This window comes from Rhizobium oryziradicis (genome assembly GCF_001939045.1).
Classification (GTDB): Bacteria; Pseudomonadota; Alphaproteobacteria; order Rhizobiales; family Rhizobiaceae; genus Allorhizobium; species Allorhizobium oryziradicis.
On the sequence record NZ_MKIM01000027.1, the window covers coordinates 855,148 to 903,303 of the forward strand.

General features: G+C 54.8%; 53 protein-coding genes and 1 tRNA gene (1 of these 54 only partly in view). 40 read left to right on the plus strand and 14 right to left on the minus strand.

The features are described from left to right. Together BJF95_RS15145 and BJF95_RS15150 are read left to right on the plus strand one after the other, a co-directional pair. On the plus strand, nucleotides 1-297 hold the 3' portion of the coding sequence (locus BJF95_RS15145) for an ETC complex I subunit (RefSeq protein ID WP_075640229.1). The gene continues 9 nt to the left of window position 1, outside the view; 297 of the gene's 306 nt are visible here — the last part of the coding sequence; its start codon lies off the left edge, out of view; it ends in the stop codon at nucleotides 295-297. Between the two features lie 36 nt (nucleotides 298-333). Next, nucleotides 334-410 (plus strand) — tRNA-Arg (locus BJF95_RS15150). Nucleotides 411-443: 33 nt separating this feature from the next. On the opposite strand, the gene BJF95_RS15155 is transcribed toward BJF95_RS15150, so the two are convergent. The 4 genes from BJF95_RS15155 to BJF95_RS15170 all read right to left on the minus strand — a co-directional run bounded on the left by BJF95_RS15155 (nucleotide 444) and on the right by BJF95_RS15170 (nucleotide 2,930). Then, nucleotides 444-1,520, minus strand: a complete 1,077-nt coding sequence (locus BJF95_RS15155) for a tyrosine-type recombinase/integrase (RefSeq protein ID WP_083638826.1) — start codon at nucleotides 1,518-1,520, stop codon at nucleotides 444-446. After that, on the minus strand, nucleotides 1,520-1,702 hold the full coding sequence (locus BJF95_RS15160) for a hypothetical protein (RefSeq protein ID WP_075640230.1): 183 nt from the start codon (nucleotides 1,700-1,702) through the stop codon (nucleotides 1,520-1,522). The genes BJF95_RS15155 and BJF95_RS15160 overlap by 1 nt, the downstream gene beginning before the upstream one ends. A gap of 92 nt (nucleotides 1,703-1,794) precedes the next feature. Then, the gene (locus BJF95_RS15165; protein ID WP_139317516.1) at nucleotides 1,795-2,397 is read right to left on the minus strand and encodes a hypothetical protein; all 603 of its coding nucleotides are present in this window, start codon (nucleotides 2,395-2,397) and stop codon (nucleotides 1,795-1,797) included. Beyond that, a complete protein-coding gene (locus BJF95_RS15170; RefSeq protein ID WP_245297330.1) occupies nucleotides 2,361-2,930 on the minus strand; it encodes a S24 family peptidase in 570 nt (189 codons plus the stop codon). The genes BJF95_RS15165 and BJF95_RS15170 overlap by 37 nt, the downstream gene beginning before the upstream one ends. A 103-nt stretch (nucleotides 2,931-3,033) precedes the next feature. Between BJF95_RS15170 and BJF95_RS24675 the strand changes: the two genes are divergently transcribed. The 8 genes from BJF95_RS24675 to BJF95_RS15210 all read left to right on the plus strand — a co-directional run bounded on the left by BJF95_RS24675 (nucleotide 3,034) and on the right by BJF95_RS15210 (nucleotide 9,043). Beyond that, nucleotides 3,034-3,243 (plus strand): helix-turn-helix domain-containing protein, encoded by a 210-nt coding sequence (locus BJF95_RS24675; protein ID WP_425348700.1) that lies wholly within the window; start codon nucleotides 3,034-3,036, stop codon nucleotides 3,241-3,243. Nucleotides 3,244-3,471: 228 nt separating this feature from the next. Next, a complete protein-coding gene (locus BJF95_RS15180; protein ID WP_075640233.1) occupies nucleotides 3,472-3,954 on the plus strand; it encodes a hypothetical protein in 483 nt (160 codons plus the stop codon). A gap of 4 nt (nucleotides 3,955-3,958) precedes the next feature. Further along, on the plus strand, nucleotides 3,959-5,578 hold the full coding sequence (locus tag BJF95_RS15185; protein ID WP_075640234.1) for a hypothetical protein: 1,620 nt from the start codon (nucleotides 3,959-3,961) through the stop codon (nucleotides 5,576-5,578). Continuing rightward, entirely contained in the window at nucleotides 5,575-6,327 is a 753-nt protein-coding gene (locus BJF95_RS15190; RefSeq protein WP_075640235.1) for a hypothetical protein, read from the plus strand. Before BJF95_RS15185 ends, BJF95_RS15190 begins: the two co-directional genes overlap by 4 nt. Continuing rightward, the gene (locus BJF95_RS15195) at nucleotides 6,318-6,866 is read left to right on the plus strand and encodes a hypothetical protein (RefSeq protein WP_139317517.1); all 549 of its coding nucleotides are present in this window, start codon (nucleotides 6,318-6,320) and stop codon (nucleotides 6,864-6,866) included. The genes BJF95_RS15190 and BJF95_RS15195 overlap by 10 nt, the downstream gene beginning before the upstream one ends. After that, nucleotides 6,863-7,156 (plus strand): hypothetical protein, encoded by a 294-nt coding sequence (locus BJF95_RS15200; RefSeq protein ID WP_075640237.1) that lies wholly within the window; start codon nucleotides 6,863-6,865, stop codon nucleotides 7,154-7,156. Before BJF95_RS15195 ends, BJF95_RS15200 begins: the two co-directional genes overlap by 4 nt. Continuing rightward, complete coding sequence (locus BJF95_RS15205) at nucleotides 7,153-8,400, plus strand: helix-turn-helix domain-containing protein (RefSeq protein ID WP_075640238.1); 1,248 nt, start codon at nucleotides 7,153-7,155, stop codon at nucleotides 8,398-8,400. The genes BJF95_RS15200 and BJF95_RS15205 overlap by 4 nt, the downstream gene beginning before the upstream one ends. Next, nucleotides 8,387-9,043, plus strand: coding sequence for a transcription termination/antitermination NusG family protein (locus tag BJF95_RS15210; RefSeq protein ID WP_075640239.1), 657 nt, complete (start codon nucleotides 8,387-8,389; stop codon nucleotides 9,041-9,043). The genes BJF95_RS15205 and BJF95_RS15210 overlap by 14 nt, the downstream gene beginning before the upstream one ends. Before the next feature lie 148 nt (nucleotides 9,044-9,191). Here BJF95_RS15210 and BJF95_RS15215 read toward each other — a convergent pair whose 3' ends face one another. From BJF95_RS15215 to BJF95_RS24470, 3 genes are all read right to left on the minus strand, one after another. Next, nucleotides 9,192-9,446 (minus strand): hypothetical protein, encoded by a 255-nt coding sequence (locus BJF95_RS15215; protein ID WP_075640240.1) that lies wholly within the window; start codon nucleotides 9,444-9,446, stop codon nucleotides 9,192-9,194. Nucleotides 9,447-9,537: 91 nt separating this feature from the next. Then, a complete protein-coding gene (locus BJF95_RS24110) occupies nucleotides 9,538-9,882 on the minus strand; it encodes a hypothetical protein (protein ID WP_175577264.1) in 345 nt (114 codons plus the stop codon). A gap of 552 nt (nucleotides 9,883-10,434) precedes the next feature. Next, nucleotides 10,435-10,752 carry a hypothetical protein gene (locus BJF95_RS24470; protein ID WP_245297331.1) on the minus strand — a complete coding sequence of 106 codons (318 nt, stop codon included), beginning with the start codon at nucleotides 10,750-10,752 and terminating at the stop codon, nucleotides 10,435-10,437. Nucleotides 10,753-11,017: 265 nt separating this feature from the next. On the opposite strand from BJF95_RS24470, the gene BJF95_RS15235 reads away from it, so the two are divergent. From BJF95_RS15235 to BJF95_RS24680, 14 genes are all read left to right on the plus strand, one after another. Next, the gene (locus BJF95_RS15235) at nucleotides 11,018-11,485 is read left to right on the plus strand and encodes a P27 family phage terminase small subunit (protein WP_075640244.1); all 468 of its coding nucleotides are present in this window, start codon (nucleotides 11,018-11,020) and stop codon (nucleotides 11,483-11,485) included. Continuing rightward, complete coding sequence (locus BJF95_RS15240; protein ID WP_075640245.1) at nucleotides 11,469-13,286, plus strand: terminase large subunit; 1,818 nt, start codon at nucleotides 11,469-11,471, stop codon at nucleotides 13,284-13,286. The genes BJF95_RS15235 and BJF95_RS15240 overlap by 17 nt, the downstream gene beginning before the upstream one ends. Then, the gene (locus BJF95_RS15245) at nucleotides 13,283-14,566 is read left to right on the plus strand and encodes a phage portal protein (protein WP_083638827.1); all 1,284 of its coding nucleotides are present in this window, start codon (nucleotides 13,283-13,285) and stop codon (nucleotides 14,564-14,566) included. The genes BJF95_RS15240 and BJF95_RS15245 overlap by 4 nt, the downstream gene beginning before the upstream one ends. 6 nt (nucleotides 14,567-14,572) lie before the next feature. After that, entirely contained in the window at nucleotides 14,573-15,253 is a 681-nt protein-coding gene (locus BJF95_RS15250) for an HK97 family phage prohead protease (protein ID WP_075640246.1), read from the plus strand. A gap of 32 nt (nucleotides 15,254-15,285) precedes the next feature. Then, the gene (locus BJF95_RS15255; RefSeq protein ID WP_075640384.1) at nucleotides 15,286-16,500 is read left to right on the plus strand and encodes a phage major capsid protein; all 1,215 of its coding nucleotides are present in this window, start codon (nucleotides 15,286-15,288) and stop codon (nucleotides 16,498-16,500) included. A 140-nt stretch (nucleotides 16,501-16,640) separates the two neighbouring features. Next, nucleotides 16,641-16,871 (plus strand): hypothetical protein, encoded by a 231-nt coding sequence (locus BJF95_RS15260; protein WP_075640247.1) that lies wholly within the window; start codon nucleotides 16,641-16,643, stop codon nucleotides 16,869-16,871. 8 nt (nucleotides 16,872-16,879) lie between these two features. After that, nucleotides 16,880-17,470 carry a head-tail connector protein gene (locus BJF95_RS15265; protein WP_139317518.1) on the plus strand — a complete coding sequence of 197 codons (591 nt, stop codon included), beginning with the start codon at nucleotides 16,880-16,882 and terminating at the stop codon, nucleotides 17,468-17,470. Next, on the plus strand, nucleotides 17,467-17,667 hold the full coding sequence (locus BJF95_RS15270) for a hypothetical protein (protein WP_075640249.1): 201 nt from the start codon (nucleotides 17,467-17,469) through the stop codon (nucleotides 17,665-17,667). The genes BJF95_RS15265 and BJF95_RS15270 overlap by 4 nt, the downstream gene beginning before the upstream one ends. Further along, entirely contained in the window at nucleotides 17,651-17,998 is a 348-nt protein-coding gene (locus BJF95_RS15275; protein WP_075640250.1) for a phage head closure protein, read from the plus strand. Before BJF95_RS15270 ends, BJF95_RS15275 begins: the two co-directional genes overlap by 17 nt. A gap of 9 nt (nucleotides 17,999-18,007) precedes the next feature. Beyond that, nucleotides 18,008-18,508: an HK97 gp10 family phage protein gene (locus BJF95_RS15280; RefSeq protein WP_075640251.1), complete on the plus strand. Its 501-nt coding sequence runs from the start codon at nucleotides 18,008-18,010 to the stop codon at nucleotides 18,506-18,508. Beyond that, nucleotides 18,508-18,918, plus strand: coding sequence for a DUF3168 domain-containing protein (locus BJF95_RS15285; RefSeq protein ID WP_075640252.1), 411 nt, complete (start codon nucleotides 18,508-18,510; stop codon nucleotides 18,916-18,918). The genes BJF95_RS15280 and BJF95_RS15285 overlap by 1 nt, the downstream gene beginning before the upstream one ends. Before the next feature lie 25 nt (nucleotides 18,919-18,943). Next, nucleotides 18,944-19,375, plus strand: a complete 432-nt coding sequence (locus BJF95_RS15290; protein ID WP_075640253.1) for a phage tail tube protein — start codon at nucleotides 18,944-18,946, stop codon at nucleotides 19,373-19,375. Nucleotides 19,376-19,377: 2 nt separating this feature from the next. Next, the gene (locus BJF95_RS15295) at nucleotides 19,378-19,734 is read left to right on the plus strand and encodes a hypothetical protein (RefSeq protein WP_075640385.1); all 357 of its coding nucleotides are present in this window, start codon (nucleotides 19,378-19,380) and stop codon (nucleotides 19,732-19,734) included. Between the two features lie 17 nt (nucleotides 19,735-19,751). Continuing rightward, complete coding sequence (locus BJF95_RS24680) at nucleotides 19,752-19,931, plus strand: phage tail assembly chaperone (RefSeq protein ID WP_075640254.1); 180 nt, start codon at nucleotides 19,752-19,754, stop codon at nucleotides 19,929-19,931. A gap of 5 nt (nucleotides 19,932-19,936) precedes the next feature. Here BJF95_RS24680 and BJF95_RS15305 read toward each other — a convergent pair whose 3' ends face one another. Then, entirely contained in the window at nucleotides 19,937-20,383 is a 447-nt protein-coding gene (locus tag BJF95_RS15305; protein ID WP_083638828.1) for a YbjQ family protein, read from the minus strand. Nucleotides 20,384-20,445: 62 nt separating this feature from the next. Between BJF95_RS15305 and BJF95_RS15310 the strand changes: the two genes are divergently transcribed. From BJF95_RS15310 to BJF95_RS15350, 9 genes are all read left to right on the plus strand, one after another. Then, nucleotides 20,446-22,815, plus strand: coding sequence for a phage tail length tape measure family protein (locus BJF95_RS15310; protein WP_075640255.1), 2,370 nt, complete (start codon nucleotides 20,446-20,448; stop codon nucleotides 22,813-22,815). Next, nucleotides 22,812-23,435, plus strand: coding sequence for a hypothetical protein (locus tag BJF95_RS15315; RefSeq protein WP_075640256.1), 624 nt, complete (start codon nucleotides 22,812-22,814; stop codon nucleotides 23,433-23,435). Before BJF95_RS15310 ends, BJF95_RS15315 begins: the two co-directional genes overlap by 4 nt. Next, nucleotides 23,435-24,106, plus strand: a complete 672-nt coding sequence (locus tag BJF95_RS15320; RefSeq protein WP_075640257.1) for a hypothetical protein — start codon at nucleotides 23,435-23,437, stop codon at nucleotides 24,104-24,106. The genes BJF95_RS15315 and BJF95_RS15320 overlap by 1 nt, the downstream gene beginning before the upstream one ends. 3 nt (nucleotides 24,107-24,109) lie before the next feature. Continuing rightward, nucleotides 24,110-24,541 carry a GNAT family N-acetyltransferase gene (locus BJF95_RS15325; protein WP_075640258.1) on the plus strand — a complete coding sequence of 144 codons (432 nt, stop codon included), beginning with the start codon at nucleotides 24,110-24,112 and terminating at the stop codon, nucleotides 24,539-24,541. Nucleotides 24,542-24,553: 12 nt separating this feature from the next. Further along, nucleotides 24,554-27,322, plus strand: coding sequence for a phage tail protein (locus BJF95_RS15330; RefSeq protein WP_075640259.1), 2,769 nt, complete (start codon nucleotides 24,554-24,556; stop codon nucleotides 27,320-27,322). Nucleotides 27,323-27,402: 80 nt separating this feature from the next. Beyond that, nucleotides 27,403-28,914: a hypothetical protein gene (locus BJF95_RS15335; RefSeq protein ID WP_075640260.1), complete on the plus strand. Its 1,512-nt coding sequence runs from the start codon at nucleotides 27,403-27,405 to the stop codon at nucleotides 28,912-28,914. A gap of 32 nt (nucleotides 28,915-28,946) precedes the next feature. Continuing rightward, the gene (locus tag BJF95_RS15340; protein ID WP_075640261.1) at nucleotides 28,947-29,126 is read left to right on the plus strand and encodes a hypothetical protein; all 180 of its coding nucleotides are present in this window, start codon (nucleotides 28,947-28,949) and stop codon (nucleotides 29,124-29,126) included. After that, nucleotides 29,110-30,375, plus strand: a complete 1,266-nt coding sequence (locus BJF95_RS15345; RefSeq protein ID WP_075640262.1) for a gp53-like domain-containing protein — start codon at nucleotides 29,110-29,112, stop codon at nucleotides 30,373-30,375. The genes BJF95_RS15340 and BJF95_RS15345 overlap by 17 nt, the downstream gene beginning before the upstream one ends. 2 nt (nucleotides 30,376-30,377) lie before the next feature. Further along, the gene (locus BJF95_RS15350; RefSeq protein WP_075640263.1) at nucleotides 30,378-30,944 is read left to right on the plus strand and encodes a DUF4376 domain-containing protein; all 567 of its coding nucleotides are present in this window, start codon (nucleotides 30,378-30,380) and stop codon (nucleotides 30,942-30,944) included. Here BJF95_RS15350 and BJF95_RS15355 read toward each other — a convergent pair. Then, on the minus strand, nucleotides 30,941-31,423 hold the full coding sequence (locus BJF95_RS15355) for a helix-turn-helix domain-containing protein (protein WP_075640264.1): 483 nt from the start codon (nucleotides 31,421-31,423) through the stop codon (nucleotides 30,941-30,943). The genes BJF95_RS15350 and BJF95_RS15355 overlap by 4 nt on opposite strands. Before the next feature lie 11 nt (nucleotides 31,424-31,434). Next, the gene (locus BJF95_RS15360; RefSeq protein WP_075640168.1) at nucleotides 31,435-31,677 is read right to left on the minus strand and encodes a DUF4160 domain-containing protein; all 243 of its coding nucleotides are present in this window, start codon (nucleotides 31,675-31,677) and stop codon (nucleotides 31,435-31,437) included. Between the two features lie 91 nt (nucleotides 31,678-31,768). Here BJF95_RS15360 and BJF95_RS15365 point away from each other — a divergent pair, with 91 nt between their 5' ends. The 4 genes from BJF95_RS15365 (at nucleotide 31,769) to BJF95_RS15380 (ending at nucleotide 33,974) form a co-directional block, all read left to right on the plus strand. After that, nucleotides 31,769-32,326 (plus strand): lysozyme family protein, encoded by a 558-nt coding sequence (locus BJF95_RS15365; RefSeq protein ID WP_075640265.1) that lies wholly within the window; start codon nucleotides 31,769-31,771, stop codon nucleotides 32,324-32,326. Then, nucleotides 32,323-32,580 (plus strand): hypothetical protein, encoded by a 258-nt coding sequence (locus BJF95_RS15370; RefSeq protein ID WP_075640266.1) that lies wholly within the window; start codon nucleotides 32,323-32,325, stop codon nucleotides 32,578-32,580. Before BJF95_RS15365 ends, BJF95_RS15370 begins: the two co-directional genes overlap by 4 nt. Then, nucleotides 32,564-32,935, plus strand: a complete 372-nt coding sequence (locus tag BJF95_RS15375) for a DUF1515 family protein (RefSeq protein WP_075640267.1) — start codon at nucleotides 32,564-32,566, stop codon at nucleotides 32,933-32,935. Before BJF95_RS15370 ends, BJF95_RS15375 begins: the two co-directional genes overlap by 17 nt. A 202-nt stretch (nucleotides 32,936-33,137) precedes the next feature. Beyond that, nucleotides 33,138-33,974: a DNA adenine methylase gene (locus tag BJF95_RS15380; RefSeq protein WP_075640268.1), complete on the plus strand. Its 837-nt coding sequence runs from the start codon at nucleotides 33,138-33,140 to the stop codon at nucleotides 33,972-33,974. A 382-nt stretch (nucleotides 33,975-34,356) separates the two neighbouring features. Here the strand turns inward: BJF95_RS15380 and BJF95_RS15390 are convergent, their stop codons facing one another. Further along, a complete protein-coding gene (locus BJF95_RS15390) occupies nucleotides 34,357-34,572 on the minus strand; it encodes a hypothetical protein (RefSeq protein WP_075640270.1) in 216 nt (71 codons plus the stop codon). 335 nt (nucleotides 34,573-34,907) lie between these two features. Between BJF95_RS15390 and BJF95_RS15395 the strand changes: the two genes are divergently transcribed. Then, complete coding sequence (locus tag BJF95_RS15395; RefSeq protein WP_083638849.1) at nucleotides 34,908-38,300, plus strand: class I SAM-dependent DNA methyltransferase; 3,393 nt, start codon at nucleotides 34,908-34,910, stop codon at nucleotides 38,298-38,300. 206 nt (nucleotides 38,301-38,506) lie between these two features. Here the strand turns inward: BJF95_RS15395 and BJF95_RS15400 are convergent, their stop codons facing one another. From BJF95_RS15400 to BJF95_RS23675, 3 genes are all read right to left on the minus strand, one after another. Next, on the minus strand, nucleotides 38,507-40,345 hold the full coding sequence (locus tag BJF95_RS15400; protein ID WP_075640272.1) for an ATP-binding protein: 1,839 nt from the start codon (nucleotides 40,343-40,345) through the stop codon (nucleotides 38,507-38,509). Then, nucleotides 40,342-41,514, minus strand: coding sequence for an SIR2 family protein (locus tag BJF95_RS15405; RefSeq protein WP_139317519.1), 1,173 nt, complete (start codon nucleotides 41,512-41,514; stop codon nucleotides 40,342-40,344). Before BJF95_RS15405 ends, BJF95_RS15400 begins: the two co-directional genes overlap by 4 nt. Nucleotides 41,515-42,263: 749 nt before the next feature. Beyond that, nucleotides 42,264-43,212 (minus strand): IS630 family transposase gene (locus BJF95_RS23675; protein WP_175577265.1). Its coding sequence is split into 2 segments (ribosomal slippage): nucleotides 42,264-42,869 and nucleotides 42,871-43,212, totalling 948 coding nucleotides; the frame shifts between segments, so codons are not numbered across the junction. Nucleotides 43,213-44,246: 1,034 nt separating this feature from the next. Here BJF95_RS23675 and BJF95_RS15430 point away from each other — a divergent pair. Both BJF95_RS15430 and BJF95_RS15435 read left to right on the plus strand, forming a co-directional pair. Further along, on the plus strand, nucleotides 44,247-47,192 hold the full coding sequence (locus tag BJF95_RS15430) for an N-6 DNA methylase (RefSeq protein WP_175577266.1): 2,946 nt from the start codon (nucleotides 44,247-44,249) through the stop codon (nucleotides 47,190-47,192). A gap of 2 nt (nucleotides 47,193-47,194) precedes the next feature. Then, complete coding sequence (locus tag BJF95_RS15435) at nucleotides 47,195-47,917, plus strand: hypothetical protein (protein ID WP_075640279.1); 723 nt, start codon at nucleotides 47,195-47,197, stop codon at nucleotides 47,915-47,917. Nucleotides 47,918-48,156 lie beyond the last annotated feature (239 nt).

Here is a 48,156-nt window from a genome sequence, read left to right on the forward strand (position 1 = left end):
AAGATCTATCGGCCAGCCAAAACCGCAATGCAATCTGGAAAAGCCAAGACGCATTTGTGGGTTCTTGAGTTTGATGCGACCGAGCCGCGTTCCATTGATCCGATGATGGGCTACACCAGCTCCGGTGATATGCTGCAACAGGTCAAGCTGACATTTGAAACACTTGAACTTGCTGAAGCTTATGCAAAGCGCAACGGAATTGAATATCGCATTATTCATCCCAAAGAAGCGCACCGCCAGGCTGTTTCTTACTCCGACAATTTCCGTTTCAGCCGCACCCAGCCTTGGACGCATTGATCGTTACGCTGAACGGCCTGATTTGCAGACTTATCCGGCCCCTTAGCTCAGCTGGATAGAGCACCTGCCTTCTAAGCAGGTTGTCGCAGGTTCGAATCCTGCAGGGGTCGCCATTACTCTGATTTATCCTTGTAAGCCCTTGAAAATTAAAAGCTATTTTTGAGGTGAGGGGTTTTTGATTCAGGGTGAGGGGATAGATTGTTCCCGTTTAGTTTCTGAGCAGCCGCCTGAGCCAATTTTTTCTGGTCCGCATTCTTGGTATAAAGAGCGGCCATGGCATCGGAACTCCAGCCAAACAGCGCTTTAAGTTCGGCATTGCTGCCACCAGATTCCGCCAGCTTTTGCGCCATTGATTTCCTCAGGCCGTGTGCCCGAACGTCCAGTCCAGCTTCCTTGCAAACGTCGCCAAACCAGTTGCCAAACGCTGCCGCCGATTTGAACGGTCTGCCGTGGATGGGCGTGACGACGAAGGCGAGGTGGCCTGTCTTGGTATTGCTAAGAGTTTCCGCTAAAATCGGGTGCAGGGGGATGAATAGTTCCGCCCCGTTCTTCTCGGCCCGAAACTCTATGATTCCATTTTTGATGTGCTGCGGGCCAAGTCGATAAACGTCGGATCGGCGCAAGCCGGTAAACAGCATCATTTCCATGGCAAGACGTGCCGGGGTGCCGGGGCCGTGGTGGCGATAGAAGTTGATCACATCCTGCTCGGTCCAAGGAACAAAGCCGGTTGATTTCACCTTGGGCCGCTTAACGCCGCGCACCGGGTTTTCGCGCGCATATCCCGCATCAACTGCCCATTCAAACAAGTAGCCCAAAATTTTCATATAGGTCACGGCGGCGTGTGGTGTCTCTGCACGGCGGTCGCGGCCTTTGGCAATTGCCGCGCGGTCGATCTGCGAAATGAGCATCTTGCCGCCTGTCTTGCAAACAGCTTTCAAGACATTGCGGCGCACGGCTTGGGTTGATTCTTTCAAGCCCTTGAATGCGGCGCTCTGCTGGTATTTCTCCACCAGCCATTCCAATGTGAATTTCGAGGGGGATGTTTGATCGACGGGCGTGCCCGCAATCAACCGTTTCCATGCTGCGATAAATTCAGGCGAACCATATTCATCAGGCAACCGCGTGCGCTTTCCGTCACCTATACGGAAATACCAGGCGGTTTTGCCGTGTCTGGTCGTTTGCTTTTGCACATATTGGTATCTGGGGCGCGGCATGTCTTCCATCAGAGATAACCTCCTGCACTTTCCGCAAGCTGTTTTTCGCTGATCTGGCCGTTATCCCCGTTAAACACAACCGCACCATCCGCCTCAACGCGGATGGTTTTTATTTCCACACCTGCTTTTCGTACCGCTTTGATGGCGCGGGCAACAGAGTCCTCGGTGAAGGGAATGGTTCGTCTTCCCATGATGTTTCCTTTGCCTTATTTTTGTGTTTGTGAGGTGCGTGCAGGATATTTCCAGCCGATACCCGCTGAGAAGCGCCAGCCGAAACGCGCGCTCATAGGTGCTTCGTGCGCCTGCTTTTCTCGTCACGGGCGGCGGCAAGCGTTGAGAGGTCAGGCAAGGTCACACGTGAGCCGTCTGCTAAAGTGGTTGTGTGAGTCCGAATAAAGGGGAACTGCTCTTTCAACACGCCTTTGCGGGGCGTTGTGGGCTGGTTTTCAGTGGCGGGCTTGGCTTGTGGCTTTTCAGGTGCGGCACCCGGCAGAAACCATTTTCCCTTGCCGTTGTGGGTACAGCCAAGATCACGCAACCATTCTCGCGCCGTGTTGGCCGCGCACGCCAACGTTTTTGCCATTTCGGTTGGTGTAATCCCTTCCTGTACCAATGCCAAAAGCTCTTCGTCGTCTGGGCGCTTTATGGGGCTCGTAAATGCCATTTTTGCTTTGTCCTTTGCGTCTTGGCTCTTAGCTATACCGATGGGAACCATTCCAGATCGGCTGTGGCTTGGAGATTTCATCGTCAAATGATGAATGACGCATAATATGCGCAAACGGATATTTACTGTAAATAGAAAAATGCGCAAACGAATATTTATTTTCCGTTCGCGGATAAAATGAATAACTAGCGCGGCTTTATCCAGTCGATGGGAGCTGCCCACTCGACCACTTCATCCACCATGTCGGGGAATAGGGCGTTTATGCTTGAGAGCGTCCATGTGTTTGGAGTTGTGCCTGGGCGGATCGTTTTAACGAATATCCGTCCGTCACCGAGTTGAACAACTGCACGCCGATTTACCATATCGCCGGGAGGAAGTGTTCTGGAATAATAGAGAAGCGTGCCTTCCTCATATGCTGGAAACATAGATTGGCCTGAGACTTCGACAGCTACTGTGTCCGGGTGTGCTTCCGATGGAGCGTCAACGTAGTTCTGCCCGCCGTCGTCTATCGCGTAAATCTCTTGTCCAGCACCTACTTTGCCCATCAATTTGACTTGGGTGCAGGGCTTGTCGCTCGATCTGCCGAACTCCTTTTCATAAAGTTCGCGAATTGCATCCCTGTGGTGGCCTTCTGGTTCTGAGCCGGATTTCCATCTGAATACGGTGGATTGAGAAACAGAAAAGTGAGCGGCCAGTTTCATCTGGTTCCACTTTTTTAGCGCCAATAATTCTGCAACTTGCTTCGCTACATCCATGTTCATATGCATATTATGAAACCTTCAATTCAAAAAATCCGTTTGCGGATAAAATTTGTATTGATAAATATCTGTTTGCGCATATTATGCGCCTATGAACACGATGCATTTCATCCGTAAGACGTTGCTTAACCTCAGCCAGTCTGAGTTTGCCTCCATTTTGGAGGTTTCGCAGTCGACTGTGTCCCGTTGGGAGCGTGGCGTCGCCCCCTCGCTTGATGAGATGACTAAGATTCGTGCCGTCGCAATTCTGCGAGGTGTCGAGTGGCAAGATCGTTTCTTTTTTGAAGTTCCAAACGAGTCCTCCAAATGAGCGTCTCGTTTTATCAATTTTGTGTTCCAGCCAGCAAATCGCGCACGCCTGCCTGCGAAGCTTGCGCGATCCGCACCGGGTTATATGGCGTCTGGCCCGGTGCGGACATTTATCATTTCCCATGCGGGCCTCCCTAGCGGTGTAGCTGGTCCTTCCTACGCGCCTGAGACGTGGGGATCATAGAATCATTTTCGCTTTTTGTTTCCTTGACTTGATCGGGGTGTTTTCGTGCGCCGTTTTTCTGAGAATGAATATCTGTCGCTGAAGCGTGTGCTGGATGTGGCCTATGAGCTGGCCGGTGGCGTTTCGGTGCTTCGGCATGTGACCCGCGTTAGCATTTCGCAGCTGTCCAAATATGCATCGGCGTTTAAATCTGCGCTGGATGATCCGCGCTCCGATGAAAAGACCTTCATTCCGGTGGACGTTGCCATTGATGTGGATAGGGCGGCGAAAGAGCCTTTGATCACGGCCAAGATGGCGGAATTGCTGGGCTACCGCTTGGTGGCCGCAGAAGAGCGCCTTGCGCGTGCCGGGGTTCTTTCGGTGGAAGACGCTTTTCGCATTATCGATGAAGCCACCGATTTTTGGCGGCTCACCCGCGAAGCCTTTGCCGATGGCCGAATCGATGCGCTGGAGCGCCAGCAGCTACGCTACAAAATCGGCCAGTTGATCCGGGCCGCCCACATCATTTCCGATAAGTTGGAGGATTGAGGCGATGGCCGGTTATGTGCCCGTTAAATTCCCCAAGCCCGGTTCTGCCGGGCTTCCGCTTATTGAGGCTGCCTTGCGCGATGGTGAGGTGTTTACCACCGATTCGCAGCAGGCGATTGCTGCGGCCAAGTGCCTGAGCAACGGTTATCTGACCCGTGATCAGCAGAATGGGAATCGCTGGTTTCCAACGGATAAGGGCCGGGCGATGCTGGCGGCGCGCAACGCGCTTGCGCCTGTCTCGCCGGATGCTGTGCGGCTGGTTGATAGCGTGGGGCAGGCGCGCGAATTGTTCGCAGCGGGCGATCTGGTGGCGGCGCGCGATCTTGCGCAGTTTGCCTATTCCAGCGCGCCCGCCTTTGCTAAAATGGCCGCGAAACTGCGGTTGAAGGATGCCCTTGAGGCTTGCCAGCGTATTCAAGCCGATGCGCTGGAAGTTGTCAGCTATTCCGAGATCCACATTGCCACAGATTGGGAACGGCTTTCCGCAGAAGGCAAGACCCATCGCGGGCGGCCAAAAAGCGTCGTCGTTGAAGACGCTTTTACCGCGCTGGAAGTTGGCCTAACGCGGGATCAAATCCACAAGGCCAAAAAGCTGCGCGATGCTGAACATGCGCAACCGGGCTTTATTCGCCGCACGATTGAAGTGTTGGTGCGCAGCGGCGTTGCGCCCACCAAAGCCGGTTTGCGCGCGGCCATTGGCACCAAATCGGCCAGCAAAGCCGAAAAAGGCGTCCAGCTTTACGAGACACCTATTGAAGCCATGCGCACCCTGCTGGCGCTGGAAAGCTTTTCCGCGACGGTGAAAGAGCCGTTTGTGGGCAAAGGCGCGATTTTAAAGCCGCTGGAAGAGGCGGGCTATGATGTGCTGATTGCCGATCTGGAAGATCGGGGCATCACCACGCAATACGGCGAAAAACAGCAGGTTGGCGATTTTCTGTTGTCGGACCCGCAAGATACCGTTGGCATGGATATTGTCAGCAATCCTCCTTACGATGACTTGGCCAATGCCTGCATTGCCCATGCGCTCAAGGCTCACAAGCCGCGCAAGATGGCGATGTTGCTCAACTGGAATTTTGCAGCAGGCTTTGACGATCCAAACCGCCGTTTTGTGATGGAAGAGTGCCCGCCAAGCCGGGTCTATCTCTTCACCAAGCGGTTGCCGATGATGCACCGCGACGGCTGGGACGGGCCAAAGGCCACAAGCCAGATGAATACGGCGTGGTTCGTCTGGGAGCAAAACGAAGACGGCTCTTATGGTGCGCCGGGGCAAGGCTTCACCACGTTTCGGGTGTTCTGGCCCGATTTTGAATATGCCGAACCGGCGCGCCCAGGTGATGGCGGTCATTGGACCGGGCCTATGGTCTTTCGTGAGCGCGAAGAGGATTTCACCCGCCAAACGCCAAAGCTGACCGATGCGGAAAAGCTGGATGCCGTGCGCGGGCGGGCGCTGGCATGGATGGAAAATTGCGGCTGGTTCAACATGGATATGTTGCGCAGGGGCGTCAGCATCCGCCCGACCACAGCCTCGGCCTTGGTGGCCGAGCTGGTGGAACATGGCGCTATTGTTGAGAGCGGCGGCGGTTGGCGTTGGGCCGGTGTTGCTGGTCAAGGCGGTGCGGCATGACCATCGCTTTGAAACACTTCCATGGCAAATCCGTGCAGCCACTGCGCATCCTGATTGGGTGCGAAACATCGGGTGTTGTCCGTCGCGCCTTTGCGGCTCTGGGCCATGATGTTTGGTCTTGCGATCTGCTGCCCGCCGATGACCGCAGCAATCGTCACATCATGTGCGATGTACGCGATTTGCTTGGCGATGGTTGGGATTTGCTGGTCGTACTTCATCCGCCATGCACCCGGCTGTGTAACTCCGGTGTTCGGTGGTTGAGAGAGCCACCGAGGAATGCGCCCCGCGATGCAACCCCTGAAGAAAGAGCCGCCTGGGCGGCGATGTCGCGTGAAGACAGGCTGCGCATCATGTGGCGGCTGCTGGATGAGGGGGCGGCGCTGTTTTCCGATTGCTGGAATGCGCCAATCGAGCGCATCGCGGTTGAAAACCCCGTCATGCATCTGCACGCGAAACAGCGGATACGGAATTATCAGAAGGCTGCGCAGACCGTGCAGCCGTGGTGGTTTGGTGATCCTGCATTCAAGGGCACGTCACTCTATCTGCGCGGCCTGCCGCCATTGGTTGCCACCAACCGCCTGACCCCGCCACAGCGCGGCACGGATGAGCATAAAATCTGGTCTGGCGTGCATCGGGCCTCACCGGGCGCGAACCGCTGGCAAATCCGCTCCAAGACGTTTCCGAGCATCGCGGCTGCAATGGCGTTGCAATGGGGCGGCCACGCCGTGGAGGCAGCGGCATGCGTATGACCGATCCAAAGCGCGACCGCGAAAAGGTGGCCATCAACCGGCTGCGCGCCACGGCGGATCGTCGATCTGGCGACATTTGGACCGTGGAAGATCGGCGCGGTGGCTTGCGGGTTATTGTGCGCCGTTCCACCGGCGAGGATGCCCATGTGGCCACCATCCACGCGGATGCGCTGGATGATGAGCGCGACCTGATATGTGGCGCGCTTGGCAATCTCTTGCTGTTTCTACGCCTGTTTGATCGTGCTGCCAATGCTGTTCGCGATTTGCGCGGGCAGCTGGAGCGCGGGCAGGCGCAAGCGCACAAAAAAAACTATTCGGCGCAAGCCGCCATGCTGCTGTCGGACAGGGCGTTTCAACGCTTTCTTGAGGGCAAGGGGGCAGGCGGGCCGGTGCGAGACAAGGGGGCGGCGGACACGCGCCTGAAAAGCCTTCTCGCCATTTCCAGCAAATCACAGATCAACACGGTTGAGCGCGCGCGGGCTGCCTTTTTGGCGCTGCGGTGCGAGTTCGACGCGTGGAAACGCGGAGGTACGCAATGACGGATATTTTGCCAATTGTTGAGCAGCTTTACGACTGCCAAACGGATGCCGAGCGGGCCGACTGGCTGTTGCGCGTGCCGCAGGGTGTTATCTTGCGCGATCTTTCCACCATTCGCACCGCATTGCGCACGGCTGGCTTTCTGGCCGGTGTGGCCTGCCTTGAGGTGGAGTTTGCGGCGCTCAATGCCACGCGCCTGCCGGATGGCGGATTAGCAGAGGCGCATGTGGCGGCGGTGAAGGATGCCCGCATTTTTCTGGAAACTATTGTCTGCAAGGGAGGTCTGGCGTGAGTGCTGAAGCCACGATCCGGCGCGGGGTTCGCAACGCGCGTTACACCACAGTGCCGAACCATGTGTTTGAGGATGACCGGCTTTCTATGGAAGCGCGGTGGTTGCTTGGCTATCTGCTGTCCAAGCCAGATAACTGGACGGTTGTTGTTGGCGATATCGTGAAGCGCGGCAAATGCGGGCGCGATAAGGCCCGCAAGATGATCGCCGAGTTGGTCGAGATCGGCTATGCGGAACGGGAACAGACGCGCGACGACGGCAAATTCAGCGCCTCGGTTCTGGTGATCTATGATGAGCCGCGCGATGTGGTGCCGGTTGCAGATCCAGCCGCTTCTGAAAGTGTTGCATTTCTACCGCAGACTGATTTACCGGCGACGGCAAAACCGTCGCCGGTTTTGCCGTCGCCGGTAAAATCGGCACCTAGTAAAGACTTAAAGATAGTAAATACTGAATCTCTACCAAGCGGAGAGGCCCTTGCCGATGATTTGGAAAGTGCCCCGGCATCTGACGTCCCGGAAAAGGGGCAGGGACGGGTGGAGCGGGAACGTGCCAGTCGTCAGTTTGACGTTTGGTTCAAAGCTTGGCCCAAGCCCGGCAGTCCAGTCTTTGCCCGCAATGCTTGGTTTGCGTTGTCGGCTGATGACCGCGCCGCCTGCATTGAGAAAACACCGACCTATCTGGCATGGGCCAAGCCCGAGGAACTGACAGCACCAGCGGTCTACCTGAAGGGCCGGGCGTGGAATGACGTGCCAGAGGATTTCTCGACGGATCAAGCGCCAGTGCGTGAGCTTGCCAAGCCTTGTGGCAAACTTTGGATGGGCACGCGACTGGAAGCGCTGTTCGGCGAACCCACGGGCCGCTTTCATATCACGAAGTTTGACGAAGCCCGCCTTGCAAATGGTCTGATTAGCCGGGAAGCATTGTTGCGAGAGAAGCGCCGCGACCATGGCTGGCCGCTTGTCTGCGGTATGCAGGACTTTGCGCGGCGAGATGTGCCCTTCTTTGGCTTGTTGACCCTGAAACCCTTTGTTGCCGATTTCCAGAGGGTAGAGCGCGGAACGCCTTTGCTGGACGCATGGCGACGGTTGCATGAGCGCCGGGGCTGGCTGTTTGTCGATGGCCTGCGCGACTGGAACTATTTCCCGCCCATTGAAGACGGCGCGGATGATCTCGATGCGGCTGTGGAAGCGGCGCTCGAACACTTCAAAACCAAGATCAGCAAGGAGCGCACCAATGATGCAGCATAATGGAAACCTCTTGCGTGGCGTTTCAGATCAGGGGCTTTTGAAGCTTGCCCAGATCAATGAGGCAGAGGCTAGCCGCCAACGCATGATTGCCATGGCGCGGCAGGATCGGCCTGGCTTTGAGCAGGTGGCCCGCTGGCTGGTGGCCAGTTGCCAGAGTGGCACCGAACAGGCTGCTCGTGATTCCTTGCAAGAGCAGCGAATCGAATGCTGGTGCCCTTGTGAAAAGCTGCGGTATCCGCCACGGCGCGGCAAACAGGCTGTGGAAATTCAGCGGGCAATTTTTCGCGGCTATCTTTTTGTAAGGGTGATTCCAGACAACGAAGCCTTTGTCGGCCTGTTGGTGGCATCGAAGTTAAAGGGGCTGATGGGGCAGGATGGCAAGCCTTATCTGATGCCGGAAACTTTGATGAGCAAGCTGATGTTGTCGGTCAAAAAATCTGAGCGAAAACATATGGATGGCGAGAGCCTGCCGGTGATGCCGGATCTGCTTGGCAAGACGGTGACAATCCGCTCTGGACCGTTTGCCGAGTTCGTTGTGACGGTGCGCAAGGTTCTCTCCAAGCGCGGGCAGGTGGTTGTTGATGTGCCCCTGTTTGGCGGTATGAGCGAAATCATCTTGGGTGTTGACAGCGTCGTCGCGTGAGATTATCGCTCGAAATGTGGAAAGGCGAACAGCGCCTCTCCATTCGAGATGACCGGGGCGTCTGATGCTCCCAAAGGGATTGATGTTCTCCCCCGGCCTCGTTCTGATCCAAGCCAATAGGCGGTGCGATTCAGAGCCAGTGCGTAAGCTATGACCGAAACTGTTTTTGATAAATGGAAATAGGAATAGCCTGATTATCATCGTTCTCGGTTGTATTGCTGGTTTCTTGATATGCTTTCATGTGCGCGATAGCGTATTCGCGCTCACGTATTTCTCTCTCGACGCATTCCAACACAAATAACGTATCAACTGAATAAGCATCAAGTCGCTTTATATTCGAAAGTTGGGTGTATGCGTTTTTTAATAATTGCATTTCGTTTTTGATTTTTTCATTGATTGACATTTTTTATTTTCCAATCTCTTGTAATAAACGAATAAATTTAAGTATTGTTCCATTTGTTATTTAAGGGCGGCCAGAGGGTCGCCTTTTTACGTTAAGAGGTATGGGGATACGTTATGATGAGGGCAGGCCGTGGAAGGGGTGGTACTCCACCGCCCGCTGGCGAAAGACCCGGCTTAACCAGCTGACCATGGAACCGCTCTGCCGCATGTGCAGGCTGCAAGGCCGCTTCACTGCCGCCACGGTTTGTGACCACATCGAACGCCACAGCGGCAACCCTGACAAGTTTTGGAATGGTCCGTTTCAAAGCCTTTGCAAGACCCACCACGACGCAACCAAACAGGCAGAAGAGCATCGCGGCTTCTCGACGGCAGCAGGCACAGACGGCTGGCCCATCGACCCCCGCCACCCAGCAAACCGAGGATAGGGGGCGGGTCAAAAGTTCAAACCCCCTCTCCCCGCGCACCGGCGTCAGTCATTTCTGTGTAGCGCGGGGAAATTGGAGGGAAAAAGCCAATTCAGTCGTTTATGTTGGGTGTCAAGTCGGGTCGAGAGAAAATCCAAAAAGCGATGCTGACTACCACGCCGACCAATCCGGGCAACAGCAGGCGACTCGGCTCGTATAGATAAGCATCACTTAGCTCTTTTCCAGCAATACCTATTCCGAGGTTGTTTTGATATGCGAACCATAACCAGTTTACTAATATTCCAATGCATCGAAAACCAACGCCTGCCAAAAAACCTGCGATAGCGTAAGACGTTAGTCGTTTCATCCCGTGCTTTTGAAGTGTCAGGATTATTGGAATGCCGAGTATAAACATGCCAAGGTAGGTCAATAGGGCGCTGACTAGTAAAGTGCTCCAGACAATTTCTGACGTGGACATAGTTGACAAAATTGGGTCGGAATTTGCCCTAAGGACTGAATAGCTGGCATAGATTGGAGGTGCACATAGTGGTGCGATTGCAAAGCTTAGCAATGTTCTTTTGCGCATTATTTATCACTCAAGTTGAAACTGGATGATGACCCTACTTTGACGTAATAGACCTCTGTGCCAGTTAATTGCCAATATGCAGTCTCAGACACCTCGTTTAGATCTTCATTGTCAGGTTTGCCGAGTTCTATTTTTAGATCGCTCAGAAGGTTGCTTTTGTTTGTTAAGCTGTAACTGCAAACACGGGCCGGATTTAATCCGGTTGCGACCCAAAAAACCAAGGCGCTTTGAGTTTGTTCATCTCGCCAGCCAATGACATCAACCGTAACATGATTGTATTTCTCATAAGACGACTTCCAATTGGTGTCATCTTCCATTCTGGGCCAGCCGAGCGCGTTGCCTTTGGTTGTTGCCTCCGCCACGCTCCGTGATCGACACACTTCCAGAGCTTGCTTCGTAGAAATTTCCGCAGCGAATGGCTGGGTTACGGACGCTAAACAAATATATGCGGATGATAAGAATAATGGCGCAATTTTTTGCCGATTAAGTCCTAAATATCTCAATTGAAATCCTCCGCAGCCGGTCATTTCCTAAAAAGGATGGCGCACGGCTGCTTATTTTCAAGACACCGGAGACCTTTAAATGAAAGGCCGCAAGCCCACATCGGAAAACGTTGTGCCGCTGAAACCAGAAGATGGGCAGGGCGCTAACTTTGAGGCGCGGGCGGTGGCCAAGGCACGGGAGCTGCGGCCTGATGAATTGCCGTTTGATGTGCGCGCCATTTGGGATCGGCTGGCACCTGGGCTGTGTGATCCGCGCAAGAACCGGCTGAATGAAATCAATGCCTATATGTTTGAGCAGCTTTGCTGGACCATTGCCCGCCATGAGCGGTTGCGGCTGGATGTGCGGGAAGGCGGGGAAACCTATGAGAGCGAAACCCGCAACGGCAAACAGCTAAAGAGCCGCCCGGAAGTCAGCCAGTTGAACGAGACGTGGCGGCAAATTCGGGCGCTGGCGAGTGATTTTGGCATGACGCCGTCTGCCGAGCGCGGTTTGCAGGCGACCGGCCAGTTAGGATTTGAGTTCCCAACCGATGATGGATTCGATTGATGTTGTGGTGCCGGATGTCAGCTATGATGACGATCCGGTCACGGCTTGGGCCTGTGATGTGGTGCGCGGCGATGTTGTTGCCGGTCCTCATATTCGCAATGCCTGCCGCCGTCATCTTCTGGACCTTCGCGATGGCCCGGCAAGGGGGCTGCTTTGGGATCTGGAAATCGCAAACAAGCGCATCAAGTGGTTTGGCGATAAGCTGCGGCTGAACGGCGGACAGTTCGAGGGGCGGCGGTTTACGCTTCATCCCAGCCAAGCCTTTCGCGTCGGTTCTCTGTTTGGCTGGAAATGGGCCGAAACCGGGCTTCGCCGCTTTCGCCGGTTTTATGATGAGGAAGGCAAGGGCAACGGCAAATCGCCGCTGCTGGCGGGCATTGGCATTTGCATGATGGTGGCCGATGGCGAACCGCGTGCCGAGATTTATGCAGCCGCTGCCAAGAAAGATCAGGCGCAAGTGCTGTTTCGCGATGCGGTGGCCATGCGCGACCAATCGCCGGAACTGACACGGCGGATTATACCGTCTGGCGTAAACCCGGTCTGGCAGCTGACCTATATCAGCAAGGGCGGCGATAAGCGGTTCTTTAAGCCGATCTCGGCAGACAAAGCCCAATCTGGCCCGCGTCCGTCTTGTGCATTGTGTGATGAGGTGCACGAACATCCCAACCGGGATGTTATCGAAATGCTGGAACGCGGCTTTAAATTCCGCAAACAGCCGCTTTTGGTCATGGCCACCAACTCCGGTTCTGATCGAAAATCCATCTGCTGGGAAGAACATCAACACGCGGTCGAGGTGGCGGCGGGCATCAAGCAAGATGACACGACCTTTGCCTTTGTCTGTTCGCTGGATGAGGGCGATGATTGGGAAAATGATCCAAGCTGTTGGGTGAAGGCAAACCCGCTGCTCGATGTCACCGTGACCTCGGAGTATTTGCAGGGCGTGGTGGATCAAGCCCGGCTGATGCCGGGCAAGCGCAACAGCATTGCAAGGCTTCACTTTTGCGAGTGGACGCAATCGGTCAATGCCGCCATCAAGCGTGAAGCATGGATGGCCTGCCAAGCGCCGGTTGATCTGGAGGAGCTGGTGGACAAGGGTTATCCCTGCTTTGGCGGGCTGGACCTGTCGAAGACGCGGGATTTTACCGCACTCACGCTCACATGGCTTGTCGATGCCACCAAGGATTCGGAACGGCTGGTGTCAAAAACATGGTTTTGGTCGCCTGCCGATACCTTGCGAGATCGCGCCAGCACCGACCAGGCACCCTATGAGCTGTGGCGGGATCAAGGTTTCATTGAAGCCGTGCCCGGTCAGCGGCTTAAATATGCATGGCTTGCCAAAGCGCTTGCCGAGATCTGCGCCCGGTTTGAACCCAGCGAGATTGCCGCCGACCAATATGGCTTGGAGCAATTGAGCGAACACTTGGGCGATGATGGCGTGTCCTTGCCGCTGACCATTCACCCGCAAGGCTTTCAAAAGCGGGTGCTGGAACGCGACAAACATGCAGCTGATGGCGAACAGGAGATTTATCTCTGGATGCCAGACAGCATCAACAAGCTGGAAAACGCGATCTATGAGCAGCGCTTGCAGATCGACCCAAACCCGATGCTCGATCTGTGTGCGGCAAGCGTGGTCTATGCCGAAAACCGGACGGGGCAGCGCATGTTTGATAAGGAACACGCCTTCGGGCGCATCGACGGCATGGTGTCTTTGGCCATGTCGATGGGCATGACGCTTTGCAAAGAGCGCGCAACGGGGCCGGATTTAGGCTCGTATTTGCAGGATATGGCGGGGCGATTATGAGCATATGGAATGGTCTTTTTGGCCGTCGCAACGTCAAGCTTTCAAACCGGGATGATGCGGAGACCATTGCCGCATCGCTTGGGGCTTCCAGCAGTGCGGCGGGCAAAGCGGTGACACCGGATTCGGTGTTGCAGCTGGCCACCGCCTGGTCGTGCATCCGGCTGTTGTCGGAAACCATTGGCACGCTGCCCTTGCAGGTCTATCAGCGCCAAGGCGAGGTTAAATCCTTGGCGCGGGACCATTCTCTGTATGGGCTTTTGCACGATAGCCCAAACAGCGATCAGACGGCGGCGGAATTTGTTGAGGCGATGATTGCCTGCCTGTGTCTTTGGGGCAATTTCTACGCTCGAAAACAGTTTGTCGGCAAACGGCTGGTGGCGATTGAGCAGCTTCGCCCTGACAGAATGAGCGTGAAGCGTAACGCTATGGGGCGGCGGGTTTACACCTACAGCGGCGGGGCCAAGGCCGAAACCTTTGACGAAGACGCGATTTTCCATGTGCGCGGCTTTGGCGTGGGCGGCGATGTTGGCCTCTCACCCATTAGCTATGCCCGGCAAACCATGGGCACGGCGCTGGCCGCCGATGAAACGGCGGCGGAAACCTTCCGCAACGGCTTGCAGATCTCCGGCTTTATCAAGGAAGCCATGGGCACCAAAGCCACCAAGGAACAGCGCGTGGAAATGATGCAGCTCTTTGATAGCTTCATGGGGTCGCGCAATGCAGGCAAGGTCATGCCGCTGCCCTACGGGTTTGATTTTGCCTCGATCAGCATGAACCCAGAAGATGCGCAACTGCTGCAAACCCGGCGTTTCCATGTGGAAGAGATTTGCCGCTGGTTTCGGGTGCCACCGTTCATGGTGGGCCATACGGAAAAGTCGAGCAGCTGGGGCACGGGGCTGGAACAGCAGATGATCGGCTTTTTGACCTTCTCGCTGCGGCCATACCTGACCCGCATTGAACAGGCGATCAAGAAACAGCTGATTCCATTCAATGAGCGGGCAAACCTCTATGCCGAGTTTAATCTGGGTGGCCTGCTTAGGGCCGATAGCCAAGGCCGTGCGGCGCTGTTGAGCGCCCTTGGTCAAAACGGATTCCTGACCCGCAACGAGGGCAGGGCGCTGGACAATCGCCCACCCATGCCGGGCGGCGATGTGCTGACCGTGCAATCCAACCTGGTGCCGCTCGATCAGCTGGGCAAGGTGCCCGCCACGTCAACGCCAGATGCGCCGTTGCAAACGCCAGCGCCAACACCAACGACGCCTCCACCCACCGAGGACTGATCACCCATGAAAACCAAGAATTTTGACCTGCAGGTGAAAAGCCTGTCGGAAGACGGCACCTTTTTGGGCTACGGCTCGATTTTTGGCAATGTCGATAGCTATGGCGAAAAGGTCATGGCGGGCGCGTTCAACGAAAGCCTTGCCCGCCACAAGGCGCAAGGCTCCAGCGTTAAAATGCTGTGGCAGCACGACCCCAGCCAGCCGATTGGCATCTGGGAAGACCTCACAGAAGATAGTCGGGGCCTGCATGGCAAGGGCCGGTTGATCCTTGAGGTTGAGAAGGCCCGCGAAGCCTTGGCGCTGATGAAGGCCAAGGCGCTGGGCGGTCTTTCCATCGGCTATCGTGAGGAAGACACCGACCGCGACGGCAAGGTGAAGCTTCTCAAAAAGCTGGACCTTTATGAAATCAGCCCCGTGACCTTTCCCGCCAATGATCAGGCGACGATTGAAAGCGTCAAATCAGACCAATTCACCGAATTTGTGCAACGGCTGAAGGATGGCAACCCCATGCCAGCCGATGATTTTGCCGAGATCCTGCGCGGCCTCGGTGTTCCACCTTCCATCGCCTCGGAAATTGCCACGCTTGGCTATGCCAAGGCGGTCAATGCGCAAACCCATGCTGATGAGGCGGCCAGCAATGCGTTGAAAGCGCTTCGCGATGCCGCCAGCTCCTTCAAAACCCTTTGATCATCAAACCAGCCCACCAAAAGGAAAATCCGATGCCTGTAACCACCAGTGAACTCGAAACCTTGGCCCGTGACCTCAAAACAGCCGCCGATGAGGTCAAGCGCTCTGCCGAAACCACCAATCTCGAACTCAAAAACCTCGGAGCGGTGACGGCGGACACCAAGAAAGCCGCCGATGAGGCGCTGATCAAGCACAATGAGCTGTCTGCCCGCATGACCGAGCTGGAACAGAAAATGGTGCGCGGCCCCGGTGAGCCGGAACGCCAGAAATCCATAGGCCAGTCGGTGACTGAGCATGAGGATTTCAAGCATTTTATCAAATCCGGTGCCAAGGGCCGCATGTCGATCTCGGTCAAGGCGATCATTTCCGCGCTCACCACCGATGCCGATGGCTCTGCCGGTGATTTGATTGTGCCGCAACGCCAGCCCGGCATTCTGGGCCTGCCACAGCGCCGCTTGACCATTCGCGATTTGATCATGCCGGGGCAAACCTCTTCCAACGCGATTCAATATGTGAAGGAAACCGGCTTTATCAACCGAGCCGCCACAGTGTCGGAAACATCGGGCGAGACCAAGCCGCAATCCGAAATCAAGTTTGATATTGTCACGGCACCCGTTTCCACCATTGCCCATTGGGTGATTGCCACCAAACAGATTCTGGATGATGTGCCACAGCTGCAATCCTATATCGATGGGCGGCTGCGCTATGGCCTTGCCTTTGTCGAGGAAGCTCAATTGCTGATGGGCAGCGGCACGGGCACCAACCTGAACGGCATTTATACGCAAGCCAGCGCGTTCACACCGCCGGTTAAACTGCCTGCCGGTGTGACCAAAATTGACGTGATCCGCCTCGCCATGCTGCAAGCATTCCTGGCCGAATATCCGCCAAACGGCATTGTGATGCATCCCGGCGATTGGGCAACCATTGAGCTGTTGAAGGATACCACGGGCCGCCACATCATCGGCAATCCGCAAAGTCAGGCAGAGGCGCGGCTGTGGCGTTTGCCGGTGGTGGAAACGCAAGCCATGCCGCTGGATAACTTCCTGACGGGCGCTTTCCAGCTCGGTGCGCAGATTTTTGACCGTGAAGACGCCAATGTGGAAATCTCCACAGAAGACGGCAACAACTTCACCAAAAACCTTGTGACCATCCGTGCAGAAGAGCGCTTGGCTATGGCCACCTATCGGCCAGAGGCGTTTGTAAAGGGCGCATTTGCCACGGCCATGGCGGCGGCAACGGAAGCGTAAACAGCGCTTCATAGGCGCTGCTTCCAGAGACGCAAAACCTCACTCCGAAAGCAGCAGCTTCCTCATAGGCCAACATGGTTAGCAACCGATTAACCATGTTGGCCGCCTTCAACAAACGATGACAAACAAGGGCATGCATTATGAAACTCGAAGCGCTTGATAATTTTTACACCGACGAAACCAAACAGGTTTTGGCCGGACGAACCTTTACCGTGGAAAGCCCTGAAACCGCAAAAGAGCTGATCAAGGCGGGCCTCGCGCAAGAGGTTGAAGACGACGGCGGAGAGGCCACAGATGCGGGTGATCCCGACGCCACCAAGGCCGAGGCCACTCTGAAAAACAAGGCGAAAGCCCCGCCTGCCAATAAGTGAGGCGCGCCATGCTGGTGTCTGTGATTGAACCGCCCACCGCTGTGGTGACGGTGGAAGAGGCAAGAGCGCATTTGCGCCTCGACCACACCGATGATGATGGCTTGCTCGAAACCCTGATCAAGGCGGCAACCGGCTGGATTGATGGTCCAGCCGGTTGGCTTGGCCGCTGCATTGGCGGCCAGATGCTGGAAATGCGCCTTGCCCGCTGGCCATCACGGGGCAGCGATCTGCCTTTGCCTTATCCGCCTGTGGTGCAGATCGAACAGGTCGCCCACCTCGACAGTGATGGCAATGAACAGCCGGTGTCGAATGCGCTCTATCGCTTGGCGGGCAACCGCCTGTGGCTGATGCCGGATTTTGTTGCCCCTGTTGGCGGTGATGAACCCTATCCGGTGCGCATCCGCTATCGGGCGGGCTATGGCGCAATGAATGCGCAAGGGCAATGGGAGAATGATGCTCCGGACTCGATCAAAGCGGCCATCCTGATGCTGGTGGGCCAATGGTATGCCAACCCCGAAGCGGTCGCCACGGCCACCAGCAACGACACCATGCCCTTTGCCGTCGAAGCGCTTCTCCAACCCTATCGGGTGCTGTCATGAAGGTACGGTTTACCGAGGATTTTGATTACCGGCCAACACCGGCCTGCACCATCGCTTACAAAGCCGGGATGGTGGAAACCGTCAAGCGTGCTTGCGGCGAGGATGCTGTTGCCAAGGGCAAAGCGGTGGAAGTGATGCCGCGTGGCCGCAAAGCCAAGGCCGTCAAAGAGGAGCAAGCCAATGGCGACCAACAATAGCGCGGGCCAGCTGACCGAGCGCGTGGCGTTTGAGCAAAAAGGCAGCGCCCCCGATGGCTATGGCGGCACCACCACCGCCTATGTGGAGCAATTCACCTGCCGGGCAGGCTTCCAACATTTGCGCGGCGGCGAGGCGGTGCAGGCGGCGCGCCTGCAAGGCCAGCACACCCTTATTATTCGGGTTCGCGCCAGCAGCCTCACAAAAGCCGTGACAGGGGATTGGCGGGTCCGTGATGCCCGCAAAGGCACAGTTTACGCCATCAAGGACGTGGAGCCGGAAACCAACCGTATGTTTATCAGCTTCACATGCCAAAGCGGCGCAACTGGATAAGGTGTCGGCATGTTGAAAGCAAAAGTGCTGGGAAATGAGAAGCTTCGCAAGCGACTGGATGAAATTGCACCACTTGCCACCAAATATGCCGCTGATGAAAAACTGAATATTGCGCAAGAGGCTGCCAATTTGATGGCAGATCGAGCGCCTATCAGCAATGGCCCAACGGCTGGCGATTATGCCGCGTCTATTGAGGGCGACAAGATCAGCAACAGACCGCAGGCAAAAGCCATGGTCGGAACGCAAGCCAGCAAAGACCCGGATGCAGCCGGCATATTCGCGGGTTGGATCTGGCATTTTCTGGAATTTGGAACCAAGCCCCATAACGTCGCAAAAGGCGGCGGCACGGTACTAGGCAAAAAGCAAACGGCGGCGAATGGCGCAAGGATGCATCCCGGCACTAAAGCGCAACCGCATATATTCCCAACATGGCGGGCCATGCGGGCCGAAGCCAAAAAACGCATCAATGCAGCGGTCTTGAGGGGCGTTAAGGAGGCTATGAAAAAATAATGGCCAGCGCTGATCTTGAGCTTCAAGGGGCCATTGTCTCGGCTCTAAAGGCAAGTGACGATGTGCGGGCGTTTATTGATCAACGGATTTACGACAATCCGCCCCATGGTGCGGTCTTGCCCTATGTAACCCTTGGGGAAACGCAGGATTTACGAACGGATATGGTTGGCGCGAATGCCTTCACCATTTTTGCAACGCTACACGCCTGGTCAGATTATCCGGGTGGCTTCATGGAAGTGAAGCAAGTTTCAAACGCGGTGATCGAATGCGTGCATCTCGCGCCTCTTGTGCTTCCAAGCCACCGGCTTGTTTCGATTGAACACCACAACACTCGCACATTTAGAGATCCTGACGGCGTCACCAGTCATGCCGTCATTGAATTTGTCGCTTTTGTTGAGCGCCAGAACTAACCCAACTCACACATAGGAGAATATGATGGCAGAAGGTCAGCAGATCGGCCGCACACTGCTTATTCAGATTGGTGACGGTCAAAGCCCTGAGGCATTCACCAATCTTTGCGGCATCACAACCCGCAGCTTCAATCTCTCTGCAAGTGAGGTTGATACGACGATTCCAGACTGTAACAATCCGGGCGGACCGGTTCAACGCACGGCGGAACCGGGCATTGTTCAGCGGAAATTTACAGGCTCCGGCAAGTTCTACAAAGGCCCAACCTCGTCCATTTTCATGGCGCATGTGCGCAATGCGACGGTGTTCAATGCCAAGGTAATTGTGCCAGGCGATGGCACTTACACAGGCCCATGGATGGCCTCTGAGTTTGAATTTTCAGGGGAAATGGAGGGAAATATGGATTTTAATACCACCATTTCCGCGGCTGGCCCGCTGACCTTTGTTGCGGAGGCATGATCATGGAAAAAAGCGAAAAGCCTTTCCCGCTGGAGGTCAACGGCGCGCGTGGTGAAGTTGCCCTGTGGGTTGGCGACGTGCCTTTGGTGATTGCTGCTGAGATTGGCAAGCTTGCGGCTGTTTCGACGCGGCTGGGCTGCAAAAGCATGTCCGATCTGTTTTTGCGACTAACCAGTGTCGAGGTTGCTGCAACATTGGCTGCCCTCGATCTTTTGACAGTTCGCGGGGAAACGGAAACGGCGATCAAGAAACTGCGGTTAAAGCATTTTTCGGCCTGCTCTCAGGCATTCTCCAGCGCGTTATCGCATCATCTTGATGGTGATACGGGAAACCCGGAGGCCGTAGGTCAAGCGGCGTAAATGAAAGTTGGCCTTGGATCGGGTGGCAAAGGACGGCCTATGGTGCGCTTGGCTGGAAGCCAAAGCATTTTTGGGCTGCCACCCTCACCGAATTTCTATCCGCCGTGGATGGTTGGGGTGTTGCAAACGGCGTACAGCCAAAACTTGCGCCACCAAGCGACGATGAGCTTGAAAAGCTCGCAATGCGTTATGGTTAGACCATCTATTGTTCTTGAAGGACAACAGCCGTTCCTGTTGCAGCGATAAACAGGATGTCGCCTGAACCAGTCGTACTGATTTGGCTATAATTGACATTAACCGCGATGACCGCATTGGCACCAGCTTCTGCGGCTTCGTGTTTCAACCCTTCAAGGCAAGCGTTGCGGGCTTCCTTTAGAGCTTTTTCTGAGGTGGATGATCTGCCGCCAATAAATCCACGCCAATTGTTAGCTATGTCTTTGAATATATTGAGGCCTATAGCAACCTCATTGGCGACAATGGAAACGACACGATCAATTTTCCGGTTTGGAATATCGATTGATGTGGTGAGGATTATTGTTTCAACGTGGGTCTTCTTTTGCGCCGCTTTCATGGTGTCTTCGCATTCACCACAAAATCCATCTGGGCTACCCAGATAGTAGCTTGTCCCGCAATTTTTGCAAATTGGCATTCGGCGCTCCTCACCTGGCTATCGCGCTGCAGTTGTCGTTCGCGTTATAAGGAGGAATCACTTTGTCCGACAATAGTGACGACCTGATTATCTCAATCAGCACCGATCTTGCTACGGTCAAGCGTTCGCTTAACAAGCTGGTGTCAGATGTGGGGCAGGCTTCGTCTGGCATTGAAAAGAGGTTTGCGGCAACCGGCAAGGCGATCAATGCGTCTATGTCGACCTCGATGCAAAAGCAAATTGAGCAAATGGTTGGCATTGGCACAAAGGGCGCGAAAGAATGGAATGGTGTCCTCGCTGATCAGGGTAAAGAGCTTGAACGTTTGCGGGCGCAGTACAGCCCGCTATTTGCGGTCATTCAGAACTACAAACAGGCAGTCAGCGAAATCAGGCGTGCCCATGCTGTTGGTGCGATTTCAGCCAATGAAATGGCTGCAGCTATCAGCAAGGAACGGCAAAGTGCGCTGGCCAGCACGGCAGCAATAAAGGGACGCAATGCCGCCCTTGCCAATATGCCAACAGCCGCCAAGGTCGGCAATAACAGTCATTACACATCCAACATTGCAGCGCAGTTTCAGGATATTGGTGTGACGGCGATGGGCGGCATGTCGCCGGTTCAAATCGCCTTTCAGCAAGGCACTCAACTCTCTGCCGTTTTGAATGACATGAAGGCAAGCGGGCAGGGTGCTGGCGCTGCATTAGCTGGTGCCTTTTCGTCCATTATTTCGCCTGTCAGTCTTGTCACGATTGGTCTTGTTGCGGCTTCTGCTGCTGCAATTCAATATTTTTCTGGAATACTTTCTAATGACGATGAGGCGGCTGGTGTTCTCAAGGAACAGGCGCAACTTATCTCGATGGTTGCCGAACGTTGGGGCGATACGATCCCGGTTTTGCGCGAATACGCTGACCAATTGCGCCGCGCTCAAGACGGTGCTGATTTGCGCGAAGGCGCTAAGATTATCAATGAAAAGACACTTGCCGATGTAAAGAAGGAAGTTGCTGAAGCGGGTGCCAGCATTGCTGATCTGGTTTCAAAGTTGCAGGCAGCAGGTGAGGAAGCTGAGGTTATCAAGAGGCTACAGGATGCATTTGCAGCCTTTACCAAGGCCGCCAAGGATGGAAAGCTGGAAACTGCGGATGTTGAGCGCGTACAAACTGCCTTGGCCGACGCGGTGAATAGCAGTGGCATCCCAGCTATTTCAACCTTTGCATCTGCCTTCAAAGATTTGGCTGGCGAGGCATTGACCGCTAATAAAAATGTCCAAGGTGTTATGGATGCGGTGTCTCGCTCCTCGGACATCACCACCTGGCGAAGCTACAACAAGGAAACCGGCAAGCTTGGTCTTGAGGGTCAGACCAACGATGGGCCTATTCAGGGTGAAAGTTTTGCCACGCCTGAAGATGGCCCAATGCCAGAAAAGCGGCCCCTTATTGAGCTGATTGGAACACCATGGGTGCCTAAAGCAAAGGCGGCGTCTGCTCCGAAAAAAACGGCTGAGGATCGTTTTGCCGAGGATATGCGGGCCATGAATGATCGGACTGCTGCGTTGAAGCAAGAGATTGCGCTTGTTGGGCAATCGAATGAAGAGCAGGTCAGGCGGCGCGCGGCGCTCAACATGGAGCAAAATGCGCTTGCGGATCTGCGGGAAGAGGCGCGGAAGAAGGGCGAGACGGATCTCGAAGGCATCACACTGTCGCCAGACAAGATCAATGCGATCAATCGTGAGGCGGCTGCATATGCTGAGCAGGTACAGGTTTTGCAGAAGGTGCAGGACGCACAACAGAATGCTGAAAATGCCGCCCGCGAATTTTACGACACCGCAAAATCTGGGTTTGCCGATGTCGTGACGGGTGCCGAAAGCCTGAATGATGCCCTTTCCAGTCTTTTGAAAAAGCTTGGCGATCTGATGTTGAACAGTGCATTTGACAGTGCGTTTGGAGGCTCCTCTGCAAGCGGTAGCGGCGGCTGGCTAACAGGTGTTGCCAAGGCTCTTGGCTTTGCGGATGGCGGTAAAATACAGGCCTTTGCGGGTGGCGGTAAATTGAGTGGGCCGGGAACGGGGCGGTCTGATGATATTTTGATGTGGGGATCGAACGGCGAATATATGGTCAATGCAGCCTCGACTGCGAAATATCTGCCACTCTTGGAGGCTATTAACAAGAACAAGCTGCCCGCTTTTGCCAGCGGTGGCTTGCTGGGCGGTGGCTCGATACCTCAAATTTCTACCCCACGCATACCCGATCTTGCAGGTGCTGCGGCAAACCGCAATTCCCCTCTCCAGATCAACTACAACCCGGTGATTGATGCCCGCGGGGCTGATGCGGCGGCGGTGGCGCGGTTGGAGCAGGCGCAAGCGCAAGATCGCAAGATGTTGCCGGCGCAAGTGGTGAATGCGCTTCGTGATGCCCGTGCGCGGGGTGTGAAGATATGACCATCACCTATCCGATTGACCTTTTGGCCGACTTCCCCGGCTGGTCTATCAAGTTCGAGCCGCTTTACCGGCAAGAGCAATCGCGCACCGCTGGCGGTGTCACCTATGCCAAGGATCTGGGATCGCCGCTGTGGTCGGCAAGCTATCAAACGCGGTCGCTGTCCATCAATGAGCTAGATGGGTGGCGGGCAAGACTGGAAGCGCTGGAAGGCGGTTTGCAGTTCTTTAAAGGTGTGCCTCTTTCGCGGGCGCGGCCTATTGCCTATCCGGCTGGCAAGGCGGTGCCTGCCAATCCGGTCTTGTCGGCCATTGGTGGCGACAACAAGAGTGTGACGATTTCCGGCCTGTCCAGCGGCTATATTTTGTCGCTGGGCGATATGATCCAGATCGCGGGTAGCGGGCTTTATCGGGTGGTGGAGGGGGCGGTTGCCAATTCCGGTGGCGTTGCCAGCCTGTTTGAAGTTCGCCCGCATCTGTGGCCGGGCACGGTTGCGGGATCGGCGGTCACGTTGGTTCGGCCATCCTGCACCATGATGATTGTGCCGGGGTCGATTTCTTCCGATGCTGATCTCGCGACGGGGCGCGGGGCCATATCATTTCAGTCTATTGAGGTGCGCTAATGCGGATTTTGCCAGCTTCTATCACCACCGCATTGACAGCTCGGCAATTGGTGGCGCGTGATTTTCTGTGGCTGATTGCGCGGGATCGGCAAACAGGCCAGCCGCAAGCGGTGGGCTTTTGGTCGGACGTGGGCAATATAGCGGCAGAGGTGGTGCATCCTGACACGGGCCATGCGGATGCGCGCAATTTCTACGGCTCCGGCACCTTGATCAGCATCACGGAAATCCCGCTGGTCTCGACCTTGGAAGCTCAAAACGTCACCATCACCATGTCCCAGATTGATGAGCTGGTGGCGCAAGCGGTGCGGCTTTATGATTGCAAACAAGCCCGCGTGGAAATCTATCGCGGGCTGTTTTCGCCTCAAACTCGTAAGCTTGTATCGCCTGCGGAACTGCGCTTCTTCGGGTTTGTTGACACGGTTAGCGTTAAGACACCTGCCGAGAACGAGGCCGGGGCGGTGACCTTCACCTGTGCATCGCACATGCAGGAAATCACCCGCTCTAACCCCGATACCAGATCGGACGCCAGCCAAAGGCAGCGCAATGCCAATGATAATTTCTATCAGGATGTGGCGGTGGTGGGTGAGTGGGAACTGTTTTGGGGGCAGGTGCAGGGCAAGATTGCCACCACGGGCCGCAAGCTTTCAAGCATCCTCGGCATATCAGGTTAAACCATGATCAGACATGCTTTGATGGATGATCGCTTTGCGGTCATTGCGCTGTTGCGCGAAAGCCATGCAGCGGCGGGGGCCGATTATAAGTTTGAGGCGGCGCGGGCCGATGCGCTGTTTCGCCACCATCTGCAAAGCGCCATGGCTTGCGTGCTTGTGCTGGAGCGCCAAGGCGCGGTCTGCGGCGTTCTCATGGCATCGGCCTTCGATCATCCTTTCGGGGCTGGATTGATGGCCAAGGAAACGGTGTGGTTTGTCGCGCCCCATGCGCGCGGGCGCGCCTCTCTGGCGATGCTGGACCTTTATGAAGAGTGGGCAAGGGCGGTGGGCTGCACCACTATCGGCATGGCGGCGCTTGCCAGCAATGATGTGTCCAACCTTTACCTGAGGCGCGGCTATGCGCCTGCGGAAACGCATTTTATCAAGTCAATCTGACGGTATTCTCCCATGGCTATTTTTTCCGGCATCGCCGCACTGGTTACCAGTGCGGTGGGTGCGATCTCGACCTTTGTGGGCGGCTTGGGTGTTATCGGCTCGGTCGTGCTGCGGGCCGCTGTTGGCGTGGGCTTGAGCCTGCTGGCAAAAGCTGTTTCCGGCAAAAACAACAATGCCAGCGATGCGGCATCCTTTGCAGTGAGCGGTCAATTGCAGGCCGGTGGCACGGTGTCGCGCTCGATCATTCTGGGCATGACGGCCACAGCGGGTTCGCTGGTTTACGCCAACACATGGGGCAATGAGGGCAAAACACCCAATGCCTTTGCCAGCCAAGTGATTGCGGTGGCCGATGCGCCGATCAAGTCTTTGCTGGCCGTCATCGTCAATGGCGTGGCCTGTCAGATTGATTTTGGCAATCCGCACCCTGAATACGGCTGGCCGGTGATGGATTACCGCAAAGATGGCGCGGACTATCTTTGGCTCAAGTTTTATGACGGCACGCAGACGCAAGCGGACAGTTTTCTGGTCAACCGCGTATCAAGCGCAGATCGGCCCTATCAGGCCAGCCGCGTGGGCTATGGTGTTGCCTATGTGATTGCCACCTCGCGGGTCAATCAAGAGCTGTTTTCCGGCTTTCCATCGTTCAAGTTCGTGCTGGATGGTATGCGGCTTTATGATCCGTCTGCTGATAGCTCGGTGGGCGGCAATGGTGGCCAGCGCTGGAGCGATCCTTCCACATGGGGCGGCGATGGTGACCGCTTGCCGGTGGTGCAGCTCTATAATGTCATGCGCGGCATTCGCTGGAATGGCCAATGGCTGTTTGGGCTGCAAACCCTGAGTGAACGGCGCTTGCCCGCCAGCCATTGGATCGGCCAGATTAACAAGTGCCGGGCGCTGATTGATGGGCCGGATGGCAAAGAGGCCACCTATCGTTCGGGTGCAGAAGTGGGCGTGAATGCCGCAATTCAGGACGCGGTGAATGCGATCCTGACCGCTTGCCAAGGCAGGCTTTCCGAGATTGGCGGCACCTATAAGCCTTATGTGGGCGCACCGGGAAATGCCGTCTTTCAGTTCTCGGATGCCGATATTTTATCGACGGAAGAGCAGACGTTTACTCCGTTTTTCGGCCTGTCCAACACCATCAACGGCATATCGGCGTCCTATCCGTCGATTGATGATGCGTGGTCGATGACAGAAGCACCACCCGTTTATAACAGCGGGTTTGAGGCAGAAGACGGCAATCGGCGTTTGCTCTCGGATGTCAGCCTCGACTTTGTGCCTTATAAGGGCCAAGTCCAGCGGCTGATGCAATCGGCCTTGAAAGAGGCGAGGCGCGCAAGGCGGCATACGCTTTCCATGCCGCCGATGTTTTGGGCCTTGGAGCCGGGCGATATTGTTGCCTGGGCAAGTGCGCGCAACGGCTATAACCAAAAGCTGTTTCGCGTGGATGGTGTTCTCGATCAGCCAAACCTTGATGTGGTGCTTGACCTCACAGAGGTGGACCCTGTCGATTATGATTGGAACCAAGCCACCGATTACCGCGTGCCGGTATCGGGCAGCATAGCCACTGACCGGCCAGCGGCGCAACCGATGTATGGTTGGCAGGCAATGCCCGCCACCATTTACGATGATCAGGGACGGGCGCGGCGGCCATCCATCAAGGTGAGCTGTGATGCGGGCCAGGATGATGTGCGGGCTGTGTGGGTGCAGGTGCGGCTCAAATCCAGCCAATCGGTGGTGTTTGACAGCAACGCCACCGCCTATGCTCCACCGTTCGAATGGGTCTTGAATGGTGTTTTCCTGTCGGCAACGACCTATCAGGTGCGCGGCAAGTTTGTGCCATATTCGGCACGGGCCACCGATTGGTCCGATTGGCTGGATGTGACCACACCCGATGTGCGCTTTTTGGCCGGGGTCGATTTTGACCCTTACGAGGGCGTGACCGGCTTTGACAATCTTGATGATGATTTAGCGCATTATCAGGATTGGCTCGGTTCCGGGCTTCGCGACGTGCAAACCACGATTGCCGAGCTGGATGCGCGCATTGCTGATCTGGATTTGGGCGGCGCTGTTGTGCGTGATCAGCTGCGCCAGCAAATTCGCGCAACGGCTGATCAGGTCACGGCGGATTACACCCATCAAGTGGATGTTTTGGCCGCTGCGGATGCGGCGATTGTCACCAGCGTGACCGCGCTGACCTCAACATTCAACGCGCAAACGGCAAGCTTTACCTCGCAGATCAGCACGCTTGCAGCAGCGGACACGGCCATGACAAGCCGTGTCGATACGCTCACGGCCACCTTGACCGACACACGAACCGGCTTGCAGGCAACGGCCTCGACTGTTTCCAGCTTGCAAGCCAGAGTCACCAGCGTTGACGGCGAGGTCACGGCGGTGGCCTCGGCCTTGACCTCGCTATCAGCCGCTTCATCCAGCGGCGATGTCAACAGCGCCAACTTCCGCATGTCGGTGATGAGCGGGCCTGCTGGCTATTCGCGCATCGGTGCAGAGGCACGCCAAGGCGGGGCGGGAAATTTCCGCTCTGCCGCCTGGTATCTGGATGTCCCTAACGATCCCAGCCTGCCAACCCGGTTTTTGGTTGAGGCGGGTCAATTCGTTGTCGTGGCTGGCGGCAACCTCAACAACCCGTTTGTGGTCGATGGCACGGCGGTGCGTATGAATGTTGCCAACATCGGCACGGTGACGGCGGGCGTGATGCAAAGCGCAAACGGCAAGATGGTGATCAACCTGACGGCTGGAGCGATTGTGATTTCATCTTAAACTGGAGAGCAGCGAATGATTAAAAGCGCAAACGGGAAAATGGTCATCAACCTGAATGCAGGCACGATTGTGCTTTCCTCATGACCAAAACCCTCATTGGCCTCGACTATACCGGCACGGCCTGCGTTAAAATCACCAAGGGTTCCTATGATCCTGTGACGACGCCGGATAGCGACATTTCCAAGTTTCTCTATTCGTCAAAATGGGCGGCAGATTGCAAGATTGCCGCCCTGTTTCGCGGACTGCCGCAAGGGGCGGGTTATTATCCATCACCAGCGAACTGGAATTACTACGTCTCCTATGGGCACCCGCCATCGGCAGGCGAAACCACGGTTGAATTCAACATCATTCAAAAGAGCTATTTCCCTGATCTGCTCTATGATTACCCGCTGCACATCATCAAATCCTATGATGCAAACGGCTATGATATCACCAACAGGGTTTGGAGTTTTGTGCTGAACGCTGGTTACGCTCAAACCTATGTTTGGCAGACCGCAAACGGATCATCGAATAACGTGGGCTGGGTTAGCCCCGGCTCTACCTTTGGGGTGCTGGCTGTGGGCGGGGCATGGACCACGGTGACGGCCACGCAAACGGCCATTGCCTCCAACATGGATTTTAGCGGGTCATCCCAGATCACGATGGCGGTGTTTAATCTGCCCGGTGATGACGCGGCCATTCAAAATGGCGATGAACGGGCATCTGTGGCTGGCCAGCCGCAAATCATTATCAATTCCAGCACGCTCAAGGTGAGCAAGCCGGGCTTTGATGTGACCACGGCCTCCGGCACGCAAGTGGCCTTTGATAGTGCCAACATGCCAAGCAAGATCATCGCCGCCAATGACATCTATATCCCAAGCGGCACAAGCTATTACGAGACCGGATATTATCTCTCACTTGAGACGCTGGTGGATTGCCATTTCTATGATAGCAGTGCGATCTATTATCCGCGCTCGATAGCCAAGGGTGCCATTCCGGTGGTCTATCGCAAGAACGGCACGACCATAGAATTTGTTAATTCAGGTAGCCCATGCCGGGCGCGCTTCATGATCTATGCCTCTGGCAAGACAGATCAAACCTATGGCCAGAATGACGTATTGCGGCAATTCACAGACGGCGGCGGCAACAATGTCGTGCAGTTTCTAAGGCCCGGCTGCGGCCCTAATCCGTCCTTTTCCGATATTGTCATCGATAGCCGTTGGCCTGTCGTGAAGATCGTCAAACAGGGCTATTTCAATGTGCCGGATGGGACGGCGGAATCAACCATATCCTATGACGCCAACGGCATGTTTGTGTTTGTGCGCTGGTGCACCTTGCACGGCGGTGGCAGCAATGGCAGCGGCGTGAACCGCTGGACGTGGAGCAAGTTCGTGCGGCCACCTGAGTTCACGCTGTGGGCTGTTGATAACGGCGCTTTCAACGTGGGCGGCAACACCACAATCTGCCGCTACGACAACAGCTCGGCCACCTTTTACAGCTATCGCGGCCTGCCCAAATATCAGACTTACACCAGCTCAACACCGACAACGGCCTATGACACGGCCCCGATCATCGGCATTCGCTACTATGTCTTTGGCGTGGCGATGCCCTGACCAATTCAATCCACCTTTGAGAGACTGCATCCATGAACATCCATCCCGATGTCGCATATGCCGAGCTATGCGCTGAGAACAAATATTTGAAAGGCCGCAATCTGGCGCTGGCGCAAACGCTGTTTGAAACGACAAGCGAACGCGACCAGCTGCGGGCCGAGCTGGACGCATTGAAGGCACTAAAGGAGGCCGATGATGGCGCTGCTGAGTGATTACACGGCGGGCACCGTGACCATTGCCGCCAATGGCACGGCTGTGAGCGGATCTGGCACGGCATGGCTTGCGGCTGGTTTTGCCGAAGGTGATGTGCTGATTGCCAATGGTTATTTTGGCCTGGTTGGATCGGTGCAAAGCAACACGGCTTTGACGCTGGCGCAGCCTTGGCGCGGCGGTGCGCTCAATGGTGCGGGCTATCGTTTGCGCTATCAGGGCGATGGATCGCGCATCTCTGCGCAAGCGCGGGCCTTGGTTGAGCTGCTGGGCGGCTCTGGCAATCTTGAGGCCCTTGGAAAGCTGACCGCTGGTGCCAATCAACTGCCCTATTTTACCGGCGCGGGGCAAATGGCCTTGACCGGCTTGACGCCGTTTGCACGCACGTTGCTTGATGATGCGGATCAGGCAACCGCGCGCCAAACACTTGGTGCGCAAGCTGCGCTTGGTTTTACGCCTATTCAGCAAGGTGGCACGGCGGATAGTGGCACAAACAAGATTTATGTAGGTTGGGGGTCAGACGCGAGCCTAAGATTGAGAATCGACAATACTGAGTTTGGCTCCACCTGGCCCATAAAAGCTCGCGATAACGTTGCCAAAACTGGCGACACCATGACCGGCTCATTGACCGTCAATGGCGATGTATCAACACGAAGTAACGTAAGGGTTGGTGTTGGGCAACAGTCCAGTATGCTTGAAATGCACGATACCGATGAGGGCAATCGCTACCTGCACAATAACGGTGGCGCTATCGGATTTCTCGGCAGCACTGTTAACTGGATATTCCGGGTTGGTGACAACGGGGTCGCTGTTGCTGCGGGTGAAGTCCATGCAGGTAATGCGATCCTTGGTACAGATGGCAATGTTTACGGATCAGTTTGGAATAATTGGGGTGCCGCCGACGCGTTCACCGCCATATCAACGCGGATCGACAATCGTATTGCCAGCCTGATTTCGGGATCGCTGGCGGCGTCTGGATACACAAAGCTGCAAAATGGCCTGATTATCCAGTGGGGATCTGGCGTTATCACCAATGGCAATGTGGGGATCGTGTTCCCTATTGCGTTCCCAAATGCGGCTTATGCTGTTGTGCCGGTTTCATCCGGTCCCACAGCTGACAATGCTACGCTCTATTCTGTGGCTGCCGATGGCCTGACGCAGACCGGCGTTAATCTTCGTGGGCGCGGCACACTCGGTGGCGGTGTGTTCGCCGCTGGCCTGAATTACAATTACATCGCGATTGGACGCTGACCATGAAACTCGCACAATTTGACGCGGTTGGATTGCCGCTTGCTTTCTATGATAGCGAGATAAACGCCGATGCGATGCCAGAGGATGCCGTTGAAATCACGGATGATCAATGGCTAGAGCTGATCAACCACCAAGGCCAGCGGCGCTTTCAAGACGGCGAGGTGGCGGAATATCAGCCTCCAGTGCCCGCACTGACCGGGGCAGATGTTGACCGTGAACGGGATCGACGGATCGACGCGGGCTTTGTGTTTGATGGTGTTCTCTTTCAATCCGGTGAAGGATCACGCGAGAACATTGCCGGGGCAAAATCGGCGGCAACAGACGCCCTTGCCCTGGGTGCCTCATCGGGTGATTTCGGCTGGCAACGCCTGCTTGATCCTGACGCTGCCGAAACATTCAAATGGATCGCCACCGACAACAGCCTGCACCCGATGGATGCGCAAACCGTTGTCCGGTTTGGCTATGCCGCCATGGCTCACAAACAGGACATGATTTTCAAGGCCCGCGCCCTCAAGGCCATGGACCCGATACCGGCAGATTATGCCACCAACGACGCCTATTGGGCTTAAGCCGCGGTTCTTGGCCGTCCCGTTGTTCTTGGCCGGTAATGGGCGTGCATAATCAGCGGATCACGGCGGCTTGCGCACAGAATGATCTTGATGGCCTCACTGATCTCTTGCCCGGCCTTGTAGTTTTTCCATGTGCGCAAGGACACGCCCACCAGATCGGCGGCCTCATTGTTGGATAGGCCAAGCTCCTCTTGCCATTTGGCAAGGTCTTCGCCGGTGTAGTTGCGCTGGTCCTCGGCAATTTGGGAGAGGTGATAGGCATCAATGGCCAGGTCATCACCGGCCCATTCGACCGTTGCCCCAAAATCCTCAACTGTTGCCGTCTTCCAAACCTCCTCGGATTTGAGCGGGGCCAGAAGATCGCCACCCGTGGCAATCCAGCCAATCAGGTTGACGCTGGAGCGGGTGCCATTTTGCCATTCAATATCCAGCAGGGTGCCTGCTTTGGGCGTTACTGCATTGATGCGGGGCATATCCATGGTGCTCTCCTTCAAGCGATTGGAAAACGAGGGTTGGTGCGGTTCCATTCTGCGGCAATCAGTTTGCGATTTTGTGCTGCCCATTCAAGGGCGGCTTCTTCGGCCTTGCGGGGCAATTTGCCCTTGAGAATTTCCAGCGTGGCAATGTCCACCAAGGCGTCGGCATCCGGGGTGATGATGTGAAAATGCGGCGGCAAATGATCGTTCGCATACACCCGAATAATGATGTTTCCGATTTGAACCAGTTTGCCCATGTGCCCCTCATGTCTTTGAGAAATACATAGGGCATTTACTGCACCATGTAAACAATATGGTGCAAATTTTACACCACAATAGGAGAGAATAATGGATCGTGCGAAACTTTTCGCGGGGCTGCGCAGCGCGTTGTTTGGCGGCAAGCTCACGCAAGGGCAGGTGGATGGCATCACCGCCATTCTGGACGCATGGCAGGCAAGCCAGATGACGGATCTGCGCTGGCTGGCCTATATGCTGGCAACCGCCTATCATGAGACGGCCAAAACCATGCAGCCGATTGCCGAATATGGCAAAGGCAAAGGCCGCAAATATGGCGTGAAGGGCAGGCACGGCCAGGTGCCCTATGGGCGCGGCTATGTGCAGCTCACATGGGATGCGAACTATGAGAATGCAGATCGTGAGCTGGGGCTTGGCGGGGCGCTTCTCGACAATTTTGATCTCGCGCTTGATCAGGATTTGGCCTCGAAAATCATGTTTATCGGCATGGAAGAGGGGTGGTTTACCGGGGCAAAACTCGGTGATTATTTCCGCGGCGAGAAGGCCGATTGGCTGAATGCCCGGCGCATTATCAACGGCATGGATCGCGCCAAGGACATTGCCGCCTATGGCCGCAAGTTTTACGCGCTTTTGCAGGAGGCTGGCGCATGAACACCAACGCATTGCGCAACATCTTCAACACCAACCTTTTGCACAACATCATCAATAGTCTGGTTTGGGCCATTCCGGTTTTGGCCCTGTTTGACTGGTCAACGCTGTTTAGCGAGGCCGTTGCGCTTAAAATTGTTGCCGTCCTGGGCTTGCTTAAGCTGCTGATCAACGCCCGGCGTGATGGCCTTTCCGGCATGGTCAAGCCACAGCCGCCTGTGGGGTGGAAAGTGCCAGACGATGGCACCGGAAATTGACGCAAGCGTGCATCGCCAGCTTGGTGAGTTGGTGGCGGGTCTACGCGCTTTGCAAGATGACATGCGCGAAATCAAGGATGCGCAAATGCGCGCAGAACACAAATCCAACCAAAGCCGTGCGGTGGTTCATCGCCGCATGGATGAAATGGTCGGCCATGTGGGCGCGCTGGAGCGCAACATCTCCACCGTGCAAGCCGACGTGGCCGACATGAAGCCCGTGACCAATGACGTGAAGCGCTGGAAGCTGATCGGCATTGGTGCCCTTGGCATGATTGGCATCGGCGGCATCGCTCTCGGTGTCAGCTTTGCCGATGTGCTCAAACGGGTTGGCGCTCTGCTGCTTGGCAGACTGTAATCAAACCAGATCGAAACACCAAAGGCCGGGGGCGCAATCTTCCGGCCTTTCTTCGCGCCACCGGCACGGGTGGCTGCGGTCTTGCGACCGCAACAGCGGGAAGGATTGGCGTCACAGCCCGCTTGGTAAAAAACTGAATCATTACCACACCCGGCACCTGCGCAGGCGCGGGCGGTGTGGCAGAAAAAGTGATTCTCAACAAATGCAAGAAAGCTTAAATTTCACAACGGTTCGCCCCGTATCGCCTCCGGCTGCCTATCTGGGCGGCAAACGGCAACTGGCCGAACGCATTTCTTCCATCATCGAACAGATCCCGCACACGCTCTATGCCGAACCCTTTGTTGGCATGGGCGGCGTGTTTTTCAGGCGTAAACTCATTCCCAAATGTGAGGTGATCAATGACCGCTCCGGCGATGTGGCAAACCTGTTTCGCATCCTGCAAAGGCATTATCAGCCGCTTATGGATCATATGCGGTTCCAGCTGTTTTCGCGGCGTGAGTTTGATAACCTCGCCGCCATGGACCCGGAAACCCTGACGGATATCGAGCGGGCAGCAAGGTTTCTGTACCTTCAACGCTCTGCATTTGCGGGCAAGATTGTGGGCAGGCACTTTGGTGCGGATTTAACCCGCCCTGCGCGCTTCAACATGAAAAACTTACGGGGAGCGCTGGAAGAGGTCCACGACCGCCTTTGCGGCGTCACCATCGAAAACCTCGACTGGCAAGACTTCATCACCCGCTATGACCGCCCCGGCACGCTCTTTTACCTCGACCCGCCATACTACGGCAACGAAAGCGACTACGGCAAAGACGCCTTCAACCGCGATCAATTTACCCAAATGGCCGCCCGCCTGAAAACCATCAAAGGCCGCTTCATGATTTCGCTCAACGACTGCGAAGGCGTGCGCGAAATCTTCAAGGATTTTCAATTCGTTCCTGTTGGCCTGACCTACACCGTGCGCGGCGGCGGCGGCAAAGATGTGGGCGAGGTGATTATTATGGATGGCAAGAGCGAGGTCGGGAATTTGCCGCTGGGATGAGGCGGAACCACCAAAGGCCGGGGCATATCTCGGCCTTCGGTCATGTTGAAGAGCTGCGAGTCCTGAAACGAGATTTGCTTAATCTCTTTTTGCCCGACCCAACACAAAGCTATTGTTTTGATTGTTGCCGCATCGGCTGCAGCGCAATAGCGGTTCCATCGAAATGATGGATCTAAACTTTCCAAGCTTGCGCTCAAGTTCCCACCGATCCAAGAGCGAAACATTCCCACATCGCCCGCATTTCCCACCAATGACATACCATTGCGGTAAGTCTGCAAGGGTGGCGGAATGGTCGCGCTCTGGCACTTTGATGCCTGAGGGCTTTGGCGGCAAATTGTCGTTGTTGCCGACTGTCAGGTCTATGCCGCGACGATGCCGCATGTCATGAGCGCTCTATGGTTGGGGTCCAGCCGCGCGTGTAGCCTTTACCCATGGCGGCAACCGCAATGGATAGCTGTGTTTGCAAATGCTCGATTTCATCCAGCAGCGTTTCAACGGCAGCAATAGCATCACCGCCGTTGCTCTGGATGATATAGGCTGCAATCTCGTGGGGTTCTTCGGTTGCCGATGGGCGCACGTTCTCGTCCTCGTATTTCATAGCCTAAAACTCTTCTCTATCTTACATTCGTTCTATAAATGTTCTCATTTTAGAAGAGAGTCAAGGTGAGTCTTGAGCCTCACGCAACAGCACTTCTTCTGCCATATTGCTCGCCGATATAACGTGCTTATTTAGGGTGCGCTCGCAATGGTTTCTCGTGAAAGTGACATCCTCGCTACCGCCCAAATATCGCACTGCGGTCAATGTGTTTTGACTTTTCGGTGTCAGACCATCGCCAACTGCTTTTAATCTCAAAACTGACATCACCAACAATGGCTTGCATCGGATTTTAAAGCCCTTAAAACAGTTGCATGGCAGCAGGGGCGGAATCAGACGTGCAAGCAAAAGTTGAGACATTCATTCAGCGATGGCAAGATCAAGAGGGTGGGCAAGAGCGCGCCAACTATGCTTTGTTTCTCACCGAGCTGTGTGATCTTTTAGGCTTGCCCCATGCCGATCCGGCTTCTGCTGCGCATGAAAACAACGACTACGTATTTGAGCGCGCTGTAAAAGAGGTCGCCCGCGACGGATCTGCATCGCAAAAGCGTATCGATCTTTACAAGCGCAACTGTTTTGTTCTGGAGGCAAAGCAAAGCCGATTTTCTGGTGAGAAAAAGCTGGAAAACGCCCCGGCACTCCCAGGGCTTGAAACACAGCCGCGCGGCAAACGAGCCAGTGCCAACCGCACTTGGGATGTGTTGATGCTCAATGCCCGAACCCAGGCCGAAAACTATGTGCGTTTGCTACCCACATCCCACGAGCCGCCGCCGTTCGTGCTGGTGTGCGATGTCGGTCACTGTATTGAAATTTACGCCAATTTTCGCCGGGATGGTAAGGCATATGACCAATTTCCAGACCGCCGCTCGTTCCGCATTTATCTGGAGGATCTGAGAAACGAAGAGGTCCGCGCCCGGCTGGTTGCGATCTGGAGCGATCCTCTCAGCCTCGATCCGTCGCGCCATGCGGCCAAGGTCACCCGCGAAATTGCCACGCGCATTGCCAAGGTTAGTCAGGCGCTGGAACATGCGGGTTATGCCACCGAGGAAGTGGCGATGTTTTTGATGCGCGTGCTCTTCACCATGTTTGCTCAGAGTGTGAAACTGCTGCCCAAAGACAGCTTTAAAGTCCTGCTGAACGATTGCGCCGACAAGCCCGAGATTTTCCCCGGCATGATGGAAGACCTTTGGAAGGCCATGGATGAAGGCGGGTTCACCGCCACCATTCGCCACAAGGTCAAACGGTTCAACGGCGAATTCTTCAAAAATCGTCGGGCGCTGAAACTGGAAAAGCAGGAGATTGGCGAGCTAGCCGCAGCAGCAGCCTATGACTGGCAAGATGTGGAACCGGCGATTTTCGGTGCCTTTCTGGAACAGGCGCTTGACCCCACAGACCGGCGCAAGCTGGGTGCCCATTACACGCCCCGCGCCTATGTGGAGCGGTTGGTGATTGCCACCGTGATTGACCCCTTGCAGGAGGAGTGGAACAACACGTTGGCCACGGTTGAGCGGCAAAAGGCTGAGGGCAAAAATGAAGCGGCCATCAAAACCGTGCAGGCCTTTCACGATAAGCTCTGCGATATCCGCGTGCTGGACCCCGCCTGTGGCACTGGCAATTTTCTCTATGTCTCGCTGGAGCTGATGAAGCGGTTGGAAGGCAAGGTGCTGGATGCGCTGGTCAACCTTGGTGGACAGGAAGGGCTGGCGCTGGAAAGCCACACGGTGGACCCACATCAGTTTTTGGGTATGGAGCTAAACCCGCGCGCCGCCGCCATTGCCGAGCTGGTGCTGTGGATTGGCCATCTGCAATGGCATTTTCGCAACCGGGGCGTTGCCCCGTCTGAACCAATTCTCAAAGCCTTTAAAAACATCCAGCATATGGATGCCGTGCTTAAATGGGATGGCTACCCACATGTGCGGGTGGAAAATGGCGAGGACATCTACCCCAACCCCCGCCGCCCGGATTGGCCCAAGGCGGATTATATTGTGGGCAACCCGCCGTTTGTGGGGGGCAAGGATATTCGCGCCCGCATGGGCAGCGCCTATGCGCAAGCGCTATGGAAAGCCCATAAACAGATGAATGAAAGCGCCGATTTCGTCATGTATTGGTGGGATCGCTCAGCCGAGATTCTGCTAAAAGCCAAAAGCCCGCTGAAACGCTTTGGCTTTGTCACCACCAATTCCATCTCTCAGGTCTTTCAACGCCGGGTGATGGAGCCGCATTTGAATGCCAAAAAGCCGCTTTCGCTGATTATGGCCATTCCCGACCACCCGTGGACCAAAGTCACCAAAGACAGCGCCGCCGTGCGCATTGCCATGACGGTGGTGCAAGCCGGAAAGCATGATGGCCTGTTGATGGATGTGGCAACGGAAGAGGCGGTGGACACCGACAGCCCGGTGATTTTGTTTGAGGAGAAGCGCGGGCGGATCAATGCGGATCTGACGGTTGGGGTGGATGTGACCACTGCCGTTGAGTTGAAGTCAAACACTGCCATGTGTTCGCCCGGTATGAAGCTGCACGGTTCCGGCTTTATTGTCTCGCCGCAAGAGGCCGAGCATCTTGGCCTTGGTACCCGCTCTGGTCTTGAACAGCATATCCGTATTTATCGCAACGGACGTGATCTCATGGATCGTGCACGCGGCGTTATGGTCATTGACCTGTTTGGTTTGACGGCAGAACAGGTCCGTACGCGCTACCCAGAAGTCTATCAGCATGTGATGACAACGGTAAAACCAGAACGTGACCAAAATAACCGCGCCTCCTACAAAGAAAGCTGGTGGATTTTTGGTGAGCCGCGTAAGGATTTGCGCCCAGCACTCGCCAATCTCCCCCGCTACATCGCCACCGTTGAAACCGCCAAGCACCGTGTTTTCCAGTTTCTGGACGCATCAATTCTGCCGGATAACATGCTCGTTGCTGTTGCTTTAAGTGACTGCTATCCACTCGGTGTGCTCTCTTCTCGGCTTCACGGAATATGGGCACTCCGCACCGGTGGCTGGCTCGGTATGGGGAATGACCCGCGCTATTCGAAATCCCGCTGCTTCGACCCATTTCCATTCCCAGCCGCCACCGACGCACAAAAACACACCATCGGCACCCTCGCTGAAGAGTTGGATGCCCACCGCAAGCGGGTGCTGGAGGTGCATGGGCATCTGACCCTCACGGGGCTTTACAATGTGCTGGAGCGGCTGAAAAGCGGCACAAAGCCGGATAATCTGAACGACAAGGAGCGCCGCATTTTTGACGATGGGCTGGTGCTGATTTTGAAAGAACTGCACGACAAGCTCGACGTGGCTGTGGCCGATGCCTATGGCTGGCCGGTGGATTTGAGCGAGGATGAGGTGCTGGCCAATCTGGTGGCGCTGAACAAGCAGCGCGCCAAGGAAGAGCAGCGCGGCCATGTGCGCTGGCTGCGGCCAGACTATCAAATTCCACGGTTTGGCTCAGACAAGGAAAAGGCAGAGCAGATCGAGGCGGATTTTGGCGAAGCCGCCCCGGCCAAGGCCGGGCCGAAGCCAAGCTTCCCCACAGACGAGCGCGACCAAACCCCCGCCGTGCTGCATCAATTGATGGAAGCCGAAAACCCGATGGACGCCGCCACCATTGCCGCCAATTTCAAGCAAGGCCAAAAAATCCGCCCCGCCGTGACGGCAGTTCTCACCGCTCTCTACCGCATGGGGCTGGTTTCCAGCACAGACGGCAAACGTTTCGCTTTCCGCCGCGCAGCGTGATGGTTTTCCGCTGCAGTCTTTACGAACTAGTCAAATTGACTAAGGGCAATTCTGAGAGCGAATCAGTACTTGTATGTAGCAATTGGTTGCAGCAGACATGGAATCGCCAGTACTTAACCTGTCCCGAGCAACTAGGGCGTTATGGTTGTTACTCAATCAAAAGTTTTGCTCTGTGAATACGGAATTGGACGGAATTTCCGCTAAATCTATGAGCGTGAAGACATTCTGGATGCTACTATGTTCAAATCGGCCGGATCGGGGAAGTCTGCAGCCCATCCGGAAGAAAAAGATATGTCGTTTGAATTCGGCCGCTTCTCCAGAGGCAAATGTGTCAACTTTATTCTCGCAGGAAGAGCCGCAGCTTCTCCTACGAAAAGAGCCTCACGTCGCGGTAACGAGGGAAGCAGTTTGATAAGACCGGCCATTGTGTCAGGCAAAAAACGACCGACGTGTTCTTGGTCTCGACCATTGGTCAAACGTAAGACAACCCAAGAATTGCACTGCGAAAGCACTGTGCTCTCAACATCAGAAGGGCGCTGGGACACGAGCATCAGGCCGATACCATATTTCCGTCCTTCACGTGCAATCCTGCGTATTGCATCCTGAGCAGCGGCATACTGTGCCTCGCCGCGGTCAGGCACATATCTGTGAGCTTCTTCGCACACAACAAGAATCGGATCCTTTTCCCGTTCTTCTCGCGTCTGTGCAAGTTTGTATGAGAATAGCAGCCGAGCAATAGCAGCTGTCAACGGCCCGGCCACTTCCGTCGGAAGTCCAGAAATATCAATTATGCGAATCGGAGCGTCGGGTCTTTCTGTGTCGGCTCCTACGAACTGAGCAAGGATGTCGGCGAGGCTTGGATCGCCAGCCACATGATTGCGCATCAGAAAATCAATTCGCGCGTCGAGCCGAAGCACTGACAACTTGTCGAGGATGGATGCAAATTTTTGCTGATACTCGCTATCGCTAACCGTCTCCCAACCGATCTTAACCCAACGGTTGTTTTGGCATACTTCAATGTGCTTTATGAACTCATCCAGATTAAACGGGAGAGGCCAGTCACGGTCGAATGTTGCAATTTTTGTTTGATCTTGACCTGGAGCAGCACGCGGGAGATCAGGATGTCCTCGCCCTGTTTTCCTCTCCGCATCAGTCGCATCCAATACCATTCCGCTTTTGTGCATGCGGGCGTGCGCCAAGGCCTTGTAGACAACATTGGCTTGTGATGTCGCTTCGAACTCCCCTTTTCCTACGACCAGTCGACGGAACTCATCACTGGACATGAGCCAATAGGGCAATTTTATTTGTCGACTGCCTGTCGCGCTCCCGCCAGCATCATCATATGCACGGAATACAATTGCTTTGTCTCCGAATGCCGAACCATATTCCCCATGCGGGTCAATAATGACAACCCGTGGCTTTGAAACCGGTCCGTCCTGAACTGCTTGATGCCTCAACACGGCATGAAGAATGGCAGCCACTGCAGTAGACTTGCCGGACCCTGTTGAACCGAGCACTGCAAAATGCTGTCCGAAGAGTTTATCCATGTCGGCATGACAAGCAACACCTTCAGCTCCGACGTAGCTTCCAAAGCTGATAAACCGATTTGGACCGTCCCCGCCTTGCTTTTCGATGGCTGTATAGAGACGGCGCGTCTCCGACGAGGTAACTAAGTAGGCCGCCTGCAAGGGGAGTGGGGAATTACGAACCCCTCTATCAAATGATAGAATCTCTTCGGCCCTTTGCCAGCGTGCTTCGCCAAAGAGGTCGGCCTCTAGCACACGGCGATCCATTGCTTCTGCTGCCCCTTGCGCTGCAGCTTCCTCCTCGGTCTGCAATCGCAAAAGCCGCACCATAGCAAAGAGGACGGTTCGTCCCATGTGCAGTTTGATGAGACTACCTATTTGTCCGACAGAGTATACGGTTCCGCCGTGGGTCTGGACGAGCTCAGTCAAGCTACGCCGAAGAGATATCTTCAAGGTCGTACCCGACGTTTCAAAAACAGTTCCGATCTGCAGACTCGGATCAAGATCAAAGTCGCTCATTCGATCACCTCAGCAATATCGGTAGGCAAGCCATTCTCAAGCAGGGAAGTGATACCTTCAAAGCTCCACCAGTCTCGTTTTATACTGACTGTGAGTGGGAAGAAGGGGCCTGAACTCCCTCGGTAAAGACCATCTTCTGCCAGAACGAATATCCTCTCGCCCGCATTACTTTCTCCCCAAGTCTTCAGCTTGGGCGTGCGGCTTTTAGAGAGAGCGACAAGAGTTGTCTTGCTATCAACATGGAGTAGCTGATGCTCAATGATTGCATCTATATGGTCATCGCCGAACGAATATCCGCACACGAAGAGGACCTGTTGTCGCTCCGCAGAAAGAAGACCGCGAAACCGCTGAAACAGGAAACCAAACGGGTCTTCGCGCGATGCCATATATTTCGTGGACTGCGGATAGATGACCACATTGCCGTTGTTATCTGAGCGGTCAGGGTAGGCGTCATCATGGCGTACCCTGAATACACGTCCCTTTTCATGCCCACTTCTGTACCAGTCGATAGAACCATGGAGCTTCGTAACCACGGCTTTTATCGGTGATACGCTTGTTGATATATGGAGCGTCTGCTCATTCCAGCTAGCAATTGCACCGCCAGAAAATCCATCCAAATAGGGAATAAGTTCGAGTGCCAGCGCGTCTTCAATCAAAGTATCATAATTGGTGGTTATAAATTGGATTGCTTCTCGGCGTTCATCGAGTCCTGCCCGATTGACTTTGTATAGAGAGCGGATAAACTTACGGTGGTGCTCGATATTTACGATTGGCTTACCCGGCACTCCTTCTTGCTCGGGGGATGTTTTGGAAGCCGGAACGTAGCCCCAACGCAAAATATCTCTAATGTGTCGTAAAATTGTATGATGTGCGGCCTGCAATTTTGTCTTATGTACGCGATCTCCACCTACGAATGCCGACGCATCCTTTGCACGCTCTGCAAGCGCTACAAGATCACCGAAGTGGCTGAGAACATGCTCGATATGAAGTTTTTCTGGTAGATCATTTCGGACCGCTGTTACCAAATTAAGGATTTCCTCATCCGCTGCATTGCTCAGGAGATGAAAAATGCGATCCGTTAAAGGATACATGAGAGGCAATCCGGCTTTATAGCTGATCCCAGCGCCGGTGAGCCAAACTTGTCGTGGCGCACGAATGTGGCGATCCAATTGGCGCGCTGCTTCAATATCGTTGCTAATTATCCCGCCCCCCCGAGCTTTACCAGTAGTTTAACCTCTGGTTGAGCATACAGCAACAATTGCATTTTTTGTCAAGGAAATACTCAGCGTCGCCGACCGCATACTGCTGAGCTTCAAGAGCCCACTGAAAAATGCTCAAGAATTATCACAGAAATTATGTCGAAATTCTTGAGCGGTGGCTTTGATTGAGTTTTGCACTTTTTTGTTGATTACTCACATCAGAGTAATCGGTCGACATGCCCCTTTCTGAGGCACAGAAAAAACTATCTGAAAGCTTTCGGTCACATTTACAAGTTCAGCTAATTGAGTTTTCCAACAATAGATTTCGAAGTTGAAGGGAGCTCATCTGACACCCTTTGAAGGTGAGGGGGAGATCTAAAAAAACGAAGGAAAATCAATAGGTGCACTTATCCCCTCACTTTCAACAATTCTCACTGTTTTCATTGAGAAATATCCAATTTCTGATGATCCTGCAGGGGTCGCCATTATCTTCTTTTCCTTATAGGTCATCGAACATTCTTGTTTTCGCTGGTCTGGTTTGTCCTTTGGCTGACTGATCTGGGGATTTCGATGCATTTGATTTGTCCACTTTAGTTTTGAGAACCTCTTAGCCTCCATTTTCCTCGCAACGCTAAGCCTTACGGTCGTCCAATGGCCCCCGGAGCGAGCAGGAATGCGCGATGAAACGTTTTATATAAATAGGCTAGAGTGTGTCAGGTTTAGTTTGAACCATACCCAGCATGCCTGAGATAGTTTGCGCACTCCTGCGGTGAGAATGCCGTAAGAAGTTGCCCGATGCGCCTCCATGTTGTCTCAATGGTTCGTTCTTCGGCTTTTCTGACAAGTGCCTTGAGCTTTGCAAACATCATTTCGATAGGATTGAGATCAGGACTGTAGGGTGGCAGGAAGAAGAGGTGAGCACCGACATTGCGAATGGCATCGCGCACAGGCTTTCCTTTGTGGCTTGCCAGATTGTCGAGAATGACGATATCACGCGGCTTGAGAGTTGGAACGAGGTATTGCTGGACCCATGCCGCAAAGGCAACGCTGTTGATGGGACCATCGAGAACACACGGTGCTACGATGCTGTCGCGGCGCAGGCCAGCCAGAAAGATCAACGTTTTCCAGTGGACATGCGGCACCTTTGCGATGAGCGGCTCTCCGCGCTGGCTCCAGCCGCAGGTGCGCGTCATGTTGGTCTTAACCCAGGTTTCATCAAGGAAGACAAGATGATCGGGATCAAGTCTGTGCTGATGTGTCTTCCAGCGAGCTCGGAACCGGGCCACCTTCGGCCTGTCCTGTTCGCATGCCACCAGTGTTTTTTTTGAAGGTCTTGCCTCCGCTGCGCAGGAAGCGCGAAATCGTGTCGTGAGAGACGCTGATCCCCGCAGCTTTCAAATCCGCAGACAGCGCACGCAGCACCGTCCAGTCGGATTTGGCCACAAGCCGTTGACGCACCGCATCTGCTGCCTCGTCCCTCAGGATCGGCTTGACGTAGCCGCCTATCTTCGCAGGCATCAAGCCTTTGCCAGAGCGCACTCGCTGTCCTATCCGAACTGCCGTGGCCGTCGACACCCCAAACCGCACGGCAGCAGCACGAACAGTCATACCGTCACTCAAAGCGGCTGCAATACGCATGCGCAAATCAAGAGAAACAGGATGCACCATCACTGCTGGCCTCCATTCCAGCAATGAGTTTGAATCATAAATTCAAACAAAAGGGAATCCCATCACGAGTCAATTTACACTTGACGGACTCTAATTAACTACCACGACCGTCAAACGGCCTTCCGGGGACTCGCCAGCAAGCGGTCGATGAGTTCCAATCGGAGCTTCTTTGCGATGCACCCGACACCATCGCCCGCTTGCGCCAACGGGTTTTATGGCTGGTGCAGGACTCCAATCACGTTCGACTGGTCTCGACGATGGGCGCATTGACGGCACCGCGAAGAAAAGGGGATCGATTCAATGGATTACCGAGAATGATCTGCCAGCGGAAGTCTGTTATGGGCTGTTCCAATTGAAGACAGCATTTGGCTGGGATAGGGAGGTCAAACGGTTGATCGAGCCGCTAAGCTTCGTAGCAGGTTGTCAGCTCTGCTGGCCATGGTAGGGCCAGCTTCGAAAGCAAAACCTTCGGATGTTTGATAAAGATGGGTCTGTCTGGGGCACCCGTCGAATTCGATGACGGCTCAATGGTGTCGCAGATGAACGAGTGGGGATATGTGCTATTCACTCTGTGTACGACAAGAGCAATCGAAGACCGGACATCGGGTCAATCTAGAGCTTTTGATGATTTCGCTGGTCTGACCGTACGAGATCCGCGAGATCTATTTTTGAAGATTGTGGAGATGAATGGGCTTGAAGTGGTCGCCATTGAAACAAGCCCTCATTTCGGACCAAGCTGTTGAATTAGACGTCACAGACTCACTTACACATGGTGGAAGTGGTGATTTTCGAGCGACACGAAATCTGCATCCACAAGCCTTATTGACTATCCGCGGCCTCCGATGAACAACGCGATGGCCAACGCCTTTGTGTCATCTGTAGTAACCGTTCGTTTTGGAGACGCTCCATAAGTAATTGAACTCGCTGAGCTTTTGGAGGCTTCATATTTTAATATTAGAATCAGTGGTTTAGTTGTTGATATGAGCTAAGGGGCAGGGTATGCTCCCAGCATAAATGAGATTCGTGGTTCTATGATGACAGAGACACCCAAGCCGACGATCGATACGCTCGCCGCGTTGCTGGGCTATATGGAGCACCGCGCTTACTTTCGAGCTAATGATCGCACTTCGGATGACAGGCACGGTTATCTCGTCCGTCAAGCGTTTGACGAATTTGGAATTCATTCGGTTTTCTGCATCGAAGACGGCTTCAAGCCAACGCGCCTGAAGCCAATCGTGTATCTAGTGCAAGCCGATACTGAGGTCGATTTACGGCGTATCTGGCGGAAGGTGTGGAGCCAGGGGTCTGTCCCGTTTCTGCTAGCGGTCGTTGATGGCGACGTTTTCATTTGCCCTGCATTTGGGCCGCCGCCTTCCGATATATCGCGGCTATCAAAGCCATTAGGAGACAGCCTTCCAGCCGGACTAGGGTCTTTAAGAAGGTCAGGATTACTTTCCTGTCTCACATGGAAGGAATTTGACCTCAAGGTAGGAAGCAGTATCGACAATATTCTTGTTGGTTCCATTGAGGCGCTCAATAATCGGGCGAGGGTGGAATTCCCTCACCTAAAGGAGCATCGAGACCTCCTCAATTCGCTTATCGGAAAGTTCCTGTACACCTATGTGCTCATTGATAGGGGCATATTGGACAAGACGTGGCTTGAGCGAAAAGCCTCTGAGATCAACGTTCCAGTTTCGATCGTAAACGCGATGGTAGCTCCCAGTTCACTCGTTGATTGCGAAACCGACTGGACGACTGCAGCAGTTATGGGCATCTTCGCGGCCGTGGACTCCGAGATCAACGGCTCTGTGTTCTTGATCGACAAGAAGCAGCAGGAGTTGGTGCCAGACCGTCTTTGCCACATGGTACACCGTGTGATCCGGGGAGGTGATGTCCTGAATGAGGGTACTCGCCAACTCAGCTTTCTGGACGTGTCGTTCTCGGCATTGAGAACTGAGACGATCTCGGCGATCTACGAGCGCTTTGTCGCTGTGGAGGACAAAAACAAACGCCGGAACGATGGCGTTTACTACACGCCGCCACATCTCGCAGATCACGTACTTGATCGAGTAGAGGCTGTCCGCCCGATAGATGAGAATTCGCGCGTCATCGACGCTGCTGCTGGCTCGGGCATCTTTCTTGTCGGCGCTTATAGACGCCTAATGGAACGGCACGCGCCCGCCGGTGGCTGGAGCCCTATCCATGTAACGCTTGCTCGAAAGCTCATGACGGATTGCATCCACGGCAGAGAGAAGCATCCGCAGGCAGCTAATGTTTGTCGCTTCAGCCTGTATCTGACGCTTTTAGATTATGTTGGAAGAGCGCCGATTGAGGTTCTGTCCGCAACGGCGAAAGAGCTAAAATTTCTTCCTGACCTTAGTGAGAACATCATCGCGATCGATGCATTTGATGATACTGGGGATCGGCGGGTGTTTACTCACGTCATCGGCAACCCTCCATGGTCTTCGACAACAGGTCAAAAACATCGACGCAACAAAGAGCAATTACCCACGGCAGTAGAGCTTTCTCTTCTCCAGTTTCAGAACGAACTGAAGGAAAAGAAGCTCCCTGTCGCTCACAACAGGCTGGCAGAACACTTTGTCTGGCTGGCTAAAATCAGGCTTGCGGCTCCTAACGCCGTTGTGGGGCTGGTTTTGCCAGCGCGATCGTTTATCGGGAGGGCATCGACGCGCTTTGCGCGTTCCGTAGCTTCGGAGTTATCGTTAAGATGGGTTGGCAATCTGTCACATCTTCGCAGAAAGCTCTTCCAGGGTGCAGACGCTGCCACCTGTGTTGTAGTCGCCGAAAATCGCGTGCCAGATCGCGACGGCAAGGTTGCTGTCTATCGGCCGCTTCTGCCGTCTCTTCCTTTGGGTAAAGGTAGAGAGATTTGGGCCTTGGTCTCATCTGACGCGGATGTGGAAGTGATGCGTGTTGCAGATTTCCAGCAAGGCCCTAATGGCTGGTTCCGCCCCGCGGTTTTGGGCCGCCTTGATAGGCGCTTGAATGAAGCGCTGACAGATTGGTCGTCGCTAACGAAGAGAACGTTTGGGGATTTCCTTGAACGATCGGAGTTGGAAATCAGCCGCGGTGGCAGCAGGAATGAAACCGGAATTGAACGAGCAGGAGAGAACATAGTAGCTCTCTCGGCAGCAGATGTAAGGCGCGTTACTTCTGACTTTCGTGGCTTGTTTGCAGGAAACGTGATTTTGGTGCCGCGCAGCATGTCGGGAGCGACATACTATTCCGATCCGGTAGCGTATCCCTCTACCTATAATGGCATCATCCCAAGCGCTCAGCAAAAAGCGTTTGCCGTCGATCCTAATGCGAAGACTTTCGCTATGGAGCCTGCAGTCGTGAATTCTATCAAAGCCTATCTCGACTCCGACATTCTCCGCTATTTTTGGTTTCTTTTTGGGCCGACGTACTTGATGGACAACGCTCGGCTTGAACGAGGGGATTTGCTGGCCTTTCCGTGCCCGTTCAGAGATGCGGAGGACTACAGATTTATTGAGCTCGGCCGATCCGCTGACCCCAACGATGTGATTTTAACAGCGATGGAAGCCGGGAGCGAGTTTCGCAGTTCCTTCGAGGAGTTTCGAACTTTCAGGAAGAAGTTTGCAAACGGCAAGATGCCGAAGGAGAGCTTAGATCTTTTCAAGGGCGGAGCGGAAAAACCATACCTTAAGCGCTTGCGAGATGAGTTGGTCGCAGCGTTGCCGTCTCGTCCAGACCTTGCGGTCTCATGGGCTGCGGTAGATGAGGGCAGAGCAGATGTCACGGTGCTCTTTGACAGGCGTTTCTCCCAACAGAAAACGACTACTGACCTGAACGGAAAGTACCTGTCCAGTTCTGTGCTTTTTCTTCAACCTGACGTCGCTCAGATCGTCGTTGCGAAACCGCGTTCTCGGTACGCATGGACGGTCGAGCAGGCTGTGTCTGATGCGGGCGCGATATTGGCTGAGATTGGAAACGTTTGATCATGACATCTACCATGCCCGATGCTGACGAGTATTGGTCGTCTTTCTTGCAAAATGCCATCTGGGGCCTAGAGGAAGCAGGTAAGCTGTTGCAAACTACCGAAAGACGCCACGAACTCGAGGGGCGGAAAGATTGGTTTCGCAGCAAAAATTCTGTCGTCCCGCGGGAAAACTCGGTTTCGAGAGCGCTTGCGGATGCGTTCAATGTCGTGCGAGCACAGCAGGAACTTTCTTCAAATGGGAGTTCACAGCACGATTTGCGCTTTATCTCTATAGAATGTGAGGTTCCAAGGCCACGGGATCCTGGCATCAGCGACAAAGCTAAACCGACTGATCTACGCCTACTTTTGTTGCCGCTTGGCAATTTTGACCTTCGAATAGAAGCGAAGACCGTCAGAAATATCCGCGATCTAAGGAACGATTATCTGGGCAGCGAAGGAATCCGCCGTTTTGAGAACGGGGAGAATCCTTACACCATCTCTCCCCATGGGGGCATGGCGGCATATGTCCTTGATGCCGATGCGGACGACTGGCGGCAAAAGATCAAAGACGCTGTGGCTGCTCAACATGACAGTGCGGAGTTACCATTCAGGGATAAGGCCGGAATAGAGCGGCACACGTCGGTTCACTGCTTTGATCACGTTATTAATGGTGAAACTAAGCACTTTACTGTCAACGTTTTTCATTTGGTGTTCGAGATTGAGGCGCGACCGAGCCTCCGCTGATCGTTTCGGCGGGTTGAGGTCAAGCGCTTTCAAGCTTCGTCAGCCAGAGTTTCTGATGTCCTCGCGAGGTCATGCTTTTGGGGGTGCGGAAGAAAACTTGGACCACCAAGAGGTAGTTCATGTATTCCTATTCCGACAGACTTCGAGCCGTTGAGCTGTACATCAGGCTTGGCAAGCGGGTTAAGGCGACCATTCGGCAGTTGGGTTATCCCACCAAGAATGCTCTAAAAAGCTGGTAC

Bases quoted from the DNA above. Each gene is read 5' to 3' on its own strand.
- BJF95_RS15155 (WP_083638826.1), bottom strand. From the start codon at position 1,520: ATGGAAGACATGCCGCGCCCCAGATACCAATATGTGCAAAAGCAAACG.
- BJF95_RS15160 (WP_075640230.1), bottom strand. From the start codon at position 1,702: ATGGGAAGACGAACCATTCCCTTCACCGAGGACTCTGTTGCCCGCGCC.
- BJF95_RS15170 (WP_245297330.1), bottom strand. From the start codon at position 2,930: ATGGATGTAGCGAAGCAAGTTGCAGAATTATTGGCGCTAAAAAAGTGG.
- BJF95_RS24675 (WP_425348700.1), top strand. From the start codon at position 3,034: ATGCATTTCATCCGTAAGACGTTGCTTAACCTCAGCCAGTCTGAGTTT.
- BJF95_RS15185 (WP_075640234.1), top strand. From the start codon at position 3,959: ATGGCCGGTTATGTGCCCGTTAAATTCCCCAAGCCCGGTTCTGCCGGG.
- BJF95_RS15190 (WP_075640235.1), top strand. From the start codon at position 5,575: ATGACCATCGCTTTGAAACACTTCCATGGCAAATCCGTGCAGCCACTG.
- BJF95_RS15195 (WP_139317517.1), top strand. From the start codon at position 6,318: ATGCGTATGACCGATCCAAAGCGCGACCGCGAAAAGGTGGCCATCAAC.
- BJF95_RS15200 (WP_075640237.1), top strand. From the start codon at position 6,863: ATGACGGATATTTTGCCAATTGTTGAGCAGCTTTACGACTGCCAAACG.
- BJF95_RS15210 (WP_075640239.1), top strand. From the start codon at position 8,387: ATGATGCAGCATAATGGAAACCTCTTGCGTGGCGTTTCAGATCAGGGG.
- BJF95_RS15215 (WP_075640240.1), bottom strand. From the start codon at position 9,446: ATGTCAATCAATGAAAAAATCAAAAACGAAATGCAATTATTAAAAAAC.
- BJF95_RS24470 (WP_245297331.1), bottom strand. From the start codon at position 10,752: ATGGAAGATGACACCAATTGGAAGTCGTCTTATGAGAAATACAATCAT.
- BJF95_RS15235 (WP_075640244.1), top strand. From the start codon at position 11,018: ATGAAAGGCCGCAAGCCCACATCGGAAAACGTTGTGCCGCTGAAACCA.
- BJF95_RS15240 (WP_075640245.1), top strand. From the start codon at position 11,469: ATGATGGATTCGATTGATGTTGTGGTGCCGGATGTCAGCTATGATGAC.
- BJF95_RS15245 (WP_083638827.1), top strand. From the start codon at position 13,283: ATGAGCATATGGAATGGTCTTTTTGGCCGTCGCAACGTCAAGCTTTCA.
- BJF95_RS15250 (WP_075640246.1), top strand. From the start codon at position 14,573: ATGAAAACCAAGAATTTTGACCTGCAGGTGAAAAGCCTGTCGGAAGAC.
- BJF95_RS15255 (WP_075640384.1), top strand. From the start codon at position 15,286: ATGCCTGTAACCACCAGTGAACTCGAAACCTTGGCCCGTGACCTCAAA.
- BJF95_RS15260 (WP_075640247.1), top strand. From the start codon at position 16,641: ATGAAACTCGAAGCGCTTGATAATTTTTACACCGACGAAACCAAACAG.
- BJF95_RS15265 (WP_139317518.1), top strand. From the start codon at position 16,880: ATGCTGGTGTCTGTGATTGAACCGCCCACCGCTGTGGTGACGGTGGAA.
- BJF95_RS15270 (WP_075640249.1), top strand. From the start codon at position 17,467: ATGAAGGTACGGTTTACCGAGGATTTTGATTACCGGCCAACACCGGCC.
- BJF95_RS15275 (WP_075640250.1), top strand. From the start codon at position 17,651: ATGGCGACCAACAATAGCGCGGGCCAGCTGACCGAGCGCGTGGCGTTT.
- BJF95_RS15280 (WP_075640251.1), top strand. From the start codon at position 18,008: ATGTTGAAAGCAAAAGTGCTGGGAAATGAGAAGCTTCGCAAGCGACTG.
- BJF95_RS15285 (WP_075640252.1), top strand. From the start codon at position 18,508: ATGGCCAGCGCTGATCTTGAGCTTCAAGGGGCCATTGTCTCGGCTCTA.
- BJF95_RS15290 (WP_075640253.1), top strand. From the start codon at position 18,944: ATGGCAGAAGGTCAGCAGATCGGCCGCACACTGCTTATTCAGATTGGT.
- BJF95_RS15295 (WP_075640385.1), top strand. From the start codon at position 19,378: ATGGAAAAAAGCGAAAAGCCTTTCCCGCTGGAGGTCAACGGCGCGCGT.
- BJF95_RS15305 (WP_083638828.1), bottom strand. From the start codon at position 20,383: ATGCCAATTTGCAAAAATTGCGGGACAAGCTACTATCTGGGTAGCCCA.
- BJF95_RS15315 (WP_075640256.1), top strand. From the start codon at position 22,812: ATGACCATCACCTATCCGATTGACCTTTTGGCCGACTTCCCCGGCTGG.
- BJF95_RS15320 (WP_075640257.1), top strand. From the start codon at position 23,435: ATGCGGATTTTGCCAGCTTCTATCACCACCGCATTGACAGCTCGGCAA.
- BJF95_RS15325 (WP_075640258.1), top strand. From the start codon at position 24,110: ATGATCAGACATGCTTTGATGGATGATCGCTTTGCGGTCATTGCGCTG.
- BJF95_RS15330 (WP_075640259.1), top strand. From the start codon at position 24,554: ATGGCTATTTTTTCCGGCATCGCCGCACTGGTTACCAGTGCGGTGGGT.
- BJF95_RS15335 (WP_075640260.1), top strand. From the start codon at position 27,403: ATGACCAAAACCCTCATTGGCCTCGACTATACCGGCACGGCCTGCGTT.
- BJF95_RS15340 (WP_075640261.1), top strand. From the start codon at position 28,947: ATGAACATCCATCCCGATGTCGCATATGCCGAGCTATGCGCTGAGAAC.
- BJF95_RS15345 (WP_075640262.1), top strand. From the start codon at position 29,110: ATGGCGCTGCTGAGTGATTACACGGCGGGCACCGTGACCATTGCCGCC.
- BJF95_RS15350 (WP_075640263.1), top strand. From the start codon at position 30,378: ATGAAACTCGCACAATTTGACGCGGTTGGATTGCCGCTTGCTTTCTAT.
- BJF95_RS15355 (WP_075640264.1), bottom strand. From the start codon at position 31,423: ATGGATATGCCCCGCATCAATGCAGTAACGCCCAAAGCAGGCACCCTG.
- BJF95_RS15360 (WP_075640168.1), bottom strand. From the start codon at position 31,677: ATGGGCAAACTGGTTCAAATCGGAAACATCATTATTCGGGTGTATGCG.
- BJF95_RS15365 (WP_075640265.1), top strand. From the start codon at position 31,769: ATGGATCGTGCGAAACTTTTCGCGGGGCTGCGCAGCGCGTTGTTTGGC.
- BJF95_RS15370 (WP_075640266.1), top strand. From the start codon at position 32,323: ATGAACACCAACGCATTGCGCAACATCTTCAACACCAACCTTTTGCAC.
- BJF95_RS15375 (WP_075640267.1), top strand. From the start codon at position 32,564: ATGGCACCGGAAATTGACGCAAGCGTGCATCGCCAGCTTGGTGAGTTG.
- BJF95_RS15380 (WP_075640268.1), top strand. From the start codon at position 33,138: ATGCAAGAAAGCTTAAATTTCACAACGGTTCGCCCCGTATCGCCTCCG.
- BJF95_RS15390 (WP_075640270.1), bottom strand. From the start codon at position 34,572: ATGAAATACGAGGACGAGAACGTGCGCCCATCGGCAACCGAAGAACCC.
- BJF95_RS15400 (WP_075640272.1), bottom strand. From the start codon at position 40,345: ATGAGCGACTTTGATCTTGATCCGAGTCTGCAGATCGGAACTGTTTTT.
- BJF95_RS15430 (WP_175577266.1), top strand. From the start codon at position 44,247: ATGACAGAGACACCCAAGCCGACGATCGATACGCTCGCCGCGTTGCTG.
- BJF95_RS15435 (WP_075640279.1), top strand. From the start codon at position 47,195: ATGACATCTACCATGCCCGATGCTGACGAGTATTGGTCGTCTTTCTTG.